Origin of the sequence: Brevibacillus panacihumi W25, from assembly GCF_000503775.1 — a bacterium.
GTDB lineage: Bacteria > Bacillota > Bacilli > Brevibacillales > Brevibacillaceae > Brevibacillus > Brevibacillus panacihumi_A.
Genome location: NZ_KI629785.1, coordinates 630324 through 687372 on the forward strand (window position 1 = coordinate 630324; position 57049 = coordinate 687372).

At 50.3% G+C, this 57049-nt stretch carries 57 protein-coding genes, 4 tRNA genes and 2 riboswitches (2 of these 63 only partly in view); of the genes, 15 read left to right on the top strand and 46 right to left on the bottom strand.

Features of this window, described 5'->3' with window-relative positions; translation table 11 throughout:
* The 3 genes from T458_RS43990 to typA form a co-directional block, all read right to left on the bottom strand.
* Nucleotides 1-564: the 5' end (the start) of a M56 family metallopeptidase gene (locus T458_RS43990; RefSeq protein ID WP_023557464.1), read on the bottom strand. The gene continues 819 nt to the left of window position 1, outside the view; only the first 564 of its 1383 coding nucleotides appear in the window; the start codon lies at nt 562-564; its stop codon lies beyond the left edge, outside the window.
* Between the two features lie 9 nt (nt 565-573).
* Nucleotides 574-948, bottom strand: a complete 375-nt coding sequence (locus tag T458_RS43995; protein ID WP_023557465.1) for a BlaI/MecI/CopY family transcriptional regulator — start codon at nt 946-948, stop codon at nt 574-576.
* A gap of 275 nt (nt 949-1223) precedes the next feature.
* A complete protein-coding gene (gene typA / locus T458_RS44000; protein WP_023557466.1) occupies nt 1224-3065 on the bottom strand; it encodes a translational GTPase TypA in 1842 nt (613 codons plus the stop codon).
* A gap of 132 nt (nt 3066-3197) precedes the next feature.
* Between typA and T458_RS44005 the strand changes: the two genes are divergently transcribed.
* A complete protein-coding gene (locus T458_RS44005) occupies nt 3198-3812 on the top strand; it encodes a YhcN/YlaJ family sporulation lipoprotein (RefSeq protein ID WP_023557467.1) in 615 nt (204 codons plus the stop codon).
* Between the two features lie 77 nt (nt 3813-3889).
* On the opposite strand, the gene speD is transcribed toward T458_RS44005, so the two are convergent.
* The 3 genes from speD to T458_RS44020 form a co-directional block, all read right to left on the bottom strand.
* Nucleotides 3890-4294: an adenosylmethionine decarboxylase gene (speD, locus tag T458_RS44010; protein WP_023557468.1), complete on the bottom strand. Its 405-nt coding sequence runs from the start codon at nt 4292-4294 to the stop codon at nt 3890-3892.
* A gap of 250 nt (nt 4295-4544) precedes the next feature.
* On the bottom strand, nt 4545-5141 hold the full coding sequence (locus tag T458_RS44015; RefSeq protein WP_023557469.1) for a hypothetical protein: 597 nt from the start codon (nt 5139-5141) through the stop codon (nt 4545-4547).
* Nucleotides 5142-5487: 346 nt separating this feature from the next.
* The gene (locus T458_RS44020; protein ID WP_023557470.1) at nt 5488-5991 is read right to left on the bottom strand and encodes a DUF4446 family protein; all 504 of its coding nucleotides are present in this window, start codon (nt 5989-5991) and stop codon (nt 5488-5490) included.
* Here T458_RS44020 and T458_RS57470 point away from each other — a divergent pair.
* On the top strand, nt 5990-6235 hold the full coding sequence (locus tag T458_RS57470) for a hypothetical protein (protein WP_023557471.1): 246 nt from the start codon (nt 5990-5992) through the stop codon (nt 6233-6235). The two genes, T458_RS44020 and T458_RS57470, sit on opposite strands and share 2 nt — an antisense overlap.
* Here the strand turns inward: T458_RS57470 and T458_RS44030 are convergent.
* Nucleotides 6230-6832 carry a hypothetical protein gene (locus T458_RS44030; protein WP_023557472.1) on the bottom strand — a complete coding sequence of 201 codons (603 nt, stop codon included), beginning with the start codon at nt 6830-6832 and terminating at the stop codon, nt 6230-6232. The genes T458_RS57470 and T458_RS44030 overlap by 6 nt on opposite strands.
* A gap of 228 nt (nt 6833-7060) precedes the next feature.
* Here T458_RS44030 and T458_RS44035 point away from each other — a divergent pair, with 228 nt between their 5' ends.
* Complete coding sequence (locus tag T458_RS44035; RefSeq protein ID WP_023557473.1) at nt 7061-7714, top strand: YktB family protein; 654 nt, start codon at nt 7061-7063, stop codon at nt 7712-7714.
* 148 nt (nt 7715-7862) lie between these two features.
* Here the strand turns inward: T458_RS44035 and T458_RS44040 are convergent, their stop codons facing one another.
* Nucleotides 7863-8828, bottom strand: a complete 966-nt coding sequence (locus T458_RS44040; protein ID WP_023557474.1) for an NAD(P)H-dependent flavin oxidoreductase — start codon at nt 8826-8828, stop codon at nt 7863-7865.
* A 168-nt stretch (nt 8829-8996) separates the two neighbouring features.
* Between T458_RS44040 and T458_RS44045 the strand changes: the two genes are divergently transcribed.
* Nucleotides 8997-10469, top strand: a complete 1473-nt coding sequence (locus T458_RS44045) for an aminotransferase class I/II-fold pyridoxal phosphate-dependent enzyme (protein ID WP_023557475.1) — start codon at nt 8997-8999, stop codon at nt 10467-10469.
* A 69-nt stretch (nt 10470-10538) separates the two neighbouring features.
* Here T458_RS44045 and T458_RS44050 read toward each other — a convergent pair whose 3' ends face one another.
* From T458_RS44050 to T458_RS44065, 5 genes are all read right to left on the bottom strand, one after another.
* Nucleotides 10539-12680, bottom strand: a complete 2142-nt coding sequence (locus tag T458_RS44050) for a hypothetical protein (protein ID WP_023557476.1) — start codon at nt 12678-12680, stop codon at nt 10539-10541.
* Nucleotides 12681-12785: 105 nt separating this feature from the next.
* On the bottom strand, nt 12786-12914 hold the full coding sequence (locus tag T458_RS56550; protein ID WP_023557477.1) for a GapA-binding peptide SR1P: 129 nt from the start codon (nt 12912-12914) through the stop codon (nt 12786-12788).
* Between the two features lie 130 nt (nt 12915-13044).
* Nucleotides 13045-13845, bottom strand: coding sequence for an alpha/beta hydrolase (locus tag T458_RS44055; RefSeq protein WP_023557478.1), 801 nt, complete (start codon nt 13843-13845; stop codon nt 13045-13047).
* Nucleotides 13846-13911: 66 nt separating this feature from the next.
* Nucleotides 13912-14211 carry a DUF3055 domain-containing protein gene (locus T458_RS44060; protein WP_023557479.1) on the bottom strand — a complete coding sequence of 100 codons (300 nt, stop codon included), beginning with the start codon at nt 14209-14211 and terminating at the stop codon, nt 13912-13914.
* A 115-nt stretch (nt 14212-14326) separates the two neighbouring features.
* A complete protein-coding gene (locus tag T458_RS44065) occupies nt 14327-14851 on the bottom strand; it encodes a MarR family winged helix-turn-helix transcriptional regulator (RefSeq protein ID WP_023557480.1) in 525 nt (174 codons plus the stop codon).
* 178 nt (nt 14852-15029) lie between these two features.
* Here T458_RS44065 and T458_RS44070 point away from each other — a divergent pair, with 178 nt between their 5' ends.
* Together T458_RS44070 and T458_RS44075 are read left to right on the top strand one after the other, a co-directional pair.
* The gene (locus T458_RS44070; protein WP_031305914.1) at nt 15030-15458 is read left to right on the top strand and encodes a DUF1885 family protein; all 429 of its coding nucleotides are present in this window, start codon (nt 15030-15032) and stop codon (nt 15456-15458) included.
* Between the two features lie 128 nt (nt 15459-15586).
* A complete protein-coding gene (locus T458_RS44075; protein ID WP_023557482.1) occupies nt 15587-16231 on the top strand; it encodes a glycoside hydrolase family 73 protein in 645 nt (214 codons plus the stop codon).
* A gap of 93 nt (nt 16232-16324) precedes the next feature.
* On the opposite strand, the gene T458_RS44080 is transcribed toward T458_RS44075, so the two are convergent.
* The 6 genes from T458_RS44080 to T458_RS44105 all read right to left on the bottom strand — a co-directional run bounded on the left by T458_RS44080 (nt 16325) and on the right by T458_RS44105 (nt 21875).
* Nucleotides 16325-16687: a DUF4912 domain-containing protein gene (locus T458_RS44080; RefSeq protein ID WP_023557483.1), complete on the bottom strand. Its 363-nt coding sequence runs from the start codon at nt 16685-16687 to the stop codon at nt 16325-16327.
* Nucleotides 16688-16802: 115 nt separating this feature from the next.
* On the bottom strand, nt 16803-17405 hold the full coding sequence (locus tag T458_RS44085) for a hypothetical protein (protein ID WP_023557484.1): 603 nt from the start codon (nt 17403-17405) through the stop codon (nt 16803-16805).
* Nucleotides 17406-17624: 219 nt separating this feature from the next.
* Nucleotides 17625-18785 carry an N-acetyldiaminopimelate deacetylase gene (locus tag T458_RS44090; RefSeq protein WP_023557485.1) on the bottom strand — a complete coding sequence of 387 codons (1161 nt, stop codon included), beginning with the start codon at nt 18783-18785 and terminating at the stop codon, nt 17625-17627.
* A gap of 2 nt (nt 18786-18787) precedes the next feature.
* Nucleotides 18788-19996, bottom strand: coding sequence for an aspartate aminotransferase family protein (locus tag T458_RS44095; protein WP_023557486.1), 1209 nt, complete (start codon nt 19994-19996; stop codon nt 18788-18790).
* A gap of 14 nt (nt 19997-20010) precedes the next feature.
* Nucleotides 20011-20721, bottom strand: a complete 711-nt coding sequence (gene dapD, locus T458_RS44100; protein ID WP_023557487.1) for a 2,3,4,5-tetrahydropyridine-2,6-dicarboxylate N-acetyltransferase — start codon at nt 20719-20721, stop codon at nt 20011-20013.
* Nucleotides 20722-20809: 88 nt separating this feature from the next.
* Nucleotides 20810-20998: riboswitch (Lysine riboswitch) on the bottom strand.
* A gap of 94 nt (nt 20999-21092) precedes the next feature.
* Nucleotides 21093-21875 (bottom strand): SagB/ThcOx family dehydrogenase, encoded by a 783-nt coding sequence (locus T458_RS44105; protein ID WP_023557488.1) that lies wholly within the window; start codon nt 21873-21875, stop codon nt 21093-21095.
* 125 nt (nt 21876-22000) lie between these two features.
* Here T458_RS44105 and T458_RS44110 point away from each other — a divergent pair, with 125 nt between their 5' ends.
* Both T458_RS44110 and T458_RS44115 read left to right on the top strand, forming a co-directional pair.
* Nucleotides 22001-22867, top strand: a complete 867-nt coding sequence (locus T458_RS44110; protein ID WP_023557489.1) for a LysR family transcriptional regulator — start codon at nt 22001-22003, stop codon at nt 22865-22867.
* Nucleotides 22868-22955: 88 nt separating this feature from the next.
* Nucleotides 22956-23513, top strand: a complete 558-nt coding sequence (locus T458_RS44115) for a GNAT family N-acetyltransferase (RefSeq protein ID WP_023557490.1) — start codon at nt 22956-22958, stop codon at nt 23511-23513.
* Nucleotides 23514-23582: 69 nt separating this feature from the next.
* On the opposite strand, the gene T458_RS44120 is transcribed toward T458_RS44115, so the two are convergent.
* Nucleotides 23583-25607, bottom strand: coding sequence for a hypothetical protein (locus T458_RS44120; protein WP_023557491.1), 2025 nt, complete (start codon nt 25605-25607; stop codon nt 23583-23585).
* Nucleotides 25608-25806: 199 nt separating this feature from the next.
* Here T458_RS44120 and T458_RS44125 point away from each other — a divergent pair, with 199 nt between their 5' ends.
* Nucleotides 25807-26583, top strand: a complete 777-nt coding sequence (locus tag T458_RS44125) for a class I SAM-dependent methyltransferase (RefSeq protein WP_023557492.1) — start codon at nt 25807-25809, stop codon at nt 26581-26583.
* Nucleotides 26584-26658: 75 nt separating this feature from the next.
* On the opposite strand, the gene T458_RS44130 is transcribed toward T458_RS44125, so the two are convergent.
* Genes T458_RS44130 through T458_RS44140 form a run of 3 tightly spaced genes read right to left on the bottom strand, consistent with a single transcriptional unit; the run spans nt 26659 to nt 30383 of the window.
* Nucleotides 26659-28176: an efflux RND transporter periplasmic adaptor subunit gene (locus T458_RS44130; protein WP_023557493.1), complete on the bottom strand. Its 1518-nt coding sequence runs from the start codon at nt 28174-28176 to the stop codon at nt 26659-26661.
* Between the two features lie 21 nt (nt 28177-28197).
* Nucleotides 28198-29655 carry an ABC transporter permease gene (locus T458_RS44135; protein WP_023557494.1) on the bottom strand — a complete coding sequence of 486 codons (1458 nt, stop codon included), beginning with the start codon at nt 29653-29655 and terminating at the stop codon, nt 28198-28200.
* Nucleotides 29656-29681: 26 nt separating this feature from the next.
* On the bottom strand, nt 29682-30383 hold the full coding sequence (locus T458_RS44140) for an ABC transporter ATP-binding protein (RefSeq protein ID WP_023557495.1): 702 nt from the start codon (nt 30381-30383) through the stop codon (nt 29682-29684).
* Between the two features lie 229 nt (nt 30384-30612).
* Here T458_RS44140 and T458_RS57250 point away from each other — a divergent pair, with 229 nt between their 5' ends.
* Entirely contained in the window at nt 30613-30783 is a 171-nt protein-coding gene (locus T458_RS57250; protein WP_171819389.1) for a hypothetical protein, read from the top strand.
* A gap of 157 nt (nt 30784-30940) precedes the next feature.
* The gene (gene pdxK / locus T458_RS44145) at nt 30941-31756 is read left to right on the top strand and encodes a pyridoxine/pyridoxal/pyridoxamine kinase (RefSeq protein WP_023557496.1); all 816 of its coding nucleotides are present in this window, start codon (nt 30941-30943) and stop codon (nt 31754-31756) included.
* 70 nt (nt 31757-31826) lie between these two features.
* On the opposite strand, the gene rarD is transcribed toward pdxK, so the two are convergent.
* Entirely contained in the window at nt 31827-32720 is an 894-nt protein-coding gene (gene rarD / locus T458_RS44150) for an EamA family transporter RarD (RefSeq protein WP_023557497.1), read from the bottom strand.
* A 234-nt stretch (nt 32721-32954) separates the two neighbouring features.
* Here rarD and T458_RS44155 point away from each other — a divergent pair, with 234 nt between their 5' ends.
* Nucleotides 32955-33869: an EamA family transporter gene (locus tag T458_RS44155; protein ID WP_023557498.1), complete on the top strand. Its 915-nt coding sequence runs from the start codon at nt 32955-32957 to the stop codon at nt 33867-33869.
* A gap of 72 nt (nt 33870-33941) precedes the next feature.
* On the opposite strand, the gene T458_RS44160 is transcribed toward T458_RS44155, so the two are convergent.
* From T458_RS44160 to T458_RS44250, 19 genes are all read right to left on the bottom strand, one after another.
* Nucleotides 33942-34026 (bottom strand) — tRNA-Leu (locus T458_RS44160).
* A 26-nt stretch (nt 34027-34052) separates the two neighbouring features.
* Nucleotides 34053-34128: transfer RNA gene (locus tag T458_RS44165), tRNA-His, on the bottom strand.
* A gap of 37 nt (nt 34129-34165) precedes the next feature.
* Nucleotides 34166-34239: transfer RNA gene (locus tag T458_RS44170), tRNA-Arg, on the bottom strand.
* Between the two features lie 8 nt (nt 34240-34247).
* Nucleotides 34248-34340 (bottom strand) — tRNA-Ser (locus tag T458_RS44175).
* A 104-nt stretch (nt 34341-34444) separates the two neighbouring features.
* Nucleotides 34445-35248 carry a hydroxyethylthiazole kinase gene (thiM, locus tag T458_RS44180; RefSeq protein ID WP_023557499.1) on the bottom strand — a complete coding sequence of 268 codons (804 nt, stop codon included), beginning with the start codon at nt 35246-35248 and terminating at the stop codon, nt 34445-34447.
* Between the two features lie 16 nt (nt 35249-35264).
* A complete protein-coding gene (locus tag T458_RS44185; RefSeq protein ID WP_023557500.1) occupies nt 35265-35933 on the bottom strand; it encodes a hypothetical protein in 669 nt (222 codons plus the stop codon).
* Between the two features lie 124 nt (nt 35934-36057).
* Nucleotides 36058-36717, bottom strand: coding sequence for a YitT family protein (locus T458_RS44190; RefSeq protein WP_023557501.1), 660 nt, complete (start codon nt 36715-36717; stop codon nt 36058-36060).
* 262 nt (nt 36718-36979) lie between these two features.
* On the bottom strand, nt 36980-37549 hold the full coding sequence (cobU, locus tag T458_RS44195) for a bifunctional adenosylcobinamide kinase/adenosylcobinamide-phosphate guanylyltransferase (protein ID WP_023557502.1): 570 nt from the start codon (nt 37547-37549) through the stop codon (nt 36980-36982).
* Nucleotides 37550-37576: 27 nt separating this feature from the next.
* Complete coding sequence (locus tag T458_RS44200; RefSeq protein ID WP_023557503.1) at nt 37577-38356, bottom strand: ABC transporter ATP-binding protein; 780 nt, start codon at nt 38354-38356, stop codon at nt 37577-37579.
* A 4-nt stretch (nt 38357-38360) separates the two neighbouring features.
* Nucleotides 38361-39398 (bottom strand): FecCD family ABC transporter permease, encoded by a 1038-nt coding sequence (locus T458_RS44205; RefSeq protein ID WP_023557504.1) that lies wholly within the window; start codon nt 39396-39398, stop codon nt 38361-38363.
* Between the two features lies 1 nt (nt 39399).
* Complete coding sequence (locus tag T458_RS44210) at nt 39400-40395, bottom strand: ABC transporter substrate-binding protein (protein ID WP_031305916.1); 996 nt, start codon at nt 40393-40395, stop codon at nt 39400-39402.
* Nucleotides 40396-40574: 179 nt separating this feature from the next.
* A riboswitch (cobalamin riboswitch) is annotated at nt 40575-40762 on the bottom strand.
* 66 nt (nt 40763-40828) lie between these two features.
* Entirely contained in the window at nt 40829-41776 is a 948-nt protein-coding gene (locus T458_RS44215; RefSeq protein WP_023557506.1) for an MBL fold metallo-hydrolase, read from the bottom strand.
* 92 nt (nt 41777-41868) lie between these two features.
* Nucleotides 41869-42801 (bottom strand): manganese-dependent inorganic pyrophosphatase, encoded by a 933-nt coding sequence (locus T458_RS44220; protein ID WP_023557507.1) that lies wholly within the window; start codon nt 42799-42801, stop codon nt 41869-41871.
* A gap of 220 nt (nt 42802-43021) precedes the next feature.
* The gene (locus T458_RS44225) at nt 43022-44683 is read right to left on the bottom strand and encodes a peptide ABC transporter substrate-binding protein (RefSeq protein WP_023557508.1); all 1662 of its coding nucleotides are present in this window, start codon (nt 44681-44683) and stop codon (nt 43022-43024) included.
* Between the two features lie 104 nt (nt 44684-44787).
* Nucleotides 44788-45771 carry an ABC transporter ATP-binding protein gene (locus T458_RS44230; protein WP_023557509.1) on the bottom strand — a complete coding sequence of 328 codons (984 nt, stop codon included), beginning with the start codon at nt 45769-45771 and terminating at the stop codon, nt 44788-44790.
* Nucleotides 45768-46769, bottom strand: coding sequence for an ABC transporter ATP-binding protein (locus T458_RS44235; RefSeq protein ID WP_023557510.1), 1002 nt, complete (start codon nt 46767-46769; stop codon nt 45768-45770). Before T458_RS44235 ends, T458_RS44230 begins: the two co-directional genes overlap by 4 nt.
* A gap of 12 nt (nt 46770-46781) precedes the next feature.
* Entirely contained in the window at nt 46782-47759 is a 978-nt protein-coding gene (locus T458_RS44240) for an ABC transporter permease (protein WP_023557511.1), read from the bottom strand.
* 8 nt (nt 47760-47767) lie between these two features.
* A complete protein-coding gene (locus T458_RS44245; protein ID WP_023557512.1) occupies nt 47768-48694 on the bottom strand; it encodes an ABC transporter permease in 927 nt (308 codons plus the stop codon).
* 265 nt (nt 48695-48959) lie between these two features.
* Entirely contained in the window at nt 48960-49958 is a 999-nt protein-coding gene (locus tag T458_RS44250) for a quinone oxidoreductase family protein (protein WP_023557513.1), read from the bottom strand.
* Between the two features lie 183 nt (nt 49959-50141).
* Between T458_RS44250 and T458_RS44255 the strand changes: the two genes are divergently transcribed.
* From T458_RS44255 to T458_RS44265, 3 genes are all read left to right on the top strand, one after another.
* Nucleotides 50142-51407: a dicarboxylate/amino acid:cation symporter gene (locus T458_RS44255; protein WP_023557514.1), complete on the top strand. Its 1266-nt coding sequence runs from the start codon at nt 50142-50144 to the stop codon at nt 51405-51407.
* Nucleotides 51408-51419: 12 nt separating this feature from the next.
* Nucleotides 51420-52274 (top strand): diaminopimelate epimerase, encoded by an 855-nt coding sequence (dapF, locus tag T458_RS44260; protein WP_023557515.1) that lies wholly within the window; start codon nt 51420-51422, stop codon nt 52272-52274.
* An 82-nt stretch (nt 52275-52356) separates the two neighbouring features.
* Complete coding sequence (locus tag T458_RS44265) at nt 52357-52911, top strand: DUF3267 domain-containing protein (protein ID WP_023557516.1); 555 nt, start codon at nt 52357-52359, stop codon at nt 52909-52911.
* Here T458_RS44265 and T458_RS44270 read toward each other — a convergent pair.
* The 3 genes from T458_RS44270 to T458_RS44280 all read right to left on the bottom strand — a co-directional run.
* Complete coding sequence (locus T458_RS44270) at nt 52908-54062, bottom strand: P1 family peptidase (RefSeq protein WP_023557517.1); 1155 nt, start codon at nt 54060-54062, stop codon at nt 52908-52910. The genes T458_RS44265 and T458_RS44270 overlap by 4 nt on opposite strands.
* Nucleotides 54063-54243: 181 nt before the next feature.
* A complete protein-coding gene (ltrA, locus tag T458_RS44275; RefSeq protein WP_023555536.1) occupies nt 54244-55656 on the bottom strand; it encodes a group II intron reverse transcriptase/maturase in 1413 nt (470 codons plus the stop codon).
* A 459-nt stretch (nt 55657-56115) separates the two neighbouring features.
* Nucleotides 56116-57049, bottom strand: the 3' portion of a protein-coding gene (locus T458_RS44280; RefSeq protein ID WP_023557518.1) for a response regulator. The gene runs 47 nt beyond the window's last position; the window shows 934 of its 981 coding nt (coding positions 48-981); its start codon lies beyond the right edge, outside the window; it ends in the stop codon at nt 56116-56118.

The following is a 57049-nucleotide window of genomic DNA, read 5'->3' on the forward strand; positions in this document are numbered from 1 at the left end:
CACCATGCCCAAGTCCACTTTTGCTGCAGTCTCCATAGGGAGATAAATGGTCGGTTTCCATAGCCCGACAAGAGCAGGACTCCGGATCGCTGAGCTATACGCGAGTAGGACGTTGCTTTTTATGCTGAAAGCTTCCTTCACCCACCTTAGCTGTTCGGCTGCTTCGCTGTTATCCGGTACGGGCAAACGTGTTTGCTGTAATTTCTTCATGAACCTGCGATAACAATAGACCTGCCATACGGCAAAAGCGAATGCTCCTGTGCCCCAAATACTCAGAAAGAAGAGGGCTACATCAGCAGAAAGATTCAGTTCCGGACTGGCCACTATGGTTAGATTGGACTGTGTTTGTTGTATGCTCGAAGGGAGTGCGGATATCGGAACGGTTGTTGTTTGCATAACAAGGGCTACGGGCAATAGATAAAACCCGATTGCCATTTTTCCAATTGCATATCGCCATTTCGCCGGGAAGACGACTGGCGAAATGAACCGCAACAGGAGAATGCAGATCACAACGGCGCTTCCCGCAACGGAAAGGGAAACAAGCATTTCCAGAAGTTTACTCATTGCCTGCACCTACTTTTCCGAAAACCATTGCTTCAACTCTGCAATGTCTTCATCCGAAAGCTTGTCGCCGTCATACAAGGCAGCGATTAAGTTTTTGACCGATCCTTGGTATAATCCGTCCAGTACATGTTGCGTCTCCGCCAGTTTGTAATCTTTCGGTGAGAGGATGGGAGCATACTTGTTCGTTCGGCCATGCCTTGTAGCTTCCAGCGCTCCTTTGTCCACCAGCCTCGACAGGAAGGTGGAAATTGTTTGTGCCTTCCACTCTTTGCCTCTTTGACTGAAAATACCCAGTAATTCGGTCGATGTGACAGGTGGGTCACATTCCCAAATCACCTCCATTAATTCCATTTCAGTATCAGACAACTTTTGAACATTTTTCACGGGTGTACACCTCGACTTATCATTATGCGTCCATAATGATTCAATTACTACAAAGTGTAGTGATTACAATTTACTACGCGGTGTAGTAAATTGTCAAGTTGAGTTTCGGGAATATTTTACTTAACTTTAGATCATTCGAGCGCTTACAGGCACAACAAAACGGCCTTAGTCCCATGAAGTTCGGGAGCAAGGCCGCTTAACGGATTATCTTATATTGTACTGTCTACTTGACGGGGACAGTTCACTCAGGAACAGCCCCATTTCTTGTTTGTAGCTTATGCTTGTGGCTGCGCTTCCCAGCGTTTTTGCTTTTCGTAGCGCTCGCGATCGGATTTGTTCAGGTATTTTTTGCGCAGACGAACGGATTGCGGTGTTACCTCGCACAGTTCATCATCATTCAAGTATTCCAGTGCTTCCTCGAGCGTCAGGATGCGCGGTGTCTTCATCTTCACAGTCTCATCCTTGGTCGCAGAGCGGACGTTGGTCGCATGCTTTTCCTTACATACGTTCACAGTCAGGTCGTTGTCGCGGTTGTGCTCGCCAACGATCATACCTTCATAGACCTCTGTACCTGGATGAATGAACATAATGCCGCGATCCTCCACGGACATCAGGCCATACGTGGTCGCTGTTCCGGTCTCATGGGAGATCAATACACCTGCGTGACGGCCGCCGACTGCTCCTTGCACCAATGGACGATAGCTGTCAAACGAATGGTTCATAATCCCGTAACCGCGGGTAATCGTCAGGAACTCTGTGCTGTACCCGATCAAGCCACGAGATGGAATGATGAATTCGAGACGCACCTGGCCAAATCCATTGTTGACCATGTTGACCATCTCGGCCTTGCGATAACCCAATGTCTCCATCACAGCTCCCGTGTACTCTTCCGGAACGTCGATGACCAGCATCTCGGCAGGCTCCATTTTTTGACCGTCAATCATGCGGATGATTACCTCTGGCTTGGATACGGCCAGTTCAAAGCCCTCGCGACGCATATTTTCCACCAGGATAGACAGATGCAATTCGCCGCGTCCAGATACGATGAACGCATCTGGTGAATCTGTTTCCTCCACACGAAGAGATACATCCGTCTCCAGCTCCGCCATCAGACGATCGCGCAGCTTGCGAGAAGTAACGTGCTTCCCTTCCCGTCCGGCAAATGGGCTGTTGTTGACCAAAAACGTCATTTGCAGGGTCGGCTCATCAATTTTCAGCAATGGCAAAGCGTCCGGATGATCGATATGGCAGACGGTTTCGCCCACGTTGATGTCATCGATACCTGCGATAGCGACGATGTCACCTGCTTTAGCTGTCTTTTGCTCAACACGTTGCAAACCGGAGAAGCCGAACAGCTTTTGAATCCGCACTTTACTTACAGACCCGTCGCGTTTGGTAACGGAAACCATTTCATTTACGTTCATGGTTCCACGATAGATGCGACCGATCCCGATGCGACCCAAAAAGTCGTTATAATCCAGCATCGTTACCTGCATTTGCAGCGGAGCCGATTCGTCGGCATCAGGGGCTGGCATATGCTCAATGATCGCGTCAAAGAGCGGACGCAGGTCGCCTTCCAGTTTATCCGGTTCCAGACCTGCAATTCCTTGCAGACCGGATGCGTAGACAATCGGGAATTCCAATTGTTCCTCTGTCGCATCCAAGTCGATGAACAGGTCGTACACTTCATTAATGACTTCTTGCGGACGCGCGTTGTCACGGTCCACCTTGTTTACTACCACGATTGGAGTCACGTTTGCTTCCAATGCCTTTTTCAGCACAAAACGGGTTTGCGGCATACAGCCCTCAAAGGCATCGACGATCAACAGAACGCCATCCACCATGCTCATGATCCGCTCTACTTCACCGCCGAAGTCCGCGTGACCCGGTGTGTCCAAAATGTTGATGGTGAAGTCTTTATATTTGACGGAAGTGGTCTTCGCCAAAATGGTGATCCCGCGTTCCCGTTCCAAGTCATTCGAGTCCATCATTCTCTCTTCTACGTGCTGGTTGCTGCGGAACGTACCTGATTGAATCAAGAGCTTGTCGACCAGTGTAGTTTTCCCGTGGTCAACGTGGGCAATAATGGCAATGTTGCGTGTGTCAAGACGCTTCATGTGTACCTCCTCTATTTTGCATACCTTTCATATTAACAGTTCGTGAAACTCGGCACAATGGGTAGTTTTAACGGCTTGACCAGCTGAGTAAAGGGACTTCTTCTTGCCATACTAAGCACGAGGTGATCCCTTTTGAACAAGTACTGGCCTATTGCCATCAGCAGTTTTCTTCTGGCCACTTCTCTTCTCGGTTGCAGTGCGCCGGGGCGCCAATCCGGACAGGAAGCCCAAAACGGAGCCAAAACGCAAAATGTACAAGATCCGTATCAGGCTAATCGTTTTGGCAGCATTGCCCACGATTATCGAGCGACTGTCCATGATACAAACGAAAAGAACTATCGCAAGGGCTTCACATCCAATGGCTTCAACCAGCACCAGGCAGAGCTTTTGTCCAGAGCAGCCAATGATGTGCCCGGCGTCATTCGCACAAGTGCGGTCGTCCACGGTTCGGATGCCATTGTCGGGATTGTCACACGTGACAACCTCGCCCAACCGCAGATCAGGGTCGTCGAACAGCAAGTACACTCCGCAGCAAGGGCTACCACTCCCAGCCTGCGCATCCACGTGACAGCAGATCCTGACATGTTTGCCCGTCTGCGCGCGATGAACGCAGCCATCTACCGAGAAGCCACCCACCGCGCGAACAACGCTCCCGTGCATCCTCTTGCCGGTCAGAGCTCGCTCGTACACAATTTCTCCGTCATGCTCAACGATCTTGGTACGGGACCGAAGATGAGCCGAGAGTAAACTTCTTGCAACAGCAGGTTTTGACGTAAAAGAGGTGCGGACAAAGTTCCGCACCTCTTGAATACTTACTCAATGGGTTACTTGCTTGCCATTTCAGCCACTTTCATTTCAGGCTCGACTACTTGCAATTCACCTGTACCGCGAACCAGCTTCTTCGCGTAGGTTTTTTCCGGTTTCAATACCGATACGAGATAGTCAATGGCAACCTGTGGATCTACAGTCTCACCACAAGTGTAGCAATCCAAAGCAGCAAAGCCGCGCTCTGGATAGGTATGAATGGACAGGTGGCTTTCCGAGAGAAGAACCAGAACGGTAGCACCTTGAGGAGAAAACTGCTTGGATTGTACGCTCAGCACCGTAGCGCCTGACGCCTCAGCAGCCTCAATCATTTCCTTTTTCAAAAATTCTGCGTCGTTCAACAAGTCAAACTGAACTCCCCATGTGTCAACAGCAACGTGTCTTCCGAAAGTCGAGTATTCCATCTTTCGGTTCCCCCTTCCTAGCAAGTGTAATGTTAAACATCGCTAGGACCTGCGTCATTCACTAACGGGGGCGGTTTCTCTCTTGTTATCCACCCTTTAAAGTGAATCCTGGTTCCTAATCCTGTTTCCAACGAAAACAAACATAACATGCTTATGCCTATTTGACAATACCCTATTTTTTAGAACAATAATGAAAACCTGCCAAAACACGAAAAATGGACGCTGCACCTGGCGCGCCCATTTTTTATCATTACACTTCTAGTTCAAATAATCGTTTCGACAATGCGGAAAGTCGCTCATCAATTGCAGTCAGCTTCTCCGGGGCAGATCTTCTCGCCCAATTTCGCAGATCCAGCCAACGGTCGGTTTCTTGACGAATCGACTCTATCTCCTGCTCACTGCCCATTTGCTGGAAAAGCTGCTCCAGTTCCTGGGATACATAGCTCGCAGTATTTTCAAAGACGGACAATTCTTCGTCACCGGTTAGCTCCCGAATGCTGACCACCGATCCTTGATCGTAGTGGTACACCATCGTGAAGCCATCATAGATGCGGTGAACGATCCCTTGGCCGCGGAACGTCTTCATGGCTTTGCGCATCGCTTCCGCAAGCTGGCGATCTCGTATAAGATACGAGCTGTCGCAGCAGTAGCGATTGCCTGTGCGAAGGAAATTCAATTGAATCTCTCCGCTTCTATCACTCAGAATAACGTCGCGATCTCCGTTGTCGCATACTTTGACATCGACTGAAACATGTTCATTGGCGAAGAGTGAGACAAATTGTGCCAACTCTTCCTCACTCATCGTAAAATAGGCCTTGGCGTAATTGGTTGCTAAACGCTGTGCCATACTATCTCCTCAATTCTTTTGGTTTGCGTGGTCCAAACGACCGCATCAGCTTCCAAACATGAGGAGAGACGCTAAGTGTCAACGAAGGAACGTTGTAGAACCTGGCCTTGCGCTTGCCCCGGTAATCGAGAATCGATTTGGGTATTGAAGGCGGATCACCTACTTTTTGTATTTCGAAACAGCCATCCTTGACAAATCCATTATACATCATCACGAATAAAAAGTCTTGAGCAAATACTCCATGAATTTTCGCAAAAAGACGGAATATCCGGATTTAACCGGAGGGAGAAGGAAACAACTCTCTCATGCTCCTCTATTCTTATCGTTTCATTGGAATTGCTTGGAATTATGCTCCTATTTGCGAGTTCAACGCTTTGCGAATCGCTGCTTCTTCCTCATCAGAAAGAGCGTACTCCGATTCTCCGCCTTTCAATGGCTTGGCGTACACCCGGGATTCTTCACGTCCAAAAATACTGGTGATGACAACGCCATTTTTCGCGTCATCGATAATGGCGATCGAAAAGCTCAGATCGCTACCCGTCTCTTGAAAGGCGTTGTAACGCACGATAGCTACATTGCTGCATTGGGAAGCTATACGCTGTGATAGACGGTTGATGATGAATTGCTGGTCGCTTTGCAATTTTTTCACTTCGTCAAGCGAATTCAGCATCCGGTGCAGGCCTTCTTCCAGATTGGTTCCATTCGTCCCTGCAAGAAGCCGGTTCATTGACTTGCGCAGCCTGCTGATCCGAACGGATTGCAAAATCATGAAAAACAGCAAAATCACGAACAGGATCAGGGAGCCCAACAACAGTAGCTGCACGGGGGCCTGCGATAGGAGGTATTCCATGAAACGTACTCTTCCTTTCTTCCTTGCTTCAGACAAGCTTGTTGAAATGCTTCCTCTATTGTACATCCACCAAGTCTTTGGTTCAAATATCATGTGCGGGAAGCTGGACGGGCATACCGGAAAACGGTTCCGTTTCAGGAATCAAAAAAAGCGACACCCTCATCATGAGTTGTCGCTTTTTTTATTCCATATACATGTGTGTCAAGCTCATCGTCCTTATGACATCCTCCAGTTCCGCCTATAATTCAAGCAACAACATTTCCCTCCGAAGCTGTTTCAAGCGCTCTGTCGAACGTTTCATTTGCGATTGATCCTCATGAGTCATCGCGTCGTACAAGGTCGCCAATTCATAATCCAGCTCCATGCGCAACACCGGAATTCGTTCTTCCGAGTCTTTTCTCTTCAAGGCAGCAATCACCTGATCCATGGTCACATTGCACGATTTTTCGTAGATCACTTTTTTCTCAGCTCCTTTGATTTCCACTATTCTGACGGCTTCGCCAAACCGAATGTACTTCATCAATACCTTGTCGTCATCGACACAAACTTTGACAACTGCATGCCCTTTCACCTGTTCGACAAAACGGTACAGGACCATCGCGACCCGCGTATCCTGCACGGGCACACCAGCCAAATGAAGTCTGTAGGAACCGTTCAGCCTTTCCATGATCCATTCGGTTCTACCGTCAGTGGTGTTCACGGTGAGGTGAAACTTCTCTGGGGATTCCCTCCACGAGACGCCCACCCCGACTTCCACCAGGGCCTGCAACATGGCATACAGCGTTTTTCGATTCAGCCAAACAACCAAATTAAAATACTCCAGTTCGTGGTCCAGATGCATTCAGGCCCCTCCCAATCGCAGAATACTCAGATAAAAAGGGCCCTGGTAAGGGAGTGAGTGGTATATCATATTATTCCGACGGCTGTATTGCTATTCATTTCCCGGCATGTATTTTTTTGCTGTTTGGTATGATATTATATGGAGGATTCCAAGCTCCCTTGACAGGGAAGCGCGCCCTTTTCTTCCCGGAACAGGCCGCGCAAGATTGTCTGAATTGAGGTGTGAAACATGTCCGTTATTTCCGGATTTACGCAAGAAGATTTTGACGTTTTCTCCATAGAGGGTCTGGATGCCCGAATGGAGGCCATCAAAACGATTATACGACCGAAGCTGGAAGCACTCGGCCAGCACTTCGCTCCTTCCCTTTCCGTGGCGACAGGCAATGAGATGTTTTCTCACGTAGCCAAGCATGCCCGCCGAACAGTGAACCCGCCTAATGATACCTGGGTCGCCTGGGCAGCTGACAAGCGCGGATATAAAAAACACCCGCATTTTCAAGTAGGTTTGTGGGGAACGCATCTTTTCGTCTGGTATGCAGTGATCTACGAATCTCCAGCAAAGGGCCAGGTAAGTGAAGCCATGCGGACCCATCTGGAGGAAATTTTGTCTTTCGTACCCGATCATTTCCGCTGGTCCCCAGACCACATGCAGCCGACGAGCACTTCTTCGGCCGAGTTAGGCAAAGAAGGAATCAGAAAACTCGTAGACAGGCTGGCAACGGTGAAAAAAGCGGAAATCCTTTGCGGAATCAATATTGATCGTCACGACCCCATTCTGACAGACGGAACAGCATTGCTGGCCCGCTTGGATGAGACGTTCGCCATATTGACCAAGCTGTACCGCATCGCTCAGCCAACCACAGAACCATCTCTCCCCGTATGAAAAAATATATGCAAAAGAACAGGTCCGCTTTCTTTCAAAAAGCATGTGCCTGTTCTTTTTTTGTTTCGTTTCGTCTCAGATGTCGAGGTTCTGCGCACAATAAGGGTCACATCACCTTTAAGGCGCGGGCGAACGAGATTCCTTGCCATTACTTGCTGCGATATTCATGCAAGCGATCGTACGTTCTCTCCACTTCCTGAAACATACGGTCGAACAACTCCTGGACATGCGGGACATCCTCGATCAGGCCAATCACCTGACCTGCCCAGCCGAAGCCTTTTTGTGCATTTCCTTCATAAATAAAGGTGCGATTGTTTTCACCACTGATAAATGGTTTCAATTGCTCGTATCCTGCGCCTTCCTTTTCCATCTGCAGGATATGATCAGCTCCTTCTGTCCGGATGACGCGTGCAGGTGCCCCCAGAGTTCGCTTGATCACAGCGGTGTCCTGCTCGGTGGCTTTCAGAATCGCCTCTTTGTAGGCAGAATGGGCGTGAACGCACTCCTTCGTAGCAATAAATCGGGTGCCCATTTCGACACCTTCAGCGCCCAGTGCCAAAGCAGCAAGAATGCCCCTTCCATCCCCGATCCCGCCGCTGGCCAGAACCGGAATCTTGACTGAATCCACGACACGGGGAATCAAAACAAAGGTGCCAATGTCATCACGCCCCAGGTGCCCACCGCCCTCCTGCCCCACTGCCATGACGGCGTCAGCACCGATGGCCTCTGCTTTTTGTGCTTGGCGGACAGAAGCGACAAGAACGAGTTTTTTCACATCGTGTCCATCCAGCCTGCGAATCAGAGGCTCGGGATTGCCACCAGTTACCGAAATGACTTTGACCCCTTCTTCGAGTGCGACATCCACCATCCCTTCATAGGAACGGTTGTACTGCCCGATGGCAAAATTGACGCCAAAGGGCTGGTCGGTCATCGATTTGACTTTGCGGATTTCCTCGCGCAGCGCAGCTTCCGATGGCAAAGACATGGCTGTGATTTGTCCAAGTCCACCCGCATTCGAAACGGCTGCTGCCAGATCTGCATAGGCCAGGTAGGCAAGACCGCCCTGGACGACCGGATATTTGATCTTCAAAAGCTCAGTAACTCTTGTTTTCAATGCCTATCACCCCATTTGGAGGTAAAATTCTCGGCAGCTGCTGCGAACTCCTGCCGCCATGGGATTTATGAATAAAAATTCGCTTGCTTTCCCCCCCTTTTTTGCTATACTCAATTTGTTTGTTTTTCCCCCCCTTCTATTCTTGATTTGTAAAGCGAGGCGATCGTAGTGAGACAAATGAAAACACCTTTGTTCAGCGGGTTGTTGGAGCATGCCAACCGGAACCCGATTCAATTCCATATTCCGGGCCACAAGAAGGGCATGGGCATGAATCCCGCTTTTCGCGAATTCATCGGCGAGAACGCTCTCTCGATTGACCTGATCAATATCGCGCCACTCGATGACCTCCATCATCCGAAGGCGATGATCAAAGAAGCACAAGAATTGGCCGCCGAGGCTTTCGGCGCTGACCATACATTTTTTTCCGTACAAGGGACAAGCGGTGCCATCATGGCGATGATCATGGCGACCTGCAGCCCTGGAGACAAAATTATCGTGCCGCGCAACGTGCATAAATCCATCATGTCCGCGATTATTTTTGCAGGCGCGTATCCAATCTTCATTCACCCTGTGATGGACGAAAAACTCGGGATTTCACATGGCATCACGGTTAAATCCGTGCAAAAAGCGTTGGAGGCACATCCCGATGCTGCCGCCCTACTGGTGATCAACCCGACCTACTTCGGTATTGCCGGCAACCTGCGGGAAATCGTCCGGACTGCGCACAACTATGAAATCCCTGTGTTGGTGGATGAAGCGCACGGCGTGCATATTGCTTTTCATGAGGATCTCCCGATTTCCGCCATGCAAGCAGGCGCAGATATGGCTGCGACCAGCGTCCACAAGCTGGGGGGCTCGTTGACGCAGACTTCGATTCTCAATGTACGGGAAGGTTTGGTCGATGTGGACCGGGTAAAAACCGTCCTGAGCATGCTGACCACCACTTCTACTTCTTATATCCTGCTCGCCTCTCTGGATATGGCCCGCCAGCACTTGAGTTTGAACGGTCGTCAAATGACGGAGCGAGCGATGCAGCTCGCAGAAAAAGCCAGAGAGATGATTAACGAGATCCCGCGAATTTATTGTGTGGGGCGTGAAATTCTCGGCAAGCCTGCCACTTATGCAATGGACCCTACGAAGCTTTTGATTCATGTACGCGACTTGGGGATTACCGGATGGGAGGTAGAGAATTGGCTGCGGGACAAATACCAGATCGAAGTGGAAATGAGCGATCTTTACAACATCCTTTGCTTTGTGACGGCTGGGGATTCCGAAGAAACGATCCAGATCCTCGTCAATGCCTTGCGTGATCTCGCAGTCGAATTTGCTCACGTACAGGCGGAGGAACAGCCGACGATCTCTCTTCCCGAAATTCCAGTATTGTCGTCAACGCCGCGAGATGCCTTCTATGCGCCGACAGAAACGATTCCTTTGACCGAAGCGGCCGGCCGGGTCATCACTGAATTTATCATGGTGTATCCGCCCGGGATTCCGATCTTCCTGCCGGGCGAAGTGATTACCGAAGAAAACATCGCCTACATCCAGGAGAACATTCGCGTCGGTCTTCCTGTCCAGGGACCGGAGGATGAATCCTTGAAGACGATCAAGGTCGTCAAGCGGCAAACGGCAATTTCTGGATAGAAAGAAAAAGAGCAGGTTTGGGGGATTATAGGTCCCACAACCTGCTCTTTTTTCAATCCGGTCTGACTCTTATTTGTAGGCGCGAACGAAGATGTCGCTCATATCTGCCTCATCCAGCAAATCGAACAAGAGATCTGCATCATCAAGCGCCGCTAGGAAGGAGACCGACTTCTCTTTTTTGGTTCCTGGGAACACAACGAACTCGATTTGATCGTAATCAAACTGATCCAGGATGTCGAAGAATACATCCCCTTCCAAAGCTGCCAAGAATGGATATTCTACATAATCGCCGTGATCGATGCCGCCATTGTCATCGTCTCCGTCATCATCGTCATCGTCGTCTTCACGAGCACTCGCGAATGCCATGGTATAGACATACGGATCACCATCACGCTCATCAATCCATACGACGCGATTTCCGCCTATGCGAGGCTCATCCATCTTCGCTTCATCTTTCCAGTAGTGCTTGCTGAAAGAATCCTTATCGATGTCATACAGCTCATAGTAGAAATCTTTTGGCTTCGGCGACAAACGGTTGTCATAGTAAAGAACCATGCTGCGGGAAGCCTGCGGATCTAGTTGGTCGCCATTGTTCCATCTGGTCACGGGATTTACTTTGCCACGCTTAATATCATAATAGAACAAATCCCATGAAGCATCTCTGCCAGAAGTGTATTCACTCCATACGACAAAATTGTCGCCGATCGATGCTTTTTCTACTTGTACGCCCGAAACGATCTTGGTTTCCCGATTAATATCGCGATCATACAAGTATACAGTCGCCTTGTCTCGATTGTCTTCCAATACCCATGTGATATAATCCCCGTAAATATCCAGGCTCAATGGATCTTTACCCAAACGAGTAATATCCTCTTCTTCGTCCGTTGAAAGATTGGTCACCACCAGTTCATTTCTGCGGTCTTCGTTTACCCAGAGCAGGTTATTGCCATCCAGTTCATAATATTCTCTGGACGGTTTTACGGATTTATCCGTTACCTTCTTCACTTTGCCCTTGCGGATATCATATGCCACTAGAGCCTTCGAGCTCTTGTCATACCAGACTGCGAATCGATCGCTTACCAGTGGTCTGATCGGATCGGCATCCTCATCAGTGATCGCTGTGCTTGAACCCTTCTCTACATCGTAGAGGACCACAGTAGAAGTCCTTTTAGAAGTGGAAAGGTACACGACATAGCGATCGGAACCATCAGGCGAGGAAGGTTCCCCTGCGATGCCGCCAATCTCTATCTCTTCTTCTTCGTCGAGGTCATACAGGCTCAATCGCACTTTGCCCTCGCTGTCCGTACGGGCGAAAAGAACCATATCGCCGTAAATTCGCGGTTGCAACTTGGAATAAATGCGGGTAGCAATCCGTTCTGTAGAGCTCTTGTCAATATCTCCTAGCATGAGACTGTTGTTGCTCGCGAATATGTATGTATCCTCATACAGATGTGGAGTCGTTTTTGCACTGGAATCAGAGGTCACTTTTTTTGCTCTTCCAGAATCGATAGAAAACTTGTACAGTTGTTCGCCACGTGGACTTTCATACAAGATCACATCATCGTCAATGACAGGATTGACCTGCTGTCCACTGCTCACATCCGCCTCGTATTCTGTTTCTTCCGCGATATCGTAGTAGAAAATATCGGAATTGCCGTTGCGTCTGTCTTCCCACGCTACGTAATTGGGGCTTACACTTGGCTTGCTTGCTTTGCCGCTAGTGGATACGCGGGTCTCTTCCTCGGTGTTGATATTGTACAGATAGATATCTGTTCCACTGTGACGATTATCCGTCCAGACAATATATTTACCGGCGATTTCCACATCGGAGCCAGCGGTGGACTTTGAGGTAATCCGTATTTCCTCGTCATTGGAAATATCGTAGAGATACACATCCGAATTTCCGTGGCGAGAATCAGTCCATACGACGTAATTTCCGTCTACCTTTGGATTCGCTTTGCTGGACTTATTATCACCGATTTTCGTCTCTGTCCCCTTCTTCAAATCATAAAGGGTGACTGCCTTTTCACCTTCAGCGATCCACACTGCATAATTATTCGAAATGTCGAATCCCGTCTTGGAAACTGCCGGTTGTCCCGAGTTAATCTTCACTTCGGTTCCAACGCTGCTGGCTAGTGCTGGCGTCCCGCCCCACAGGGTGCCGACGAGCATCACTGCTGCCAACAAACCCTGGATGGGTTTTCGCTTCATGAAAATATTCCTCCTTTTACAGCAATTATCTCTCTTCTTTATTATCCCCCATCGACAAAAGCTTGTCAAAAAAAACAGGACTCCATGAGCCCTGACATTTCTGTATTAGGTTCTTTCCTCCTGATTTTGTCTCAAACATCCTTCGCAATCACAAATCGCATAAAGCGTTTTCACTTGATTGCTTTCAAAATGCTCAATGATCGAACCGCAAGTTTGACAAACGATTGTCCCCATCCTGGTCCCCTCCGTCATCACCTTGCCGTTGGCAGTGTGAATTCGTATTTCTCCGATTAAGATGTTATATCTATATTAATATGTCACTCTAATTAGAGTCAATACGGTAATTCTACACATTTTTTAGTAATTAGTATGTCATATTAGTGTTTTTCTGCATCCATTGAACCATTCTCTCCAACACCTGCTGTTTTTCAGGTTCATTCAGCACTTCGTGACGAAGATGTGGGAAGAGATGAAACTCCTTCTCAGCTTGGATTCGGTCCGCAAAACGCTCCACAGCCTGAGCATCCACTAGCTGATCGTCTCCCGCCTGAAGGATCAGCACGGGCAAATCAAGCTTGTCCGCCTCCTCCCAAGCCAGTTTCATGGCTCGATGCAGTTCCTCGAACCAGCGTACACTTACCTTGTGATAGTTAAGGGGATCCCGCTTGTATAGATCCTGCACTTTCACATCCCGTGAGACCATGTCCGGCGATATACCATTGGGCAAGGCCAGGGACGGCCAGATGCGATCCAGCACCTTGGCTAAGCTTTTTTTCCACTCGGGAACCTTCAGCACGAGCTCCATACAAGGTGAAGTCAAAATGATGCCGCTAAGTTTTTCGGCGGCTGCTTGTGTTTGGGCATATCTTGTGACGATCAATCCTCCAAGGCTATGCCCCATTAAAAAGACCGGACGGCCATCTGACTGTTCCAACGCTTCGTTTGTCCATTGATGCACAGTATCGATGTACTGGGAGAACGAGGAGATATGTCCCCTTTTTCCCGGCGATTGGCCGCATCCCGGCAAATCGCCTGTATACACATCCCATCCCTGTTCATTCAGGTAGCGGGCAACATGCGCATACCTCCCGTGATGTTCTCCCGTCCCGTGAACCAGGACGACTGCCGCTTTTGGTGCGACAGCAGGCCATTTATGTTTGTACATAGATTTTCCTCTCCCCCGGGTCAGCAAATAAAACAAACGAGCAGAAGAAAAACTTCTGCTCGCTACCTAATACTGGTTGTCTTCAAAGGATATAGTAGGTAAATATTCTTGGAAAAACTGAGCGAGAGCTTCGGCTTCGCTCGCAGAATCGAGGCGAAAAATCTTTTGCAGATAACCTGGATTCACGGCATCCTCCGAACAAAGGAGTGTCGATTGCCCGGTTTGCATACAGATGACCAGTGGCTTCCCGTAAAACTTGTGAGTATAGACAATACCGAAGTCATGCCGACTTCCCTCTGAGGCGAATCCGAGAAAACGTACCTTCGCGTTTTCTGATTCGTCATACAAGTGGTCGAAATGCTCCATTAGCAATCCCTCCTCGTCTGAAGTTTTCCACCAAAGCGGGGACCGGTTTCCTGTAATCCCATTTGATGTAATAATAAGTATAAAGCAATAACCCTTATTTTTCCACCCCCTAATTCTAACTGATCAAGTGGCGTTGATTGGGAATGCGATCTTCCCCTTCCTGAATCCAGCGAACTTTCTCCGAACCATGCAAGGATTGGGCTAGGAATGACAGACACTCGAAGAACAATTCTACTACCGCTGTACTGTATCGTTCCTCCATTTTCTCCAGGGCATACGTCAGGCGAAAAATAGAAGGAACACTTCGACGGCTTGCTTCAATCACTTCTTTTCCTTTTTTGGTAGGATAGACATGAACTACCCGACCATCCAGCTCCGACTTCTCGATCAACACCATTTCTTTATCCATCAATTTCTTAATATGGATGACGATCGATGACGGATGCCAAAAGGTCCACTCGGCGATCTGCGTAACACGGACACCCTCATAGCAATAAATGATCCAGAGAATGTTCAGCTGAACGGAGGAGTCAAGCTCCGCTTCCTTGGCAGCTTTCTCCCAGTCTTCCTTGTTGACCACATCGATTGCGCGCATCGTGTTCAATGCTTCAAAAACATTACGGATTGAGACCTCCTGCATGGCTTATTCCTCCATGATCCAATTTCTTTCTAAGTAAACGGATATAAATAATAGTTATATTTTACACTTTTCAGAAAAGACGCGCAATTGTTTTAACTCGTATTTGGTAGATTGCCAAAGAGTGGAAGCAGTGCTACACTAAACAAAGTATTCCCATGTACGAGGAGTGATGGCAATCGTGAACCTGCAATCCGCTTACATTTATTTCGTAGAGGGCTCGACAGCCACTCATGCTGATCTAGAGGATGTAAAAGCAAAATTTAACCGATACATCGAAATGACCAAAAAAACCGGCGAGCAGCTCGGGTGGTCCTATGCCGACTCAGCGTTTCCCTATGAACTGGAAGAACGCCCTGAAGGCAAAGGCTCCTGGTTTTTGTTGAGAGGGAAAGATCCCAATGTGTATAAAGCGATCGTCGTCGGCGTCGGCTCCAAAATAGAGAACGGGAAAGAACGGCAGTACGTGCAGGTATCCTTGCCAGAGTCTGCTACCCACGGTGACAAGGGTAAAGCGAATGAATTCTGCCGCTACCTGGCTCGTGATTATAAAGGAGAGCTCCATCTCTTCAATCGTCGCGTTCAGTATTTTCAGCCACGAAAACCTTGATGTTGTCCCAAGCAACCGCCATGCAGCGGTTGTTTTCTATTTTCCGCTTGTACCTCCATTCCGCCCCCTTTTCTTTCCTCATAGAATAGTAAGGCAAGACCATACCCTTTTCAGAAAGAGGTGGTTGCATGCAGTCCTTCATTGATCAGGTGTCTGGTCCCGCACGCCTGTCCTATCTGACGACTCACTTGTTCCCGTCTATAACGATTGCCCAGGCTATCCTCGAAACCGGCTGGGGAAAAAAGATCCCGGTCGATCCTCAGTCAGGGCGTCCCTCCTATAATTTGTTCGGAATCAAAGGGGTCGGCCCCGCAGGCTCCGTGACGATCGTGAGCAAAGAGGTGGAAAATGGGAAAACGGTGGATCGAACCTCCGCTTTCAAAGCGTACTACAACTTCCAGCAGTCCTTCGATGATCACGCCCAATTTTTATTGCAACCTAAGTACGCGCAGGTCCTGACCGCCAAAACCCCCGAACAGGCCGCTATCGAGCTGGAGAAAGCCGGCTATGCCACCGATCCCCAATACGCCGAAAAATTGACGAACCTGATCAAGACCTACGACCTGAAACGGTATGACCAGTTCGCTCCCGAGGAAACCATTCCTTACCCGCCATGGAAAATGGATCTGGGCAAACGTGCCCTGTCAGAAGGTTTGATCACATCCCCGGAATGGCTGAGCAAACTGGATGAACCGATGCCGGTGTGGGCTGTGTTTGCCGTGACATTGCGAATGCTGGACCTTTTGAAAAACAACGAAAAGAAGGACGGATAGAAAAAGAGGCCCAGCAATAGGGCCTCTTATCAGTAGGTGCAACGAAGGCTCCGCAAAAGACAGCGGAGCCTTGTTTACATTTGAGCACGTTGATCAAATCATTTGAGATCTCGACAGCGAGTAGAACCTTCCATCCACCATGCGGATCCCTAAGTCGACACAATAGGATAAGCCTTGCGTGACGCCGTAGAGAATCCATTCCGAAGATTGGTGGTTGATATCAAAATCAGTGTAAAGGTCACTGCCGTCCTCACGTATCTCTTGGCGGTCAGTTAGATCGAACAGGCGTAGGACAAATGGCAGTTCAGCAAAAGGAATCGCGAATTTTCGAGATATATCCTCTTCGAACTCCTTCGTCATGCTCCATATTGCCTGAATAGAATGCTCATCTTTCCAGGCAATGCGAATACTCGGGCCGTCTATATCTGTGGATGACCGCGCGGGATTTGTCTCCATCTGCTCCCATCGTTCCTTTCTATCATGTACTTGCTTTTTGGACGAATATTTAGCTTTTACCTACTATTATACCATGAAAACAAGTCATGTGAAAACGCATCCAGGCGATATTCTTTTATCTTCCGACTGTAAACGTGTTCTCGCCTACCACGATATAGTCCTTGGCATGATCGTACTTCATGAGTACTTGCACCTTATAGGTCCCGTATTTGTCCAACTTGGTCGAAACGAAGGGCTCCGAGAAATAGAAGCTGTTCGCGTTTTGCGTCGAGTATTTCCATTCTTTTCCACGATCGACTGTCTTGCCATCCGGAGCGATCAATTCAACACGCATGCGCAGATCCTTCGCAACCGGAGCTTCATCTACTTCTACAAAGACATTGAAGGTGCGCGGAACGTCCTTGTCGCTGTAGCCTTTCACCGGATTGCTGAATACAATTGTTTTGTTGCGGGTCTGCTGGATCCCTTCGAGTACCAGTATATTCACATTCGGCTTGATAATTTCCAATTTTCCGGTGTGTTCGTCATAATCAACGAAACCACCCATGCTGTTGATAACTTCTTCCAACGGCTCCGCAGAAGAGGCCGGCAAATTCGTGGCAACTCGCTCACCACCCAGGAAAACACGTATTTCCCCTTCTCCCAAAGCGGTGCTGCCAACGCTGCCAACGCCTGCTACCGCCAATACCACCAGGGCTGATAACCATCTTTTTTTCATTCCGCAATCCTCCAATATGTGTGCGCAACTGCGCGGATTAGTCCGAAATTGTTACCCAAAATATTAGACGCTCAACCGGGCAAATAGTTGTGCCTCTTTCGCAACTTTTTTCAACAATATCCACAGTATCCACAACATCTGGAGAGCAGAACCAAAGACTTATTCACAGAAATTTGTGAATAAGTCTACATGCCCTTGACAAAACGAAAAGAGCTACTCCTATCGAGTAGCTCCTCTATCGATTTCAACCGGTTGGGTGGAAAGCCAGGTGAAATAGCGTGACACTAGGCTGATCGCGACTGCAATCGCCCCTTCATCAGGCTCAATCTTGCTGTGATGCAAGCCATATGGGGTATTGACGCCAAGCCAGAACAGGAATCCAGGTATCTCGGAAAGAAAATAGCCGAAGTCTTCACCTGTCATCGCTTCCTGGCATTGAATCAGTTCGACGTCTGGACATGCCACGCGGACCCAGTCCATAAAGGCAGCAGTCAGACTTTCTTCATTGAAAACCTGGCAATACCCGCAGCCGTAATCAATCTCGGCACGGCATTCAAAGCCTGCCTCAATCCCTTTGACTTGTGCTTCGATCCTACTTTTTACGCGCTGCATGGATTCCATCGAAAAAGTGCGGATGGTTCCTTCCAGTCGTGCCTTTTCCGCTATGATATTTTGCTTTGTCCCTCCGACAATTTTGCCGACTGTGATGACTGCGGAATCCAGTGGATCGATATTGCGGGCTACGATGGATTGCAGTTGTGTCACCAGATGGCTTGCTGCTACGACCATATCGTTGGTCTTATGCGGATAAGCTGCATGACCTCCCGTGCCATACAGATCGATAAACAATTCGGACGTATTGGCAAACAAGATGCCTGGCTTCGTCGCAATTTGGCCGACCGGATATTCAGGTGCGATATGGAGGGCGAATATGCAATCCGGCCTCCACTCGGCGAACTCCTCGCTTTGCATCATCGGCAGTGCGCCGCCTGGCCCTTCTTCTGCAGGCTGGAAGACAAACAACAGATCATCTGTGATCGGATGCTGCACAAAATGGGTCAATAGGCCGAGGGCAATGGCCATATGCATATCGTGCCCGCATGCGTGCATAAAGCCTTCATGAACCGATCGAAACGGATAGGTCGTCTCCTCGTTCATCGGCAAGCCGTCCATATCTGTGCGCCAGGCAATCGTCCGCTTGGGATTGGTTCCGCTCAAGCGAACGAGAATTCCGGTGCGCCAGGTTTTGATCTGGATGCGTTCCTGTGGGAGACGTTCCAAATAATCGAGCAGATAACGCTGAGTCTTCACTTCCCCGAAGCCGGGTTCCGGGATCTGGTGAAGATCCCGGCGTATCTGGACAAAGGCAGAGCTGCTCATGGTTATTCCTCCTCGCTGGATAGAGCCTTTAGTTGGCGGCTGAATACGGCAAGGAAGAAGTCCACATCCTTCGTAGTCAAGGTCAGTGGCGGCAAGAGGCGTACAATCGTCTTCTGCGTAACGTCGACGAGGATGCCTTCAGACAGAAGATTTTGTTGCAAGCGACTCGTTTCTTCCGGAGTTACCGAGAGAGGAATCCCCACCATCATGCCTTTTCCTCGCAAAGCCTGAAGCTGTTCGGGCAGACGCTCTCGCAAGCTCTCCAACCCATTCCAGAGGTATTGGATCACCTCTTGGAGCTGGGCGTCGAATGACGGGTTGTGCAATTCGTCCATTACGACATTGCCCAAGGCTGCAGACAGTGGCGACGGAGCAAATGTGGACCCGTGATCGCCGGGTTGAAACAAATCCATCAGTTGGGTGCCTGCAATCAATCCGCCCAATGGCAGTCCGCCTCCAACCCCTTTGGCAAACAAGATCAGATCAGGCGTCACACCCGCATGCTGGTAAGCAAACAGCTTGCCCGTCCTGCCCATTCCTGTCTGAATTTCATCCATGGCAAACAGCATGCCTTCCTCGCGACAGATCTTTTCCACCTCTCGCAAGAAATCCTCGGAGAGCGGGATAACCCCTCCCGAACCAAGGACTGGCTCCATCAGGACCGCAGCAGGCTTGGCTTCCTGACAAAGGGAGCGCAAACCCGCAGCATCCTCCGCCTCCAATTCAAAGACAGGAAACGTCGGCTGCGGAAAGTCTTGATAGACATTCGGTTGTCGGGTTAGGCGCACCGCTCCAAGCGTACGCCCGTGAAAGCTGTTGCGCAGGACGACGATTCCCTCACGACCTGCTCCTTGCGCTTTGGTCCATTTATGGATCAGCTTGATCGCCGCTTCGGTCGCCTCCGCCCCTGAATTGGAGAAAAATACCTTCCCGGCAATCGTTCCCTCTACCAGGCGCTGAGCCAATCGTATCGCCGGCTGATTGAGAAAGACGTTGGAGATGTGCAAGAATTGCTCCCCTTGCTCATGCAAGGCCTGAACAATTTTCGGATGGGAATGTCCGAGTACATTGACGGCAAGACCCGTAAAGAGATCCAGGTAGCTTTTGCCCTCCGTATCGTACAGGTAATTTCCCGATCCTTTGGCTATCGCAATCGGCAAGCGTTTGTAGGTCGAGATGATGTACTGTTCATCGAGCGAACGCCAGTCCATGTGTCGTCTCTCCCTTAGAGCTGACGCAGCTCTTGCATGATTTCGGTTTTGGAACGGGTCTTGTCGTCGATCTGCTTGATTACACGTGCCGGGGTTCCCGCCACTACAGTATTCGGTGGTACATCGTCAATGACGATGGCACCTGCAGCTACGACGGAGCCTTTTCCTACGCGAACTCCTTCCAGAATAACCGCATTGGCACCGATCAGCACGTCATCCTCTACAATCACGGGAGTTGCCGATGGCGGTTCTACAACCCCAGCGATCACTGCACCCGCTCCTACGTGACAATTTTTCCCAATCGTTCCACGGCCGCCTACTACCGCATTCATGTCGATCATTGTTCCTTCGCCAATCACTGCTCCAATATTGATCGAAGCGCCCATCATGATGACGGCGTTGTTTCCGATGGTTACCTGGTCGCGGATAATTGCGCCCGGCTCAATGCGTGCCTGGATTCCTTTCATGTCCAGCAGCGGAATAGCGGAGTTGCGACGGTCGTTTTCTACGACGTAATCCTCGATTTTATCCGCATGCTGCGTCAATACAGGCTCGATGTCTTTCCATTCGCCAAATACCACTCCTGTATTGCCGGTAATAAAAGACTTGGAGTTGGAACCGAAGTCGATTCCCGCGAGATCACCCTTTATGTAGAGCTTCACAGGTGTTTTCTTTTCGCTTTTTTGAATAAACGCGATAATTTCATGGGCATTCATCATGTTCATTAGGTAAGTCCTCCTTTAGATTAGAAAGCATGAAAAAAAAGCAATGAGTGCATGCGCTATCTCATTGCCTTTGATTTCTCGCAAGCAAATCGTAAATAGCACTCCACAAAAGGCGCAAGGCCTTAGATGACAGGATTTTGGTTCTTCACGTCAATCCCAGCCTCTGCCGCCAAAGGGGGGTGGCAAAAGCTTCGGCGCATCAGCCTTTCTCTCTTTTCCCGCCCCCTGGCAGTTTTCGAAAAGATCTACTCATCTTCAGCGCACCTCTATTTAGATTCGATTATTGAATTTCATTTAACTCTACCAAATTCGTCTGCTGGTGGCAACAGCTTTCTCCATGCTCGCCATTCTGTTCCTCGTTTTTTTGCTCTTTAACTCGGACGGCGGTCATGCAGCCAGTCTTTCCCCTCCACTTTTCCTACCGACGCCATCAGCACGGACAGGTGCTCAGTACCGTCGATACCAAGATACTCGTTCATTTCTTTGTCAAACCAGTGACCGATCGTACACACGCCAAGGCCGAGCGCATTGGCCGCAATGTGCAGGTTCTGGGCAACATGGCCCACATCCCACCAAATATATCGATAGGCACGCTCCTTGTATTTGGAGCGGGTGCGTTCCACAACCGCCGTCCAGACGAAATTGACTGCGCTTCTGCGTGTCATCTCCTGATTTTCGGTAAACCGATAGGCGATTTCGGAGACGTCCTCCAGCTTCAGCCCCTCCAGACACCATTGCTCTACATCGAGATGGTACAGACCTCTTGCCAATCCCTCCACATTGTTGATCAGCATATACGTCTCGATTGGATAGAGCGCACCTGCTGATGAGACAGTGCGAATCTGGTAGTCGCCCATATCGGCCGTAATTCCTTGCGTGGCCCACAACAGGATGTTCAGCTCATTCAACGTCATTGGGGTTTTGAGAAAATTTCGCCGCGAACGACGTTGCTGCAATAGCTCCCAAAGGGGAGGGCTTGCAGAAAAATCCGGTTTCCCCAGCGGAATGCGCACGTGTGCCTCCTCATAACGCAAATACGTCGGCGGTCTGTTGGCGAAGTCGTATTTGGCCGCCCATCCCTCCTCCAGATCGCCAATCGCGTAAGAGGTCGCTTTAATAAAATCGTTGCTGATTTTTTGCCAATCCCGGTGCATCGTTGTCGTCCTCCTGATCTATCTTTTCGGTGGTTAAACCAAGTATAAATCTGAGGATTACAATTAGTAAAATTATCCTTTATAATAACATTCATTAGAATAAACTAATGATTCGAGGGAAGCATATGACACTGGGACAGTTGCAAGTCTTTATCGCCGTTGCCGAAGCCCGGCACTTCACACGGGCTGCTGAAATGCTGGGGTTCACCCAATCCGCCGTCTCGCAAATGATTCGCAGCCTGGAAGACGACCTCGGTGTTCCCCTCTTTCACCGAAGCCGAAACGGGGTCGCTCCGACTAGTATTGGTGAAAGGATGCTCCAGCATGCCCGCGAGATTTTACGGCTCGCTTCGTATATGAAGGAGGAAGCATCCGCTGCACGAGGGGTAGAGACAGGGACTTTGCGCATCGGTTCCATACACAGCGTTTCCAATAAAATTTTGCCCGGACTGATTGGGTCCTTTCGCAAGCGATTCCCCCAAGTGGAAATCGTGCTGTTCGAAGGAGAGTATGAAGAGGTCAATAGTTGGATCAACAGCTCCGTGGTCGATGTTTGCTTTACCACATCGCCGGAAAAAGAGATGACCACCTTCCCGCTGACCTGCGACGAGATGATGGTCTTCGTGCCCGAGGAGCACCCGCTCAAGGATGAGACTTTCCTCAGCTTCTCCCACATCAAAAACAACTGCTTTATCATGCCGAAGGACGACTGCATCAAGAAGCTGCTGCGGGATAACGGCCTGCAGTCGAATGTTACGTTTGAAGTCCGGGATGCCTCGACGATATTGGCCATGGTTCAAGAGTGGGTTGGTGTGACAATATTGCCACAGCTTTATATCCCGGAGGTTTTGCCAAAGGTGATCTCCATTCCCCTGCGCCCGAAGATTACCCGGGAGCTGGTAATTGCCATCCGCAACAGTCAATGCGTATCCCCGATGGCTGCGGAGTTCATTTTGCATAGTCAGCGCTACACGAAAGAAGGTTGCATGTGAGAGCGATTCATGTCAATTTCCCACTTTCATAGCATGGAAAGATGTGGTACACTTTCGTTCCACGTCTAAGAATGAAAGGAGATCGTCGATGCAAACCCTGAGCCACAACGGGCTGTATCTGCGTCCACTCCGTGTGCATGACGCTTCGGACATGCTCTCGGTACGGCTCCAAAACCACGATTTTTTACAGCCCTTTGAACCGCTTCGCCCCGCGTCCCACCTTACCTTGAAAGGACAAATTCAGCAATTAAAGCAAGTTGAGCGAGATGTTGAGGAAGACAGGGGGTACGCGTTCGGAATCTTTCTACAAAAAAACGACATGCTGATAGGCCGCATTGCATTGTCCAACATCGTGCGCGGTGCTTGGCAAAACGCGACACTCGGTTATTTTCTCGATCAAAGGCATAATGGCAAGGGCTATGCCTCGACAGCGGTTGGCCTGGTTGTGCGTTATGCTTTTTCTCGCGTGCATCTGCACCGTGTACAAGCAGGAGTAATGCCGCGCAACCTGGCCTCTATACGTGTATTGGAGAAAAACGGTTTTCGCCGGGAAGGACTTTCCAAACGCTATTTGCAAATTAACGGAGTATGGGAGGACCATCTCATCTTCGCCCTCACACGTGAAGATGAGCTTCCTCCCTTATGAGCAAAATGGAAAAGGGCTGGCCCTCAAAGTAGTTTCCTCTACTCTTCGGTCAGCCCCTGCTGTACCCCGTTATTTTACCTCGACAGTCAGCACCAGTATTTGTTCTTTATCGACATCATCCACATACTTTTTATAGGACTTGTATCGGGAGACAACATCGCACGTCTTGTAGGTCAAGGTATTGTATACCTCCACCTTGTACTTACCGCTGCGTCCATCTTTGGCGATGATGGAAGGCAGGTCAAGCATTTCAACGCCGCCCGGTTCATTGTCCTCCGAGCTTTTCGGCTTGATGGTCTTGATGATCACATCGTCATATTTGATGACGACCTTGTTATTCGACGAAATCGGACCCGCTCCGTATTCGTAGTTGGCGCCAAAAGGAATCACGCCATATTCCCATTGCAAATCGGAGACGTACAGAAAGCGACGGTCATGTTTATCTTTTTCCCGCTTGACCCTCTTCATTCCTTTATTCTCCACATGAACTGCTAGTAACTGCAAAGCTTCCAGATCCTCACTGGATTCAACGGTGATTTTGTCACCATCGACGAACTCTTTTCCCGATTCGGCTTTGAGCTTCATCTTTGTCGAAGGAGGAACCGTTCCTTTTTCTCCAGTATCACAGGAAGGGGTAGAAGGAGTAGGCGGCGAATCCTCGATGATCTGAATATACCCGCACCAGGTTACTTCAGGATCGGTCTTGCTGTAGTAGTTGATTTTGTGACGCCCTTCTTTGAAGCGGGACAATTCCAGCGCTGTATGATCCCAATTGAGATAAGCGCTGTCCACAACAACATTGTCTACAGCCCAGACCCCTGGTCCTTCCTCACTGGCGCCATCTCCATACTTCAAATAGTCTGCTGCTGTCGTTACCCAAATTTTATAGATGGGGTTCTGATAAACCTTGACTGTGATATCGGAAGGGTACAAATTTTCCCGCTCTGAAAGCAAAGACGAACCTTCGTTGTTTTGCACCATGACATCCAAAGTGGCTCGTACGGAGCTGGCATCACATCCGGCTGGAGATCCTGGTACCTGGATTTGAACCGAGATCATGCTGTTGGATGATCTCTCTGTCCCCAGCGATTGCTCCGGCTCAAAGTTGACGGACATCGTCATCCCCTCCAGCTTCTCCGGGATCACGACTTCGAAATGCTGAGCGCTCACCAATGTCTGTCCCGTGCCATCCACCCACCAGCGTCCAGGGGCAGGTGAAAATAGCTGAACTGTTCCCGGTGCCTTTTCCGCTGTGATTTTTTGATTGTTGCCAAGCTGTTGACCATTTTCATCCGTCCCGAGATATAGAATGGGAGGACCCACCCGCAATTCTACTTGCCACGGCGTTTGGTTAAGGTCATCAGGAATAAAAGACAGCTCGTAGTCGCCTGCGATGAGTACCCCCGTAGAGAAGACGTTGCCTGTCTCAGCTTTGATCATACTGCTGTTCTTGGTGTTCGTCAGCTTCCAAGAACCAGTTTCATTGGAGTTGTACACCTTCGCGCCGTAGTTACCAAAAATAGCTTCATGGGAACCGCTCTGAATCGTTTGCCCTACCGGATTGCTACCTTGATAGATCAGCGGGTAATGGAGCGCCTCCACACGAAAGCGAACATGGACCGTACTCTTCTCCCCCAACGCATCAGATCCTATAAAGGTTAATGTATGGTTACCTGCTGGAAGCTTTTCATAAGGTATTGTAAAACGGGGAACCTCCCAGCGCAGGGTGGATACATCATCAGACATTTCCGACGAAAACTCCGGCAATGCCGCACCATCGAGAAGCACGTCCATCTTATTTTCAGTCTTGCCACTGCCGTATGTAGTTTGAATCACATCAATGTCCAATGGCGTTTGCGGTGGCAAAATGAATTCATCGTTCCTCACCCAATTCCAGCCCTCGGTACTCAAACCTACTACTTGATAGTCGTTAAATACAATTTGTTCGTGTACCGGCATCTGAATCGACTTGGTCGCCGAGCGATCCGAATTCACGGCTTTTGTCGCACCCAATACAGGGGAGACGGTGGCTTCTGAAAAAAAACTGCCTGTTGCAAGGCATACCAGAAGCACGGATGCAAGCCATTTTCTCACAGTCTTCCTCTCACTTTCTGTATCCCAGCATTATGTTTCGTTGTATATTCGACAATTTCCCATTATTTCCTTGCGTTAGCGACAAGGAAATCCTTGACATATCACTTTTGTATAGGATAAAACTATACACTTTATAATCTTTATAGATTTGACTAATATGCACGCAGCCTGATACAACAATAAGAAAGGAGGAGTCGCCATGAGTCAACCCCAACAGTGGAACGCGGCATTTTACGATGAAAAAATGAACTTTGTCTCTCATTATGGCAGAGGATTGATTGAATGGCTAGAGCCGCTGGCGGGAGAACGCATCCTGGATTTCGGCTGCGGTACGGGAGATCTTACAGAGCAATTGGCAAGAAGTGGTGCGGTGGTGACCGGAATCGATTATTCCCCGGAGATGATTGCGTCTGCCCAAAAAAAGTACCCGCATTTATCGTTTCAGGTAGCAGACGGCCACACGTATCGCACTGACCAACCGTACCACGCAGTCTTTTCCAATGCCGCGCTTCATTGGATGAAACGGCCGGAAGAAGTCATACATAGCATCTGGCACGCTTTGCTTCCGGGCGGCAGGTTCGTTGCCGAAATGGGCGGAAAAGACAATTGCCGTCTCGTTGTCGACGCCTTGCATACTGTATTAGCCCAAAAAGGGATTGACGCCGCAGAACGGTCACCTTGGTATTTTCCCTCGCTGGGGGAGTACGCCAGCCTATTGGAACAAAAGGGGTTTCGTGTTACGCTCGCCTCCCACTTCGATCGTCCTACAGAAATGCCGGACGGCGACTCGGGACTTCGCCACTGGCTCGACTCCTTTGCCGATCCTTTCTTTGCCGGGATGGACGCATCTGAAAAGGAAGAGATCTGCGAGCATGTCACGGAATTGGTTCGCCCTTCGCTGTATTCAGACAAGGGCTGGGTCGTCGACTACAAACGTCTTCGCATCATCGCACGCAAACCGGAGCAGAACAGTTGAAAGAGGAAAACAAAAAATACCCCCGGCTCGCTTCCATGGACGCGAGGCCGGGGATACTTGTCTATGTTGCTACCCTTACATGCCGCCCATCATCAGGACTTCATCGCCTTCCTGCAATCCTCCTGTAATCTCGATGAAGTCTGCTCCTTCTACACCAATCTCTACTTCTTTTGGCATTGGCTCGCCGTTTTCCGGATTTTTGACCATGACGTTGCCTTTGCCTTCTTCCATGACTTCGACTGCATTGAGCGGCAGTCTAAGGACATTATCCTTCTGCTCGATAAAGATATCGCAGTCGCCTGTCATGCCGTGCTTCATCTCGGACGATTCGCTTAATTCCACCTTTACCTCGAAGCGAACTGCCTTGTCCTCTTTGGTTCCTTCCTTCGGCACTTCCACCACTTTCCCCTGGAAAGGACGGTTTCCGAATGCCGTCACATAGACTTCAACCGCCTGCCCGACTTGAATCGCGGGAATGTCGATTTCGTCTACAGCTGCCATGAAATAGACCGAAGAGGTATCCATGATGATGGCTACTGCTTCACCACCGCTTATCGTTTCCCCTTCCTTGACATTCAGCTTGGTGATGACCCCGCTGATTGGCGCTTCCACACGTTTCTTGGCGATTTCACGTTTCTTTTGCTCCAAGGCTAGCAAGGATTCCTTAAGCGACAGCTCTTTATCTTTCAGGTCGAGTTCTGCTGCGGTGACGTCCATCTTGACAATCATTTGTCCTTTTTTCACCACATCGTCTTTTTCAATGAGCACTTCATCGACAGTACCATTTGTGCCTGCTTTGATTTCCTCTTCTTCGGGAAGTGTAAATTCCGAAGCGGATTGGCTGGCAAACAGCACTCCCTTTTCATTGGTATACTGCACTACGCCCTTATCGCCGGGGTACAAGGCTCCTTGTTTCTTTACGACTACTTCCACATCATGCGCCCCGTCGCTCAACTTGCCTTTGGAACCTGTCATATCAATTTTAGTGATCGTTCCATCCAAATACACGAGGGAGGCTGTCATAAACACTTTTACATTTTGGCCGACATGGAACTGCTCGACTTCATAGGCGGTAAATTTGCCGACGATTTTCAGACTGTCGGTATCGAGCACCTTCGCCACAACATCGTCCTCCGCCACCGTTTGCCCATCTTTTACCAACACTTGGGTCACTTTCCCCGGTTTGTCAGCATTGATGCGGTCCTTTTTATCCTTTATCTCACTCAATTCTTTCTGGGCCCGCGTAATCGCAAGCTCCTGTTTTTGCACACTCAGCAAATCATCTGTGCTGTCAATCGTGAATAGAGTGTCCCCTTTTTTCACCGTTTGCCCTTCGCTGACCAGTAATTTCTCGATCTTGCCAGCAGCTTCCGGCTTCACTTCTTCACGATCCTTGGCAGCGACAGTGCCGCCTGCAAAAATCGTCTTTTTCACTTCTCCCCGTTCTACAGTCGCAGTCGGGAAGGAAGGTGGTTCCATCTCTGGTTCCTCCCCTGCTGACGGAGTGGCATTCAGGTAAGAGTATCCGAAGTATCCTCCTCCCCCCAGCAATACCACGATCGCGGCAGTAATGATCCACTTTTTCTTATTCATCGCATTGTTCCCCACATTTCTTTATTCAGATCGAATGGCTTGCAACGCACTGAGTCGGGATGCCCGAATTGCCGGGAAAATTCCCGCCAGCAAGCCGATAATAAATGAAAAACCGATGGCAAAGAGCGCCAGCCAGCTTGGAATGTAGGCCAAGCGTGAACTTTCTTCGCTTGAACCAAAGCCCATTCCCATGGTTTGCATCACATCACTGGAGGATCCCAGGAAATTGACGAGCTCCACAGCCCCCCATGCAATTCCCAATCCCGCCAGACCGCCGATCAGTCCGATAAAGCCGGACTCCATCAGGAACAGCCAGCGAATGTTGAACACGGTCGCTCCAATTACCTTCATGATTCCGATCTCCTTCGTCCGCTCAAGAATCGACATGATCATCGTATTGACGATCCCGATCGTCGCGACGAGCAAGGAGATCGCTGCGATTCCGCCTAGCACGAGCTGGATGACGAAGAAGAAGTTGTTGATCGTCTCCAGTTCACGGGCGGGCGACCAGACTTCATAGCCCTTTTCCTTCAGGGCTTTGACGACGCTCTCCACTTGTTCACGGGATTCGACCTTGACTGTGATCTGGTCGAATACCAGCTCATTCTGCTGATTGGCCTGCTCTCGGGAGCGAGGCGAGACAGATCCCTCATCGCCTCTGCTGCGCATGACCCAATCATTCAATTCCTTGATCATCTCGAACGGGGCATATACCGAGCGCATATCCTGGTACCGATTCCCCTCTGCCTGTATGAGCTGACCGACAATGCGCACTCGCACTTCTTTTTTCTCATATTTCGGTTCGTCATCAACGCGGTACTCTCGCGTCACGATGAGCGTTGCCGCCTTGTCGACGAGGTTGAGGGTTGGCTGGTTTTCGCCCATATCCGGTGGAGGTCCCCAATATTCCACACCTCCGCCTCCGCTTTGCCGCCCGCCGCTTGCATTGCGACGTCTTTCTTCCCTTTTTTCCTTCTCCAAATCACGCAATTCCCGCGCTACGCCATAGGCGATCACGATTTCCTGCGGGGAGCCGCTCAGATAAGTTCCTTTTTCGATATCGTTCTTCCGGTAATCCGCAGATTCCCGCACATCTACACCGATCAATTCGACGTAGCCTTCGCGCCTGCCTACTTTCAGCTTGGCTTGTTCGTACAGCCGCTTCATCGGCATGACCGCCGCGATCCCGGGAACGGCCTTCAGCTCTTGAACGGCTGCCATGTTCAGCTTTTTCCGTTCGTCATCCGGGATTGGTTCGTTTCGTTCCTCATTCCAATACATCGGTTCCACCGGCAATTCGGTTAAATTTCCGAAGTTTTCCAGGCTTTTTACCGCGTTATCCTTCAGTCCCAGACTCAAGGCAATCATCGCGACAATGGCCGCCGTCCCAATCATAACCCCGACGGATGTCAGAGCCGTACGCAGCTTCATGCGCCAAAGATTTCGCCATACAATTCGAAAAGAATCAGTCCATTTCACTTCGTGTTCACCTCATACCCACACCTCTACGCAGGCCTTGTTCTTTTTTCTACAATTCTTCCATCCTGCATGTAAATGACCCGGTCGGATCTCTCCGCCACTTCTTGTTCATGCGTAACAATGATGAAGGTCGTCCCGTTTTCCCGGTTCATCTCTCTCATCAAGGCCAAAATTTCCAACTCGGTCTTGCTGTCCAGGTTACCGGTCGGCTCGTCAGCGAGGATAATGCTCGGCTGATTGACCAACGCTCGCGCGATACTGACACGCTGCTGTTGCCCGCCGCTCAATTCGTTCGGTCTGTGGTCAATCCGTCCTTCCAGTCCCACGCGATTCAGGATTTCGGTTGCTTTCTGCCGCCTTTTTTTCCCGCTGACCCCGGAAAAGATCAAGGGCAGCTCTACATTCTCCAAAGCGGTCAAATTAGGCAGGAGGTTGTAGGATTGAAAGATAAACCCCATGCACTTTCGCCGAAACAAGCACAGCTCGTTCTCGTTGAAACGCGAGATCTCCTCTCCGCTGACAAAAATTTTCCCCTCTTCGGGCTTGGTCAAGCCAGCCAGCAGATTCAAAAGCGTCGATTTCCCCGAGCCGGAGGAGCCGCAGAGCGCGACGAATTCACCCTGATTGATATGAAGATTGATATCGAACAGCACCGGAACCTTGATCTTGCCTGTCCCATAGCTGTGATTCACTTCCTTCACAGTCAGTTCTCCCGTAGCGTTTGCCATCTGTTTGTTTGCACCCCATTTGTGTAAATTGCGAAATTCCCAGGAAAAAAATTGCTGTACAATACTAAGACGTATGATAATGGAAAAATGTAACGCATGTTTATACCATTTTTAAAAATTCATAATAATGCAAGAAACTTTTCATGATTATGTAACATCAGCTTTAACAATCGCTGCCAATTCCTTGATACAATATAGATGTGAAGAATAGACGAGAGGGCGATAATCGATGAGAATGTACCGTTTTTTATTTGAGACCGCCACACGCCAATGGGTAGAAATCGTCAAAGCACCAAGCATGTTTGAAGCTGCCAAAGCGGCAAAAAAGCTGGCACAGCAACGTTCCAAAAGCATGTCCACGCCGATCCACTTCTCCTTCCATCACGCAGTATCCATGTAGATTTCAGAATACCAATCAACAAGCCTGCTCCATCATGGAGGAGGCTTTTACTCGTATCCAGGGTATGATATTGACATCCCACTTTTTTTCCTCTTCAATAAAGAGAAAGGACTAGATCCGCACCTTTATATGCGGTAACAAAGGGAGATAATCGTACATGACTATTCGCAAAGCACTTACCATCGCAGGATCTGACACCAGCGGAGGTGCCGGTCTGCAAGCGGACATCAAGACCTTCCAGGAGCTCGGCGTATTCGGGATGACTGCCATTACCGTCATTGTGGCGCAAGATCCTCGCAACAACTGGTTCCACGAGGTATTCCCGATTGATGTAGCCGTATTGGAAAAACAAATTGAGACCGTTCTTGCTGGAATCGGCGTAGACGCTGTGAAAACCGGTATGCTGGGCTCTACCGATCTGGTCGACCTGGCAGCACGTAAAATCAAAGAGTACCAACTGAAAAATGTTGTGGTTGATCCCGTGATGATTTGCAAGGGCGCAGATGAAGCGCTGCATCCCGAGATCGCGGTAAGCCTGCGCGAGGTTCTCCTGCCACATGCGACCATCGCTACCCCGAACCTGTTCGAAGCTGGCATTCTCAGTCAACTGGGCGCCCTGAAAAGCGTCGACGATATGAAAGAAGCTGCGAAGCGCATCCATGCGATGGGAACAGCGAATGTCGTCGTCAAAGGCGGCGGCAAATTGGAGCATCAGCACGCGGTTGACGTCTTCTACGACGGGCAGACATTTGAAGTATTGGAAGCAGAGCGTTTTAACACGACCTATACGCACGGGGCAGGCTGCACGTTCGCCGCAGCGATTTGCGCCGAGCTGGCAAAAGGGAACTCCGTACGCGATGCGGTTCTTGTCGCGAAGGACTTCATCACCGAGGCAATCCGCCATTCCTTCGCCTTGAATCAGTATGTGGGTCCTACCCACCACGGCGCGTATCGCCTGAGCAAGAAAGCATAACGAATCCGACCACCCAAAAACTCCTGACATCTTCGGCAATCTGCCCAAGTGTCAGGAGTTTTTGGCTTTTCTATGATGGATTTGTCCGCAAGGGTGCCGATTGCGGTTTTTTGCGAAGCGAGCTGACCGTATACACCACCAACGCCGCCCAGATCAAGGAAAAACTGATCAGATGCGATGTTGTAAAATCCTCACCGAACAAGAAGACAGCTGACAGCAAAGAAATTGTCGGCGAAAGGTATTGAATAAAGCCAATGGTCGAAAGCGGCAGATATTTCGTCGCTTCAGCGAACCACAGCAGCGGCAAAGCGGTGACGACCCCTGCGAGCATCAACAGAGCGATCTGCCAGCCCTCCATCGCCCATGCTGTCGCGGTATGGCTGCCTTGCAAGATGCCCAGGTAGAGAATCGAAATCGGGACGACCAACAGCGTCTCCCACGCTACTCCGCTCAGCGCATCCGCCTGAAGCTGCTTTTTCGTCAAACCGTACAAGGCAAACGAGAGAGCAAGCGAGATCGCCACCCACGGAAACTCCCCGTATTGGAATGTGATGTAGAGTACCCCTGCTGCGGCAAGCCCCAATGCGACCCACTGCCCGAGCTTGAGCCTTTCTTTGAGGAACACAACCCCAAACAGCACGCTTAGCAAAGGATTCATATAGTAGCCCAAGCTCGTTTCCATCACTTTTCCGTGATTGACCGCCCAAATGTAGATGAGCCAGTTCGCACAGATGAAAAGAGAGCATAAAATCATCGCTATTTTCCCTTTTGTCCCAGCCATCGCCCCTCTCATCTGCCGCCAACGCCTGGTGACAACCAGCAGCAAACCTACAAAAACAAACGACCAGACGATCCTGTGGGCAAGAATCTCCAATGAGCCCATTGACGCAAACACATTCCAGTACAACGGGAGCAATCCCCACGCCAAATACGCGATGACTGCATACAGAACCCCTCGTCTCATCTTATTCCGCCCCCAATATTTCCCCGAATCACTGCATCATGTTCTAGTGTAGCGGATTGATTGTTTTCCCGCTATTGCAACTTGCACTTCGCTGGAAGCCCGCCGCTCCTGACTCGTCATCCTGTTAGCACAGTAGCAGGATAAAGGATGTAAATTTTTAATTGTACCAATAATCCTTCCATAGTACAATAGTTTTATTCGAATTAGTTTAGTCATACGAAAGGAAGTTCATCCATGACATACTGGCGTTCTGTTTTTCTTGTTTTGCTGGGAGCTTGCAGTTACGGGGTCCTCTCCATGGTCATGAAGCTCGGATTTGCGGCCGGATACACACCGATCGAGTTAAGCAGCGGTCAACTATTATTCGGCGGTTTGATCATGTCCCTGCTCGCGGCTGTTTTTTCCAAGGAACGGTTTCGCCTGCGCTATGTGTGGACGTTGGTTCCCGTCAGCGTGATGATGGTCTTAGCCAGCTTTCTTTACAACCAGGCGGTTAGCCATCTCTCTGCTTCGCTCGCGATCGTCTTATTTTTTCAATTTACCTGGTTTGGAATTTTGCTGGAAGCCATCGCCAACCGTAAGTGGCCCAATATAGAAAAATGGATTTCGATCCTCATTATTGCGGTTGGAACCATCTTCGCGAGCGGTCTTGGCAGCAAAGGCCTGGGGGATGTAAGTCTGTTCGGTTTGGTTTGCGGTCTGCTCTCTGGCTTTTCCTTTGCAGTCGTCATATTCATGAGCGGTCGTATCTTGCCGTCGCTCAATCCTTATCTGCGCAGTGCCATCTCGATCTGTCTTGCATCCTTGATCCTCTCTGTGATGTATCCTCCAGCCTTCCTCGTCAATGGCAGACTGTTGGACGGGCTGTTGCCGTATGCCTTGTTGGTAGCACTTTTTGGCTCCGTGATCCCGATTTTTTGTCTGGCTGTCAGCGTTCCGCGTCTCGGCAATGGACTCGTGACGATTCTGAGCGCCATGGAACTGCCTGCAGTAGTCCTATTAGCCAACTTCGTTCTGAGAGAGCAAGTCGATCTCATGCAATGGAGCGGTGTCCTGATGATTCTGGCGGCCATTGCTGTACCGCAGATCAAATGGGGCAAGCTCTTCATCCCTTCACGAGCAATTCGTGAGAAAAGCAACTCCCTCTAGAAACACAAAAAAGCCCAGCCATCTGGCCTTGACGGCCAATACGCTGGGCTTTATCTTATCTGCAACACTGTATGGTGCGGTCGGCGAGACTCGAACTCGCACGGGTCTCCCCGCCACCCCCTCAAGATGGTGTGTCTGCCAATTCCACCACGACCGCAGAAGTGGGCAATCAAAATCAAAAAATGGGGCGATCGATGGGACTTGAACCCACGAGTGCCGGAGCCACAATCCGGTGCGTTAACCCCTTCGCCACGACCGCCATATATTCCGTTCTTCCACTATTAAAGGAAGAAAAGCGTGCCCTGAGAGATTCGAACTCCCGACCTTTTGATTCGTAGTCAAACGCTCTATCCAGCTGAGCTAAGGGCACATGTAATCTGGCGGATGGAGTGGGATTTGAACCCACGAGACGAGTTGACCCCGCCTACACGATTTCCAATCGTGCTCCTTCGGCCGCTCGGACATCCATCCATACACCTGCACAGAAACAAGTGCAGGCAACGACAATAATGTAACACAACTTGTCCAGCTTATCAAGTTCATCACCGCTAGCGCACGCTGATGTTATCCGGTTTCTACCAATTCAGCTGTCCCATCTGCAAGACGTCAGCCCCGTCCATTTTATACAGCTCATTAAGAAACTGAATTTGAAAACTACCCGGTCCTTCATCTGCCGCTTTTCCTGCTGCCTTTTCAGCGGCTACGCCGTAGCAAACCAGCGCGGCTGCTCCCGCGACGAGGGCGTCCTGCTCCACTGCCATAAAACTTCCAATCACGGATGTGAGCAGGCATCCTGTACCTGTTACCTTGGTCAGCATCGGGTGACCGTTGCCGATCCGAAAGATCCGCTCACCATCGGTAATGACATCCTCTTTGCCCGTAATGACAATCGTCGTCCCCCATTGTTTGGCCGCTTTTTGAGCGAGCACGCTCACGTCTTGATCTCCTTGACCGGCATCAACACCCTTGATCTCCCACTTTTCTCCCAGTACGTGGGCAATCTCAGCAGCATTGCCGCGGATCAAGGATATGTTAACCTGCTCCATGATCATTCGTGCGGTTTGTGTCCGGTACTGTGTCGCACCTGCCCCTACCGGATCCAGAACGACGGGAACCCCTTGCTCATTCGCGGAACGGCCCGCAATCAGCATGGCTTCCACTTCTGTTTCGTTCAAGGTCCCGATATTGAGAACCAGCGCGCCAGCGATCCGCGCCATCTCTGCAACCTCTTGCTTGGCGTAGGCCATGACAGGGGATGCTCCCAAAGCCAGCAAGCCATTCGCAGTAAAATTGGTGACAACCACATTCGTGATATGATGAACCAACGGATTGCGCTGACGCACCTTTTCCAAACATTCTTTTACCATCTCTAGATGCATGAGGATTCTCCTCTCTCTACGCTTTCGCGGATGTTTCCAGAAGTTTATGGACTTCTAGCACTTCTCCAAACTCAGGATGCTGCAGCCTCACTCCCATGATCATATAGGATTGATTCCTTTCAGGCAATTCCCTTGTATGCGCCAGGACTTTCCACGACTGGCCATCTTGGCAAGCAACATGGCCCAGATAATGGCTGTAGCCAGGTCCTGTCTTTATGATCTCAATCTCCTGCAGTTGACCCGTTATTTTCACACGCTCATCAGATACAGAAATGGTCTGTTTATCCACCCATTTCTGTTTTAGTTCATCGACTGTCAAAGTTTTGGCGTGAGCAAGAAATTCCCAGTCCTTGGAATGTGGGAAAATATGTTTTGTCTCCTCCAAAAACTGATTATATTCATCGTGCAATAGATCCACGTACTGCTCCACTTCTTCTGAAATGACACGGATCGAATCTTCTCCGCATTTTTCTATATGGTAGGCAAGGTATTTAAACGATTCGATCATGTCGAAGTTGCCCCAACCCCATGCCTGACTCTCCAAAGAACCTCCTCTGGTCCCGCATTTTGTGCAGGTAAAATAGTAGTAGGTCGTCATCGTCGTGTCTCCTTTACCTTGTTCTTCTCTTTTCTGGTATCGGATGTCAGGACCGAGTCTGATATGCGCCGGAAGTCGCAAAAACAAAAACACCCCCTCATGCAGACTGGCCATTCCGCGGGCGGCGCCTGTCTCATGAAAGGGTGTTGATGCCTATCAAGCCTGATAGATTTGCTATATGCCATGCACGTACCTACGCACTTCACGTTCATTATCGATGATGCAGGGAAACGGGCCCGTGTCCATGAGCTGGCTGCACCTCTTCCGAAGAAGCAGCACCTTTTCCCATACTCCAGTTGATCACGCGGCTGGAGATAAACACAGCCAGGATCGTGTACATCATTTCTTTCATCGGTACGTACCAGAAGGACAGGCTGAGAACCATGACGTCCATCAAAAGGAAAATCGTCCCGACTGTAAGACCTGTGTACTTGCTGAGCAGCAAAGACAGAATATCATCGCCGCCAGTCGCAGCGCCAAATCGCAGGACCAGCCCTGTACCCAATCCGGTCAACACACCAGACAAAAGGGAAGCGACGGGCATCATGGAGCTCATATCCACGACGATGGGTGAAAACATCTCAAACGCTTCGTAAAAGCCTGTAAACGCCAGCGATGCAATGACCGTGTTCCAGATAAACTGGCGTCCTTTTACGAGCCAAGCCACCAAGAGCAGAGGAATGTCCAATGCCAGCATCATCAGTGCTGGTGACACATCAAAGGCGTATTTCGCCAAAAGCCCCAGACCGACGAACCCGCCCTCTGACAGGTGGTTCTGATAATTAATGTGATAGTAAGCAAAAGCAAGCAAACAAGCTCCAAACAAAATCATACCGTAATGTTGAATCGACTGCAGCGCTCTCCTCATCATGAATTCCTCGCATTTTTGTCGGTTTTGGCAAGGGCTGCCAACCAACTACGGAGGATATTCGCAAGTGTAAGTCGCTACTCATACAAATGGCCTCGCTTTCGTAGTAGGTTAACCGCCCAAGTGACGATCGACTACTACGAAGCTAGATATAGGAGAGGTCAAATTGTTTCCAAACCGTCCTGTAGGGACGCATGGTATCCTTATCCCTTCCATTGCTTTTTTTCTATTATATCACAAAAAAAGCCAAAATTGAAGCAGCCCTTTACACAAAGGGAAAAGCTTTGCTCTTGATCTCCATCGGTATGCCCGCCGTTACCAGGAAAACCTGCTCGCTCACTTCTGCCACCCGTTGATTCATCATGCCTGCCGTATCACGAAACATCCGTCCCAATGCATACTCTGGGACAATTCCGTAGCCTACCTCATTGGTGACGAGCAGCAACGTTCCCGGAAAGGAAGAAATCACCTGCTGGAGCTCCGTTATCTTTTGCAGCAATCGCGCTTGATCCGGCTGCCGTTCATCGCGAACCAGCCAGTTGGAAAGCCAGAGGATCAGGCAATCCACCAGCAATACCGTCTCACCCGCCAACACATCAGGACGCTTCGCCAATTCCTGCAGCTTCTCTGCCAGGTTATACGGTTCCTCGATCGTCTCCCATGAAAAAGAGGAATTTTTCCGGCGCGCTTGATGGATGGCTACGCGCTGCGTCAGCTCCTCGTCAAACACAGGAGAAGTCGCCACGTAAATCCCGCGCTTCCCGAGATGAGCGGCATAGCGTTCAGCGAAGGTGCTTTTGCCGCTGCGGGCCCCTCCTGTCACCATGACCACCATGTCCTAGTTCCCCCTCTTTTTCCCAACCTAGTGCCCGACGCTTTGCAGCATGATCTGCGGCAAATGGTGGATCGGGTGTTCCAAAATAATCGGTCGAACCCCGTATACCTCCTCGATCAAGCCGCTGCGCAAAATCTGTTCTGGCGTCCCGACGCTAATCTGCCTTCCCTTGTTCAGCATGAGAATGCGGTCACAGTACAGCGAAGCCAAATTGAGATCGTGGAGAACAGCGACAACTGTGACCTGTGTGGCCTTTTGCCAAGTGCGTACGATATCCATCAACTGGATCTGATAGCCGATATCGAGATAAGTCGTGGGTTCGTCAAGAAGCAGGATACGCGGCTTTTGTACCAGAGCCTTGCCCAGAGCCACGCGCTGCTTCTCTCCCCCGCTTAAATGCTCCAGAGACCGCTGCTCCAAATCCTCTAGGCGCAGCAGATGAATAATCTCATCAATCAAGGGTTGGGCATCTTCCGTATCCTCTCCGAGCCAGTTTTGATACGGAAAGCGGCCCATCTCCAGGACCTCGCGGACAAGAAACCCGACTGGCGGCAATGCTTCCTGCTCCAATACCGCCAAAAGCCGGGCCAGCTCCTTTCGCGAATAGCCGCCTACCTCTTTGCCATCCAGATGAATCTCTCCGGCATCCACGCCGGCGACTCCCGAGATCAGCTTGCACAAGGTAGATTTTCCGCTGCCATTGGGTCCGATGACTCCGAAAAACTCCCCCTTCGCTACCTCAAACGTAAGGTCGCGAAGAACGGGAGTTGACTGGTAGGACTTCCCCAGCCCCTTTACCTGTATCATCTCGCTATCCCCTCCCCTGCTGTTTTCTCATCCGCAACAAATAGGCGAAAAAGGGTGCACCCAGAAAAGCGGTAATCACGCCGAGCGGAATCTCGGTTGGGCTGAGCAGCATTCTGGCCAGCGTATCCGCCCACAGGACGTAAATCCCCCCGAAAAGCGTTGACATCGGCAGCAGCAAACGATAATCCGGCCCCATCATCAATCGAACGAGATGCGGCACAACCAGACCGACGAAGCCAATGATCCCGGAGATGGCGACCGCAGCCGCTGTCAGCATGGTGGATATGATCAGCACGAGCAGCTTGGTCCGGTCTACATGGACGCCGAGGTGTGCTGCCTGCCGCTCCCCTAATGCAAACAGATTGAGGGAACGCGCATAGCTGACGAGCACGGCAAGCCCGATCAACAGATAGGGAACCAGGACGTAGGAGTATGCCCAGCCGCGAAACGACAAGCTACCCAGCAACCAAAAGACGATCTCGTTCACGACCTTGTCAGACAGGGAGACCATGAATGATACCAGCGAGCCGAGAAATGCCTGCACGACGACGCCGGATAACAAAAGTGTCTCGGTCTTCAGCTTGCCTTGTGTATTCGCCAGGCGCAGCACAACCCACAGGCTGAGCAAGCCCGTGAAGAAAGCGACCAAGGGAATACTCCACTGTCCCAGGAATGAAATATGCAGCCCGAATAGTATGAGAAATGCTGCTCCTACCGCGGCACCGGATGCCACTCCCATCGTGTAGGGGTCAGCAAGCGGATTGCGCAGCACTCCTTGAAAGCCCGCCCCGGCAAGAGAGAGACAGGCGCCTACCAATACCGCGAGAATCACCCGTGGAAAACGGACTTTCATGACGATCTGCTCGGCGGATTCCGGCCAGGAGACGGAAATGAAGTCCCCGACTACCGGTACCTGATGCAGCAGAATCAGCCAAACCTGCGAAGGCGGCAGATTGGCGGCACCCATCGAAATACTGAGAACCATGGAAAGAAGCAGGAGCAGCCCCCCGACTCCGCTCCAAAAAAGGAGGCGTCCCTTCATGCTACTTCACCAAATCGGGATAAATTGCCTTCGCTACTTCGATCAGCCCTTTGGTGATGCGGGGACCGGGACGTGACAGCATATTTTCGTCCATTCCGTACAGTTTTTCTTCTTTTATGGCCGTGATCGTATTCCATCCGCTGCGTGACTGGATAATTTGCTCCAGCTTTTTCCCGGTTTGCTCATCCGTCATTCCGCTGGCATACAGGATTACATCCGGATTTTCCTGTAAAATTTTCTCTTCATTGATTTGATTCCAGCCTTGCGTATCGGCAGCAATATTGACTCCCTTGGCGATGGTGATCAATTCATCCATAAACTCGCCTTTGCCAACCGTCCAGCCAGGCGCAAATTCCAAATATACTTTTTTCATTTCTTCTGCCTTGACGTTTTGGACCGCCTCCGTCACATAGGCAATATCGGCTTTCATTCCCGCGACGACCTCTTCCGCCTGCGCCTGTCGATTCGTGATTTTGCCCATCGTCAAAATATTGTTCATGATATCTTCGACGCTGCTGGGATGTGTAATGTACATGGGGAGGCCGAGCGATTGCATCTTCTCCGCCACTTGCTTATCCATAGAAATGCCGCCGATGACCAGATCCGGACTTTGGGAGAGGATGGCTTCTTCATTAGGCTTGACTACCCCTCCGACTTTCGGTTTTTCCTTGGCTTCTGCCGGATAGTCATCATAATCAGATACGCCGACCACCTGCTCGCCAAGACCGAGAGCAAACAGGATTTCCGTCTCTGCCGGAGATGTCGAGACGATTCGCTGCGGCGCTTTCTCAATCGTAATCGTCTTGCCCGTGGCATCCGTTATCGTCAGCGGGTACACCGTCTGCTGCGCGACCTGATCGTTGCCAGTTGGTTGCGAAGCTTCTGTCTGTTGAGCTGGTGCGGAAGGCTGTTGTGTCTGAGGCTCTCCTTGCCCGGAACAGCCGACCAAAGAAAACGCGAGCAGTGCTGGGATTCCCCACTTTACAAAATGCTTCATCATGATTTTCTTCCTTTCTCATGCAGGCCCATCCTGTGCAGTTACAGCAAAAAACCCTTGCATCCGCGAAGGAGAACAAGGGCTGGCTCATGTAGTCGGACGGGAATGGACAGACGCGCAAACCTATCTCGCCGCCATCCGTCGCTTTCTGAACAGCCGATCCTTTCCGCGAAGGAACCTAAGGCTATCTCCAACAGGCAGGTCTCCTGGCTTGCGGGTATCAGACACCCTCCCCTTCCCGTTTTACATGAAAACAGTGGCATGGAGAATGCAACCCGATTTACAGTGGCGGGACCGCGCCGGAATCGCACCGGCTTCCCTTTTCACCTCTCCGAATGGACGAGGCACCTGTTGGCTGCAACGCATATGTAGCTGTGGCCAATCATTCATCATGTACCATCATAGCATTCCTGCCAGCAAAAAAGAAGCTGGATCACACTCCGCGCTTCTGCAGGTAATCTACGATGCCCATCGCGCAGACACTCAAATCAAGCCTGATGATTGTAAAAATGTCATGATTTCTCTCTATCCCCAGCGAAAAGAGGGATTCGGAAACCAGAGAGAGGAGCCGCTCACAAAGCTCTTCATGCCCCAAACCCTCTGCCAAGGTACGCTCTCCTTCCGCCACAAAGACAGGCAGCCACTCCGCCACCTGCCGATACGCTTCCTCTACCTCCTGTGTCATGCCGAAATGTCCGAAGTACAGGCGATCGAGCTGTCGTTCGCGATAACGAGCGATGGAGTGAAGAGTCGCATCCGGATCAAACTGATTGGGGGAGGTGGACGGCAGGAAGAAATCAATGCCCTCCCGTTTCAAGGGGCGGTAGTAGACGCCCGCTGTATCTCCGGTAAACATTCCGTTGCTGATGGGATCATAGATGCTGAAGTGATGATTTGCATGTCCCGGTGTATCGAGAAATTCCAATGTGCAGGACGGCCCAATCTCCAGCTTTTCCCCATCAGAACGAATCAGCACCCGCTCTTGCGGTACAGGAATGATCGGATCAAACAGCTCGTCGAATTTCTCCCCATAGACAGCTTTTGCCCCTGCAATCAAGCGGCTTGGATCGATCAAGTGACGGGCTGCCTTGGGATGGACGACGATCGTGGCTTGCGGACATTCCTGCAAGAGCAGACCTGCACCTCCCGCGTGATCCAGATGAATATGCGTCAGGATGATGTATTTCACTTGATCAGTCGAATAGCCGAGAGCTGACAAGCCCTCACGTATATAGGGGACAGATGGGCTTGGCCCAGTCTCTACCAGCGTCAACTGCTCTTCCGCAATGACGTAGGTTCCAGTGCGTTCCGGAAGGCCCCAATCGTAACCGTCAATCAAGTGGACACGTTTTCCCAAATCGAGGATAGATTGTGGTTTCACAAAAAACTCCTCCTTCACAAGCTTGTTCGTACCTCTCAACTGTACCACATGAAAAGAAAAGAGGCCGCCACATTTTGGCAGCCTCCCCACTTTTACAGTGCTTGGAACGTATCGGTCAATACAGGTACGATTTGTTTTTTGCGGGAAACAACGCCTTTTAGTACAGCCTTGTTTGCATCCAGCTTTACGTTGTAGGCCTTCTCTACGACTTGCGCGGATTTCCCCAACGCCAGGGCAACCGAATTGTTGTTGAGGATGTCCGTCACAACGAAGACGAACAGATCCAGCCCTTTTTTCTCGATGATGGCATTCAAGGCAGCTTCCAGCTCTTCCTGACGAGCCAGAACATCGTTCACATCGACAGCGTTTACCTGGGCGATCTCTACCTTTGCGCTTCCCATCTGGAATTCCTTGGAATCCAACGAGATCAACTCGGCAATCGTTTTTTCACTCAGGTCAGCACCTGCTTTCAGCATGGCCAGTCCGTATGTCTCAAGATCTACTCCGGCGATCTGTGCCAGTTCGTGGGCAGCCTTTACGTCCTGCTCCGTGCAGGTAGGCGATTTCAGCAGCAGCGTATCTGAAATGATGGCTGACAGCATCAGACCCGCGATTTCTTTGGGAATTTCCACGCCGTTTTCTTTGTACAGCTTTTTCAGAATCGTCGTCGTGCAACCAACAGGCTCGACGCGCATATACAGCGGGTTGCTCGTCTCAAAGTTGGCGATGCGGTGATGGTCGATCACTTCTACGACTTGCACCTGCTCAATATCATTCGCGCTTTGCTGGCGCTCATTGTGGTCGACCAGGATGACTTCCTTCACTTCATTGGCTACCGTTTCCACCTGGCGGGGAGCCTTTACCTGGAAAGTATCCAGGACGAATTGGGTTTCGCCATTTACGCCGCCCAAACGAACAGCCTCGACGTTTTCTCCCAGCTTGCTTTTCAGGTCTGCATACACCAATGCAGAACAGATGGAGTCAGTATCCGGATTTTTATGGCCGAAAATTAGTTTTTTATCCACGTCACATGCTCCTTACACTTGTTTTGGCGAGAAAATTATACCATAGTTTAGAGGGTATTCGCACGTATCAATATTCGTTCATGCGTCCCTCCCGACGCTCCACGTATGCACGACCTGCACTCCCCCTCAACCAACAGCGTACAAGAGAGCAGGAAGGGAAAGAAAAAGACCCCGACTTATTAGCCAGGGGTCTTGCCGATTCGGATCAGCGAGCTTTTTTCTATTCAATATAAGCGTACTCAAAATAGGTGTGTCCAATATAGTTCTTCATGACGCCTTTCACATGCGGCTTCGCCAAATAGGTATCCTGATAGAAATAGAGCGGGAAGACCGGCATTTCGTCCATCAGGATTTTCTCAGCCTTGGCATAGTTTGCGGAACGTTTGGCCTGGTCCTGAATTTCGCGGTTTTCCTGCAGCAAGGCGTCGTACTCCTTGTTGCTCCAGCGAGGTCCGTCTGCAGCATTGACAGTCTCAAACAGGGTCAGGTTGGTCATCGGGTCCAAATAGTCTCCGGTCCAGCCGTCTCGCGCAATCATAAAGTTGCCCATTCTCATTTCATCCCAGTAAATTTTCGACTCCAAAATATTGATCGTCACTTCGACGCCCAGATTTTCCTTCCACATGCTGTGCAGCGCCTGCGCGATGTCCCTGTCCGTCTGTCCAGACATCGTCATGAACTCGATCTCCGGCAAACCTTTTCCGTCGGGATACCCTGCTTCGGCCAGCAAGCGCTTCGCTTCTGCCACGTCCTCCTTGAACAGATCTCCTACGACATCGCGGTACTCCTTGGAAGGGTCGACGAGATCAGGCATGCCGTACGGTACAAAGCCATAAGCTAGTTTTTCCGTCGATTGCAGCACGTTTCTTACGATTTGTTCGCGATTGATGGAGATGGCGAACGCTTTTCTGACACGAGCATCATCGAATGGCTTGACGCTGGTATTATAGTCGAAATAGTACGTACCGATACGGTCGGCAGCAAAATACTCGGGCGAATCTTTGTATTTTTGCATCGATTCATTGTTCATGTTGTCCGAAACGTCGATCTCTCCATTGGTGTACGCAGCCAGCTCTGCTTCCGCAGCTTCAATGAAGACAATCTCCAACGTATCAAGCTGCACTTTGTCAGCTTCCAGGTAGTTCGGATTTTTCTTCAGCACGTATTTCTGTTTGGGGTGAATCTCTGTCAGCATGAACGGACCTGTGACAAGGTACGTTTCTGGTGTCTTCGTCCATCCGTCATTGCCATCCACTACGTCTTTTCGCACGGGATAGTACGACGTCGCACAAAGAAGATTCAGGAAGTATGTCGTTGGATTTTCCAATTGCACCTCGAGGGTCTGGTCGTCCACCGCTTTTACCCCTACCTCATCGGCTGTTGCTTTTCCTTCATTATAATTCTGTCCGTTTTTCAGATAGAACAGGTCAAACGCGGCTTCCGAGGCCACATCCGGGTTCAACACGCGTTTCCAGGAGTATTCAAAATCATGGGCGGTGACAGGCTTGCCGTCACTCCACTTGGCGTTCGGATTGATCTTGAACGTGTACTTGGTTCCTGTCTCATCGATTTGGGTGTCACTGGCCAATGAAGGAACGGGCTGACCATCCTTATTGATCTTGTACAATCCCCTGAAGAGGTTCTGCATGACGACGGAGGAACGCGAATAGACGTTCAAGGTAGGGTCAAGTGTCTCTGGTTCTGCAGGCAAGGCATAGACGACTTTCTTTTCTTTCTGCGGCGATTCGGTTTTGTTCTCTGTCGTATTGCTCGTGTTGGGCGTGCTGGTGTTGCCGGGTGCAGTCGTATTGCTGGAGCTGCAGCCCGCGATAATGGTGGCAACCAATGATAATTTGAAAAAAAGGCCAACGAGCTTTTTCATTTTCTTCCCCCTCTGTTCTGTAATGTATGAAAATCCGTCTTGGAAGACAGCTTTCATCTGAGGCTGGTGCTTGCGGTCATCAAAACGGACATGACCGTTTTGGATCAGGAAACGATGTGGCAAGCTACCTGGTGTCCATTCCCAACGTCTTTTAATGCAGGCTTCGCTTCCCGACATGCTGCAACAGCATAGGCACAGCGCGTCTGGAAAGCGCAGCCCGGAGGCGGGTCGAGCGGACTTGGCACATCTCCTTGCAGATGAATGCGTTTACTCTTCTCTGCCAGATCCGGGTCAGGGATTGGCACGGCGGAGAGAAGCGCTTTGGTATAAGGATGCTGCATGTTGGTATACAGCTCATGCGCATCCGCGATTTCAACCAGACTGCCCAGGTACATCACTCCTACCTTGTGGGAGATATGCCGCACCATCGACAGGTCGTGGGAGATGAACAAATAGGTAAGCCCGAATCTCTCCTGCAGGTCCTCCAGCATATTGACGACCTGCGCCTGAATCGAGACGTCCAGTGCCGAAATCGGCTCATCGCAAACGATAAATTCGGGCTCTACAGCGAGGGCGCGGGCGATCCCGATCCGCTGGCGCTGTCCTCCGGAAAATTCATGCGGGTAGCGGTTGATGTGATCTCGCTTCAAGCCGACGAGTTCGACCAATTCACGGATCCGGTCAGAGCGATCCTTCCCTTTGCAGATCCGATGGACATCCAGCGGATCCCCGATGATCTCTCCCACTGTCATGCGCGGATCAAGGGAAGCGTAAGGATCTTGAAAAATCATCTGCATTTTCTTGCGGTATGGCAGGAGTTCACTGTGCTTTAGATTTTCCAGCGGAGCGCCTTGGAAAAGAATCTGTCCGGATGTGGGCTCGTATAGTCTTAACAGCGTTCGTCCAGCTGTCGTCTTGCCGCAGCCTGATTCGCCGACGAGTCCCAGCGTCTCCCCCTTTTTGATTGAAAAGCTGATGTCGTCTACTGCCTTGAGCTGGCGGTCGCTGCGGCTGAACAAGCCTTTTTTCACATCAAAGTATTTCTTCAAATGTTTGACTTCGATCAGATTTTCAGTCGTTTGGGTCATGAGCCAATCACCTCTCTTTCTGCTTTTGCAGCTTTCGGGTGCATCAGCCAGCACGCAGCCCGATGGCTCTCGCTCAAAGAGATGGAGACTGGAGAATACTTCGTGCAAACCTTCATCGCGTGCTCGCAGCGGGCAGCAAACGCACAGCCCTGCGGCGGCGCCAACAAATCAGGCGGACTTCCCGGGATCGGAATCAGCTTTTTCTTTTCCCCTTCGGATACCTTGGGCATGGAACGAATCAGTCCCCATGTATAGGGATGCTGCGGGTTGTAGAAGACTTCCCGCGTCGTGCCTTCCTCTACGATCTGGCCGCCGTACATGACAATGATCCGACTGCACATACTGGCTACGACGCCCAAATCATGGGTGATCAGTACAATAGAGGTATTGCTTTTCTTTTTCAAATCCCGCATCAAATCGAGAATCTGGGCTTGGATCGTCACGTCCAGCGCGGTCGTCGGTTCATCAGCGATTAACAGCTTGGGGTTGCAAGAGATTGCGATGGCGATCATCACCCGCTGCCTCATTCCCCCGGAAAATTCGTGCGGATATTGATTGAGCCTGGTTTCAGGACTCGGGATCTCCACCATTTTCAGTACTTCGATGGCCTTTTTCTTTGCTTCTGCCTTGGAAAGCTTCAAATGGATGCGAATCGGCTCCATAAGCTGATCGCCGATGGTGAACAAAGGATTGAGCGAAGTCATCGGGTCTTGAAAAATCATGCCGATATCGTTGCCATGCAGCCGGCGCATTTGCGTATGATCCATATCCATGATCTCAGTACCATCGAACAGAAGGCGATCCGCTTCGATGCTGGCGTTGTCAGGCAACAGACGCATGATCGACAGCATGGAGACGCTTTTTCCAGAGCCCGATTCTCCGACGATCCCCACCGACTCTCCTTTCTCGACATGAAAGGAGATCCCGCGAACAGCTTGAACTTGCCCTGCTTCGATATGGAAGGTGGTTCGTAAATTGTTGACCTGAAGCAATTTCACAGGTTATCCCCCCTATTTCTTCAGACGTGGATCCAGCGCATCCCTCAACCCGTCGCCGATAAAATTGAGCGCAAACATCGTGATGCTGATCGCGAGCGCAGGGAACAGCATCTGGTACGGTTGGGTAAACAAAGTGGGGATGGCGTCGTTCACGAGTGTGCCCCAGCTTGCGATCGGCACCTGAATCCCGATCCCGAGAAAGCTCAGGAACGCTTCGGAAAAGATCGCGGATGGAACCAGGAAGGTAACGGTCACGATAATCGGCCCGATGCTGTTGGGTATGAGGTGTTTAAACAAGATGCGCAGATTGGAGGAACCAATGGCCCGTGCAGCGAGTGCGTATTCCTGATGCTTGAGCGTCACGACCTGCGAGCGGACGATACGCGCCGTCCCGATCCAGGAAGTCAGGCACAAGGCGATCAAGATGCTCTGGATGCTGTTGCCGAGGAACATCATCACCAAAATGATGTAGAGCAGATCCGGCACCCCGATCATGATATCGACGATGCGCATCAGCAGCATGTCGACTCTACCTCCAAAATACCCGGATATGCCGCCGTAGATGATGCCGATCACCATGTTGATGGCTGCTGCGACAAAGCCGATCAAGAGACTGATTCTCGCACCGTACAGCGTCCTGACGAAAATGTCGCGCCCAAACTTGTCCGTCCCAAACCAGTGCTCGGCAGATGGGGGGTGATTTCCGTTTTCCAAATTTTGGCCATCGTACGTATATTCAGAAAATATTGGTCCGAAAATAGCTGCGACTGCCATCACGATAATGACGCACAATCCGATCATCGCCAACGGATCTTTGCGAAAGCGAGCCCAGGCATCCTGCCAGTACGACTTGCTCGGACGAGTGATTTCTTCATTATCTTGCCGATCGGATTCATCCAGCTTTTCAAACAGGTCATCTGGAAGATCACCTGCAGCGCTCGTGGAGAATGGACCATCTTCTCTTTCTTTCATTCGGGCCGTATGAATCATACCATCACCTACTCATCCATTTTTACGCGACGATCAATCACCGCATAGAGAACATCCACAATGATATTGGCTACGACGATGAATGCTCCGAAGAAGACCGTCATGCCTAAAATGACAGAATAGTCACGGTCGCTGATCCCTGTCACGAAGTCCCTGCCGATACCGGGGATGGAGAAAATCCGTTCAATGACAAAGCTTCCGGTCAAAAGTATGGCCACCAATGGGCCTAAATAAGTAACGATAGGAATAATGGCATTTTTCAATGCGTGCTTGCATATGACTTTCAGTTCGTGGACACCTTTGGCACGGGCCGTGCGGATGTAATCGTATCTCATCACTTCGAGCATGCTGGAGCGCATCAATCTCGCTATATAGGCGATGGGACCAAAGGAAAGTCCGGCAACAGGAAGAATGTAGTGCTGCCAGGAGGTCAATCCGAATGTCGGCAACACCTTCAGCACGACAGCAAACAAGAAAAGCATCAGCACCGATAATACGAAGCTGGGAATGGAGATTCCTACCGTGGCGATAATCATCGCCAGCCAGTCAGCCCACTTCCCTCTTTTGATCGCGGACGTGATGCCGAGCGGAATTCCCACCAGCAATGCGACAACGATGGCTATGCTCCCGACTTTGGCCGAAACGGGAAATCCCTGCTCGATGATCTCATTCACGGTCACATCTCTTTGTTTGAACGAAAGACCGAAATCCCCTTGGGCCAGATTCTTCAAGTAGTTCACATACTGTACAGGAATCGGGTCATTCAGACCGTATTTCTCTTCGATTTTTTCCAGTACCTGTTTCGGCACTTTTCGTTCTTCTGCAGGGCTGAACGGTCCTCCCGGGATCGCATGCATGAGGAAAAAGGTGACGGTTGTCAGTACGAACATGGTAATGAGGCCTGCGACAATCCTTTTCACAATATAACGTCCCATTTGCTCACTCCTCTCCTTCGTGGATGTTTTCATGCATGCAAGTGCATTTTCATAAATATTTGATAAATCAAAATTGTAAGTCAATTATAGCTTGAAAGTAACGGAACCCGTCAAGTGCTAGTAAACAATAGACCTATATTGCATATATTGGTTTCGTGCGGTTTGTTATAAGAAATTTTAATAGCGAATATATATTATAGTAAAAGTAAAAAACTCTCATCCCGGATTGTAGAGTCATAGAATGAGAGTTTTTATGGGTGATTATTTAATCCTGCGAACCGAGCGTCTGGTTGACCTCCAGCAACACTTTTCCCGTGCTTCGGCGGCTTTCTACCCATTCATGCGCCAAAGCGGCTTCCTGTAATGGAAACGTTTTGCCGATCTTGATCTGCAGCTTTCCGTCTGCGATCAGGGGCAGGACTCGTTCGGCAACCGGTCGAAGCAGATGCGGGCGTTTTTGCCGTGTTGTACCAAAACTAAAGCCGAGAACCGAACGGCAACTCGCATGCAGATCGACCGTCTGAAATCTCCCTACTTCCCCGCTCGCATTGCCAAAATGGACGAGCCTGCCGTATGGGGACAGACAAGCCATGCTTTGTTCAAAGACACGTCCGGAGATGGAGTCGAGGATGACATCAGCTCCGACGCCACGGGTAAGCTCGTTTACCCGCGCAGCAAAATCCTCCTGCTGATGGCATATGACAGTATCAGCTCCCGCCTCTCGGGCAAATTGCGCTTTACTCTCGTCCCCAACTGTACCGATAACCAGCCCTGCCCCAAGAATTTTGGCCAATTGAATCGCCGTAGTCCCGATTCCGCCTGATGCTGCGTGGATCAGTACAGTCTCTCCTTGCTCTACCCTCGCTACGTCCGCGAGCAGCTTGTAGGAAGTAAAGGAGACGATTGGGCACGCTGCTGCTGTTCGGAAATCCAGATGATCCGGAATGGCGAAGGTCAGATCCTCGTCCGCAGCCACATACTCGGCGTACGAGCCGTTGGCAGGGAATGCGATGACCTTTTGACCCGCTTGAATATGCGTTACTTCCGCTCCTACGCGTTCAACCACCCCTGCCACATCCAAGCCTGGAATGAACGGAAGCTTGCCTCCCCCTTTTTTTCCGTACCTGGCCTTGATGTCTGCAAAGTTGACACTGGTGGCTGCAACGCGGATCAGAACCTGCTTGGCATGCATCTCAGGCAGGTCAGTGTCGGTATAGATCATGTTTTCCGGACCGCCAAAAGCAGTGACCATAATAGCTTTCATCGTGAATCCTCCCCGTCTACGGTCTGATATCTTTTCCTTTGAAATTTTTTCCTAACAGACGTATCGTAGCACAATCAAAAAAGATTCTGTCAGCCGTAAAAGTTTTCTGAAGATTTTAAAAAGAAAGTTTGTATAATGATACTAGACTTTCTTAATTTTTATTTGATAGGGAGGTATTTTTGCATGGTTGAAGGAACGAAAAGCAGTGTTTGGCAATCGTATCGCTATCCCATCATGCTTCTGATCTGTATTGCGCTTGGAGCGATCATCGGAATCTTGATGGGGAAAGACGCCGAAGCCTTGAAGCCCTTTGGCGACATCTTCATCAACATGATGTTTACTATTGTCGTCCCGCTCGTGTTCGTCAACATCAGCAGTGCCGTAGCCAACATCGTCGACTTGAAGCGGCTGGGAAAAATCCTCGGGGTCATGCTCGCTGTCTTCGTGATCACCGGCATCATCTCTTCCATCCTCATGCTGGTCGGAGTCTCGATTTTCCCGCCTGCTGAAGGAATCAAGGTGGAACTGCAGGCACCAGAGGAAATCAACCAGCTCAACACGGCTGATCAGTTTGTGCAAGCCTTCACCGTTTCCAATTTCAGCGATATTTTATCCCGCAAGAACATGCTGGCTCTCATTGTCTTTTCGATCTTGTTTGGATTATCGGTCAGCCTGGCTGGTGAGAAAGGACGAAAAGTGGCAGAGGGATTACATGCACTCTCCGAAGTGATGATCAAGATGATCAAACTTTTGATGTACTACGCTCCTATTGGACTTGGGGCTTATTTTGCCAATCTCGTCGGGGTTTTTGGCCCGGACCTGCTCGGTTCCTATGCTAGAGCAATGGCCATCTATTATCCAATCTCTTTTCTTTATTTTCTTCTTGCCTTCACGATTTACGCATACTTGGCCATGGGCAAGGGAGCACCTCGTCTCTTCTGGAAACATGCGATCTCTCCTGCCGTTACTTCTTTCGCCACCGGGAGCAGCGTCGCTACCATTCCGGTAAACCTTGCTGCAACCGAAAAAATCGGCGTGCCCAAGGACGTGCGCGAGATTGTCATTCCGTTTGGAGCCACGGCTCATATGGATGGATCCTGTCTAAGTGCGATCCTGAAAATCTCGTTTATCTTCGGTCTCTTCAATATGCCGTTCCACGGTTTGGACACCTATTTGACCGCGATTATGATCGCTGTGCTAAGCGGGGTCGTCATGTCCGGAGTTCCGGGCGGCGGTTTTATCGGTGAGATGCTGATTGTCACCATGTACGGCTTCCCTCCGGAAGCACTGCCCATCATCGCCATGCTGGGTACGCTTGTCGATCCGCCTGCCACGATGGTCAACGCTACCGGTGATACGGTTGCCAGCATGATGGTCGCACGCATCGTCGACGGGAAAGAGTGGATGAAAAAGAAAATACTCGGCCAGGAAGAAACAGCTTCCATGTAAAGGAGAACAATCGTGACTTCTCTCAAGATTCCTTTTATGAAAATGAACGGCTGCGGCAATGATTTCATCATCGTCGACAATCGCCAGGGCATCATGGACGGATTTGATTTGTCCCGGTTTGTCCAACGTGTTTGCGCGCGAGGAATCTCGATGGGTGCTGACGGCTTCATGATGCTGGAGCACTCGGAGCGTGCGGATTTCAAGATGCGTTATTTCAACGCAGACGGCAGTGAAGGAGAGATGTGCGGCAACGGGGCGAGATGCCTGTCCCGGTTCGCGCATGCCGTCGGGGCAGCAAAGGATACCATGTGGTTCGAGACCCTGGCCGGGTTCTACCATGCACAGATTCACCCGGAATCACAACTCGTGCGGGTAAGTTATCCCGACGTAGTGCTGGATGAGCTGAAGCTGAACCAGCCTTATCCAATGGATGGACCAGCTGCGCTGTATCATTACGGATGGATCGGAGTCCCACATACGGTCTGGTTTGTCGATCGCCTCGCAGCGATTTCCGATCGGCAAATCATTGACTGGGGCAGACAGATTCGCTATGATAGAATTTACTTTCCTCAAGGGACCAACGTTAATTTTGTCGAGGTCCTGGACGGGAATACCTTGCAGATCCGAACCTACGAACGCGGAGTCGAGGCAGAGACCTATGCCTGCGGTTCCGGATCGACAGCGGCGGCGGTCATCGCCGGAATGCTGGGACTGGTAGAGACAGGTTCGCCAGTGAGCGTCCATACTCGCGGCGGCATCTTGCAGATATCCTATCAGCTTGCAGAGGGGTTGGCCCAGGAAGTAACCATGGAGGGAAACGCCAAGATTGTAGCCTCCGGCGAGCTTCTCCCGGACGCTTGGCTATAACGGAAGACCGATTCATGCGCAAAAGCCCTTCCTGTCAGGGAAGGGCTTTCATACGTTTACATCGACTGGAGGGGTTTCATTCTTGGAAACACATGTAAAAGAGCAGCGTGTCACCTTGCAGCCTTGGAAGGCAAACGTATACGGAACTGTCTTTTCCATCCTGTTCTTCGTGATATCCATAATCTTGTATGGAGGGGAAGTTCATTTTTCCATTACGCTGCCAGACCTTCTGTTCTTTATCCTTTTGATCGTCGTGGGGATTGTCGTCCACGAGGCCTTGCATGGGCTTGGGTTTTATTTGAGTGGAAAAGTAGCCTGGTCTGATATCCGTTTTGGCGTCATCTGGAAAAAAATGATTTTCTACGCCTGCTGCTTACAACCACTGCCCATCTCCAACTATCGTCTGGCGGTCCTTCTTCCCGGCGTCTTGCTCGGGATCATTCCGTACTGTATCGCTCTGTATGCTCAGTCTCTTTTCTGGTATTCGTGGAGCATCATCATGATTCTCGGCGCATTCGGAGATGGATACATTCTCTGGACATTGCGAAGATTCGGGAAAGAGACGCGAATCGCCGATGACACAGATGCTATTGGATATATTGCGTACGTGACAGAGCCAACCCAGCCAAAGGCTTAGCGGGAAACCAGATCGCGATAAGCCGGCAGCCCCTCTGCTCCCTCCGCCGCTTTAATGGCATTGACTACAGCTGCCGCCAGAACCTCGGCCGACAAGGTGCCTACCAGGTTGACGGATGCGTCCACGCCACCTGTAGCTACCGCAAAAATGGTATCCCCGTCACTCATGGTATGGACGGGAAAGATAGACTTCGCAAGACCGTTGTGCGCCATCTGGGCTACCTTGTTGGCTTGCGTCTTGTTCAGGTTGGCATTGCTGGCGACGACGGCAATCGTCGTGTTGGTGCCGCTTGGAACAGGAGGCGCGCTCTGCTCGATCATCCAGGATAAGGCGTCGCGGATCTGTCCCTGGTCGTCGCGCGCTCCCGCCAGGATCTCCCCTGTAACGGGGTCCTGAACCTGTCCGACTGCATTGACTGCGACAATTGCCCCTACGACTAGTCTGTTTGGCAGCCGGACTGATGCGGAGCCCAATCCTCCCTTCATCGCCCGCTTGCCGCCTGCCAGCTTGCCTACTGTTGCCCCTGTCCCCGCCCCTGCATTTCCTTGCTTGACGGGATTTTTACTGGCGATTTTGGCGGCTTCGTACCCCATCTTCTGATCAGGTCGAACCTTGGCGCTGCCAAACGACAGATCAAAGATCACGGCTGCCGGCACAATCGGCACAACACCGACTCCTACCGGATGGCCGATGCCTTGCTCCTCCAAAAAGCGCATGACCCCGCTCGCCGAGTCGAGGCCAAATGCGCTTCCCCCTGTCAAAACAATCGCATTTACTTTTTCAACCATATTGATCGGATTCAGCAAATCCGTCTCTCTTGTCCCCGGTGCCGATCCGCGCACATCTACGCCGCATGGTGAACCTTCCTCCAGCACGACAACGGTACAGCCTGTCATGGCTTTCAAATCCTGCAGCTGTCCTACTTTTATTCCGGGCACGTCTACAATCGTACCGCCTGGTTGGAACAGACTGTCCGCCGGAGCAGCGGCTGCTCCGGCCGTTGCCTGAGATGCAGCAGAACCCTCTGCATTGGCTGTACCGGCACCTGCTAACAAGCTGCCCGGGACCGCTGCAGCTAAACCAATCATCGCTGCCTTGGTGAGAAATTCTCTGCGCGAAAAAGAACGGTTGTCCATTTCCTGGTCGTACATTTTCCTCCCACCTTTTGTGTGCTTTTCACCTATTCTATAATTTTTAGAATATTTCGTCTAATATTTTTCTCCCACAAAAGTCAGCATCATTTTCCGAATCGGGTAGGAGGCTACCCATTATTTGGGCAGCCGACCTCCCACACCACCGTACGTACCGTTCGGTATACGGCGGTTCCTAAGTTTACGCAGTGACTTGTCGATAATAATCTGAAAAGAATATGAAACCGAGTCCTTTGATCGTGTTGTTTCCGAGGGATTGGGCGAGGATGGGACTATTGGAGGTTCTCCAGTAGCTCTTTCTTGTGTTTGCGTATTCCCATGCCTTCTGGTCTTGGACTCCGAATAATTTCAGCATTTTAAACCTTGTCCTTATCCGTTTCCATTGCTTCCAGTAGATCATGCGAATTCGCCTTCGCATCCATTCATCCGTGGTTTGGAGCAGTTTCTTCATGTCGGCAATTTTGAAATAGTTCACCCAGCCCATGATATATCGTCTGAGCTTCACGGCTCTGTCTTCGTTTCCTATTCCGTTGCTTCTTGCGGTCAACTCCTTAACCTTGGTTTTCATCTTCACGATGGATTTCGGATGGATTCTGACTCTCGTCTGCCCCTTGAGGGAGTAAAATGAGAAACCAAGAAATTTGACCTTCCTCGCCTCATCCACGACCGTCTTCTCCCGATTTACTTTGAGGAAGAGTTTCTTCTCGATAAAGGGGAGGATGTTCCTCAGCGCTCGCTCAGCACTTTTTCTGCTCTTGCAGAAGATGAGCAGATCGTCCGCATAGCGGACGAACCTATGACCTCTGTTTTCCAGTTCTGTGTCCAATTCGTTCAGCATGATATTGCTAAGTATTGGACTCAGATTGCCCCCTTGCGGTACACCGACTTCCGTTTCTTCAAACTTATGCTTCACGATGACGCCAGCTTTTAGGTACTTGTGTATGAGTGAGATGACCCGCCCGTCCTTGATGGTTCTCGATAATACCTCGACGAGTTTACTTTGATTCACGGTGTCGAAGTATTTCTCCAAGTCCATATCCACCACGTATTTGTACCCTTCTTGTATGTTCGCCTGACTTCTTCTGATTGCATCATGTGCGCTTCGTTTGGGGCGGAAGCCGAAACTATTCTCGGAGAACTCTTTCTCATAGATCGGCGTAAGCACTTGCGCTATGGCTTGTTGGATGACTCGATCAACAACCGTCGGGATTCCCAGGTTTCTTTTCTTTCCATTCTCTTTGGGGATTTCTACCCTCCGAACGGGGTTCGGACGGTATTTCCCGTCCAGGATTGATTGCCTGAGTGTCTCCCCATTCTCTTTGAGATGTTGTAGAAGTTCATCCACTCCCATCCCATCAATTCCGTGGGAGCCTTTGTTCGCTTTGACTCTCTTGAACGCTTCGTTCAGATTGTTCCTGCTCACAATTTTCTCGAGCAATCCATCCTTCGGCAAGTCTGTGTTGGTGTTATCCGTTTCAGTTATCCTCGCAGGAATGTGCGCTCCCGCATATCCTTCGTGTTCCGCACTATCTTTCTGCGTGAAGCCTTCCGTTGGAAGTTGGCTGCCCTTTGCTCCTGTTTTGGTAACTTTCATTGACTCACACCTCCTTAGGTTCGGCCCTTCCCGCATGTTGTCGACTGCATGCGGTACTATGGCGTCTGCTGACTTCTCATGATAAATCTTGTTTCAACCGTGATTCGAAGTGCATCTCCTCACGTCCATGAGACCTCCCACGGTAAGACGATTCACTTTCCTTCCATATACCCACATCATTTACATTGGTACGTCCGTGTAGTTAATTGGACTTCGTCTTGTTTGGCAGACTCATCCCGTATCCTATGCCTGATGATGTTCGTGTTCCTTGGGCCGGAAGTTTGCCTCCAGCTTCCTTTGGATTCCACCTCGCGGTGGACACCCTTGCTCTTGGCTAGTGGTTGGTAACTACAAACCCCCACAGTGGACTTTCACCACCTAGTTAATCGCCATGCGTGGCACACCAAAAAACGCCCCGCTGCATGAAACAGCGGAGCTTGAGCAGATCCTTCCTGTAGATCAATCGGCCTGTGGAGGAAGAAGTTGTTGGACACGCAGACGGACATTACTGACTTCCTGCAGCATTCCTTTCTCAGAATAGTAGTCGATCAGTTTTTCGGCGAGACTCAGCCAAAGATTCCGCAGCCTTTTGCGTTCTTGTTCTGCCCACAGAAAGTCGTACGCCCCCAGGTAATCCCCTTCATACATGCTGAAGGCATGCGCGCAATCCTCTATCTGCTGCGGAAAATGCTGCTCTGCCTGCTTCACCTGGCCTTCCCATTTTTCCGTATCGACCTGCGCTTCACCGAGCGTAAGCATGTAACCCCTGCCACATTCACCGCTGCGAATGGCGACCGTTCCCATCCCGTTGTTTTGCAAGGTTTGGCGGATGTGATAGATGGCTGTATACAACTGCTGCGCCGCTCTCGATTCCTCGTAGTCCGGCCATAAAAGCTCGATCAAGTGTTGATTGTCAATCACTTGATTTCGATGATGCAGCAAATACGCAAACAACTCCAACGCCTTTGCAGAACCCCATCTGAGCGATTCCGGTTCCTTGCCTGGCAGTTGAACGCGGATTTGTTGAAAACAACAGATCTTTGTTTCTCTTGAGACGATTTGCCTGTCTCGGCCAGCCTCCATTTTTTCACGCAATCGCTGGACGGATTGCTGGAGACGTTCCGGCAACACGGGTTTCAAGAGATAATCCAGCGCATATAGGTCAAATGCCTGCAATGCATAACGGTCAAAAGCAGTCACAAAAACCATCAGTATGTGCGGAAAAGCTGCTTGCACCTGCTCTCCCAGTTGCAAACCGTCTATTTCGGGCATTTGAATATCGAGAAAAACCACATCTGGCTGTAGCTCTTTGATCTGCCCGAGTACGACAGTCGGGTCTGAGAATTCCCCGATACACTCTATATCTGATGCATATGTTTCCAGAGTTTGCTTG

Excerpts from the sequence above, each read along its gene's own strand:
- typA (WP_023557466.1), bottom strand. The coding sequence starts at position 3,065 with ATGAAGCGTCTTGACACACGCAACATTGCCATTATTGCCCACGTTGAC.
- speD (WP_023557468.1), bottom strand. The coding sequence starts at position 4,294 with ATGGAATACTCGACTTTCGGAAGACACGTTGCTGTTGACACATGGGGA.
- T458_RS44015 (WP_023557469.1), bottom strand. The coding sequence starts at position 5,141 with ATGGCACAGCGTTTAGCAACCAATTACGCCAAGGCCTATTTTACGATG.
- T458_RS57470 (WP_023557471.1), top strand. The coding sequence starts at position 5,990 with ATGAAACGTACTCTTCCTTTCTTCCTTGCTTCAGACAAGCTTGTTGAA.
- T458_RS44020 (WP_023557470.1), bottom strand. The coding sequence starts at position 5,991 with ATGGAATACCTCCTATCGCAGGCCCCCGTGCAGCTACTGTTGTTGGGC.
- T458_RS44030 (WP_023557472.1), bottom strand. The coding sequence starts at position 6,832 with ATGCATCTGGACCACGAACTGGAGTATTTTAATTTGGTTGTTTGGCTG.
- T458_RS44035 (WP_023557473.1), top strand. The coding sequence starts at position 7,061 with ATGTCCGTTATTTCCGGATTTACGCAAGAAGATTTTGACGTTTTCTCC.
- T458_RS44050 (WP_023557476.1), bottom strand. The coding sequence starts at position 12,680 with ATGAAGCGAAAACCCATCCAGGGTTTGTTGGCAGCAGTGATGCTCGTC.
- T458_RS56550 (WP_023557477.1), bottom strand. The coding sequence starts at position 12,914 with ATGGGGACAATCGTTTGTCAAACTTGCGGTTCGATCATTGAGCATTTT.
- T458_RS44055 (WP_023557478.1), bottom strand. The coding sequence starts at position 13,845 with ATGTACAAACATAAATGGCCTGCTGTCGCACCAAAAGCGGCAGTCGTC.
- T458_RS44060 (WP_023557479.1), bottom strand. The coding sequence starts at position 14,211 with ATGGAGCATTTCGACCACTTGTATGACGAATCAGAAAACGCGAAGGTA.
- T458_RS44065 (WP_023557480.1), bottom strand. The coding sequence starts at position 14,851 with ATGCAGGAGGTCTCAATCCGTAATGTTTTTGAAGCATTGAACACGATG.
- T458_RS44075 (WP_023557482.1), top strand. The coding sequence starts at position 15,587 with ATGCAGTCCTTCATTGATCAGGTGTCTGGTCCCGCACGCCTGTCCTAT.
- T458_RS44080 (WP_023557483.1), bottom strand. The coding sequence starts at position 16,687 with ATGGAGACAAATCCCGCGCGGTCATCCACAGATATAGACGGCCCGAGT.
- T458_RS44085 (WP_023557484.1), bottom strand. The coding sequence starts at position 17,405 with ATGAAAAAAAGATGGTTATCAGCCCTGGTGGTATTGGCGGTAGCAGGC.
- T458_RS44090 (WP_023557485.1), bottom strand. The coding sequence starts at position 18,785 with ATGAGCAGCTCTGCCTTTGTCCAGATACGCCGGGATCTTCACCAGATC.
- T458_RS44095 (WP_023557486.1), bottom strand. The coding sequence starts at position 19,996 with ATGGACTGGCGTTCGCTCGATGAACAGTACATCATCTCGACCTACAAA.
- dapD (WP_023557487.1), bottom strand. The coding sequence starts at position 20,721 with ATGAACATGATGAATGCCCATGAAATTATCGCGTTTATTCAAAAAAGC.
- T458_RS44105 (WP_023557488.1), bottom strand. The coding sequence starts at position 21,875 with ATGCACCGGGATTGGCAAAAAATCAGCAACGATTTTATTAAAGCGACC.
- T458_RS44110 (WP_023557489.1), top strand. The coding sequence starts at position 22,001 with ATGACACTGGGACAGTTGCAAGTCTTTATCGCCGTTGCCGAAGCCCGG.
- T458_RS44115 (WP_023557490.1), top strand. The coding sequence starts at position 22,956 with ATGCAAACCCTGAGCCACAACGGGCTGTATCTGCGTCCACTCCGTGTG.
- T458_RS44125 (WP_023557492.1), top strand. The coding sequence starts at position 25,807 with ATGAGTCAACCCCAACAGTGGAACGCGGCATTTTACGATGAAAAAATG.
- T458_RS44130 (WP_023557493.1), bottom strand. The coding sequence starts at position 28,176 with ATGAATAAGAAAAAGTGGATCATTACTGCCGCGATCGTGGTATTGCTG.
- T458_RS44140 (WP_023557495.1), bottom strand. The coding sequence starts at position 30,383 with ATGGCAAACGCTACGGGAGAACTGACTGTGAAGGAAGTGAATCACAGC.
- T458_RS57250 (WP_171819389.1), top strand. The coding sequence starts at position 30,613 with ATGAGAATGTACCGTTTTTTATTTGAGACCGCCACACGCCAATGGGTA.
- pdxK (WP_023557496.1), top strand. The coding sequence starts at position 30,941 with ATGACTATTCGCAAAGCACTTACCATCGCAGGATCTGACACCAGCGGA.
- rarD (WP_023557497.1), bottom strand. The coding sequence starts at position 32,720 with ATGAGACGAGGGGTTCTGTATGCAGTCATCGCGTATTTGGCGTGGGGA.
- T458_RS44155 (WP_023557498.1), top strand. The coding sequence starts at position 32,955 with ATGACATACTGGCGTTCTGTTTTTCTTGTTTTGCTGGGAGCTTGCAGT.
- thiM (WP_023557499.1), bottom strand. The coding sequence starts at position 35,248 with ATGCATCTAGAGATGGTAAAAGAATGTTTGGAAAAGGTGCGTCAGCGC.
- T458_RS44190 (WP_023557501.1), bottom strand. The coding sequence starts at position 36,717 with ATGATGAGGAGAGCGCTGCAGTCGATTCAACATTACGGTATGATTTTG.
- cobU (WP_023557502.1), bottom strand. The coding sequence starts at position 37,549 with ATGGTGGTCATGGTGACAGGAGGGGCCCGCAGCGGCAAAAGCACCTTC.
- T458_RS44200 (WP_023557503.1), bottom strand. The coding sequence starts at position 38,356 with ATGATACAGGTAAAGGGGCTGGGGAAGTCCTACCAGTCAACTCCCGTT.
- T458_RS44205 (WP_023557504.1), bottom strand. The coding sequence starts at position 39,398 with ATGAAGGGACGCCTCCTTTTTTGGAGCGGAGTCGGGGGGCTGCTCCTG.
- T458_RS44210 (WP_031305916.1), bottom strand. The coding sequence starts at position 40,395 with ATGAAGCATTTTGTAAAGTGGGGAATCCCAGCACTGCTCGCGTTTTCT.
- T458_RS44225 (WP_023557508.1), bottom strand. The coding sequence starts at position 44,683 with ATGAAAAAGCTCGTTGGCCTTTTTTTCAAATTATCATTGGTTGCCACC.
- T458_RS44230 (WP_023557509.1), bottom strand. The coding sequence starts at position 45,771 with ATGACCCAAACGACTGAAAATCTGATCGAAGTCAAACATTTGAAGAAA.
- T458_RS44240 (WP_023557511.1), bottom strand. The coding sequence starts at position 47,759 with ATGATTCATACGGCCCGAATGAAAGAAAGAGAAGATGGTCCATTCTCC.
- T458_RS44245 (WP_023557512.1), bottom strand. The coding sequence starts at position 48,694 with ATGGGACGTTATATTGTGAAAAGGATTGTCGCAGGCCTCATTACCATG.
- T458_RS44250 (WP_023557513.1), bottom strand. The coding sequence starts at position 49,958 with ATGAAAGCTATTATGGTCACTGCTTTTGGCGGTCCGGAAAACATGATC.
- T458_RS44255 (WP_023557514.1), top strand. The coding sequence starts at position 50,142 with ATGGTTGAAGGAACGAAAAGCAGTGTTTGGCAATCGTATCGCTATCCC.
- T458_RS44270 (WP_023557517.1), bottom strand. The coding sequence starts at position 54,062 with ATGTACGACCAGGAAATGGACAACCGTTCTTTTTCGCGCAGAGAATTT.
- ltrA (WP_023555536.1), bottom strand. The coding sequence starts at position 55,656 with ATGAAAGTTACCAAAACAGGAGCAAAGGGCAGCCAACTTCCAACGGAA.